The following is a 55,203-nucleotide window of genomic DNA, read 5'->3' as shown; positions in this document are numbered from 1 at the left end:
CAAATCTCTAGCGGACAAGGTTATCATCGTCACCGGCGCGGGTGGCGGGATCGGCAGGGAAAGTTGCCGGGTATTCGCAGCGGCCGGCGCCCGGCTGGTGCTTGCAGACATCGGCGAACAGGGCCTGCGCGAGACACTCGAAGCGATCAAGAACGACGGCTTCGACGCCGAAACGATCACGGTTGACGTCGGCTCGGAAGACTCCGTGCGGAACATGGTCGAGCAGACGGTCGCCCGTCATGGTCGCCTCGACGGGGCCTTCAACAATGCCGCCGTGGAACAGATCGGCAAGATCCTGACGGATATCACGCTTGCCGAATGGGAACGGACCATCAAAGTCGATCTGACCGGCGTGTTCCTGTGCCTCAAGTACCAGATCCCGGCGATGCTCAAGAACGGCGGCGGCTCCATCGTCAACACCTCCTCGGGCGTCGCCTCCGCGGCTATTCCTTACTGTGCGGAATATGTTTCGGCGAAATCGGGCGTGGTCGGTCTCACCCGAGCGGCGGCGGTCGATTACGGCAGCATGGGCATCCGCGTGAACGCCATTCTGCCGGGCATCATCCGCACGCCGATGGTTCAACGCCTGCTCGACGACCCGCAGTTCGCGGTGATGTTCGAGCGCCTGCGCGAACGCCACGTCATCGGACGCTTTGGCGAATCCAGCGAAGTGGGTGAAGCGGCCAAGTGGCTGTTGTCTGACGCCTCATCGTTCGTGCACGGCGCCTCGATCACTGTGGACGGCGGGATCGGCGCGAACGGCGCGTAACAACTCGCCGGAAGAATGCCGCTGCGCGAACCGCGCCGGGTCCGCCGGTAGCGCCCGCGCAGGAAGGCTGGAACTTCATCGGCCGGGGGACAGCTCCCGCCGATGAAGCAACTGCCAGACTCGCGCACTTCGGCACGACGTCACAACCATTTGACTCACCAGGCCATAATGGTACGAAAGTACCAAAAGAGGGGCCGCGATATTCGAGCGACGAGTTCGACCGCGGCTGCGGCCAGGCCCGAACACGGCCGGCCGAAATCGTGGGAGAGAGACATGCGAATCCATCTAGCCAGACCGGCCGGGCCTACACGGCAGACGCGAACAGCCGCATCTGCCCGGCGCGCGAAGAAGGAGCGCTGTCGTGCTGCATACCAGTTCTGACACCGCCCTGGACTCGGCAGCGCAAGGTCCCGAAACCTTGACGATCGGCCATTGGGTATTCCTGTCGCTGTGCTTCGTCATCATGATGTTCGACGGCTTCGACGTGCAGGTCATCGGACCGACCGCTCCGTTCATGGCCAAGTCGCATGGGATCGCCATCAGCACCTTCGGACTGGTGCTTGGCGCAGGTCACCTCGGCGCGATTGTCGGAGCCTTCGGCCTCGGCCTGATCGCTGACCGGACAGGCAGGAAGCGCACGCTGGTGGTGGCGACCATCGTGTTCGGCGTCGCCACGATAGCGATCGTGCTCCCGTTCATATCATCTGTCTCCGCGCTCGCGGGCGTTCGCTTCGTCAGCGGGATCGCGCTCGGCGGAATCGCTCCGATCGTGCTCGCGATGGCTGCCCAAGTCACGCCGCAGCGGATCCACGGACGCGTGCTGGCGACGCTGTGGCTTGGCCTGCCGGCGGGCGGCGTAGCCTGTGGCCTGCTTGGCGCGCTCACGCTGCCGGACTGGAAGTCGCTCTACATGATCGGTGGCCTTCCCCCAACCCTGATCGCGATCTTGCTGATCTGGCTGGTCCCGCCTTCGCAGAGTCTGGCCGCCTCCTCTGCACCCGCGCCCGCCCGAGTGCAAGCGCCGGCCCTCGCCGCGGCTGCGCCTCGTCCTCGGGTTCTGGCCCCGGGGCGCAGGGCGTCCACGCTGATCTTGTGGATCTTGTTCTTCGTAGAATTCGTCCAGATGATCTTCGTGGTATCGTGGTCTCCCACGCTATTGGATTTGGCGGGTGCCAGCCCAAGCCAGGTCGGCTCGGCATTGCTGCTGTTCAACCTCGGTAGCATGACCGGTATAACTGTGGGCGGTGTGCTTGTTGACCGGATATCCCATTATCGCGTGATGATCGGATGTTCCGTGGCGATCATGCTGTCCCTGTTCCTCCTCGGGATGTTCACCCACTACCCGTTCGCGTTCTTCGCCATCGGGCTGGTACTTTTTGGGGCAAGCAGCGGCGTCGGCAATTCCGCGGTGCTGGCCTTGGCTGCTGCGGCCTATCCACCGGATATCCGCGCCACGGCGATCGGCTGGGCCTACTGTTTTGCACGCCTCGGATCGACCGTCGCGGCATCGCTGGGGGGATATCTTTACGCCGCGGGTTGGTCGGCCGCATCGCTTTATTATCTGATCGGTTCGCTCGGTATCGCTCTGCTGCTCGGCGCCATGCTCATTGCGCGGTTCGTCCGTCCATCCGCGCAAGGCGCGGGCGAACGATTAGAGCATGGCGGTTGAAGGGCATTGGCGGTCGCCAACTGCGCGCCCGGCTGCGGGATCGGGTCCGGGCGAGTGCGCCGCAGCCATTCCCTACAGCACCGAGGAATAATGCAACAGTCCAGCGGAACGCAGGCCGGTGCCGAAACTCGGTGCGCGCAACGTCCGCGCCGGCCTTATCACCCCTAGCGAACTTGCTGGCGCGCCCGCCGATCAATCGGCCTTGCGGGACTCGTCCAGCAGTAGATCGATCATGTCGCGGGTATGACTGGGCAACACCTCAAGATTTCGCACGCAGATGATGATCTCGCGGGCGGCCGTCTTGTCGGCCAGCGGAATGATGCGCAGGTTGCGGCCGCGAACATGGTAGCGTCCGGCCCGCTCGGACAGCACGCCGATCCCCAGATTTGATTCGACCATGTGGCACAGCGTATCATAGCTTCCCGCCCGCACCCGGATGCGAAGCCTTCGATTGAGCGCACACGCGGCCTGCCGCATGAATTCCTGGATAACGGTGTGCTCGGCACATCCGACCAGTTCATATTCCAGCGCATCTGCAAAATAGACTTCGCCCCGCGCCGCCAGCGGATGGTCCGTGGGCGTAACCAGAACGAACCGATCGTCGAGATAGGGCAGAACCTGGAGATCCTCGGTTCTGATCGGCGCGCCAAGAATGCCGATCTCGGCCGTTCCGTCGCTGACCGCGCGCACGCAGTTGCTCGCGACTAGTTCGATCAGATCGACCCTGATTTCCGGGTGCCGCTCCAGATAGGTCTTCAGGATGTGCGGAAAGCGGTCCAATATCGCCGGCGGACTGGCCACCACGCGGATATGCCCTTTGATCCCTTCGGCATAGTCCCTCAGGTCCGAGCGAAGGCTCGCCATCTGCTCGATCATCAGCCGGGCATGGTGCAGAAATGCCTGGCCCGACGAGGTAAGCGTCACGCCCTGGCTGCTGCGGTCCAGCAGCTTGACGCCCATGCTTTCCTCGATGTGCTTGATCCGCACGCTGGCGGCCGGTGCGGACAGGAACGTGCGCTCGGCGCCGCCGGTCACGCTGTTGGCTTCAGAGATGTTTATGAACAGCCTGAGGTCGGTGAAATCGACTGGAAGGTTCATCGAAACTCTCGCGCGGGACCTATTCTCGTTCGCGAACGACGGTCTCCCAGACCGAGTTCTCGATCCGCCTTAACTAGAGACTAAGGTGCCATGACGCAAAAAATAATTTCGGGAGATCCGCGGTCCGCATATGACTTTCGTGACAAGTCGATGGGAGATGCGCCAGTTTTCGGCGATCCAGCCGCACAATGCGCGGAACACGTTCAGACTCGTTCACGTAACAGAACACAGTAAATTGGACGTAGCATTCATGTATGACCTATTAGCCGGTGTTCGCGTGCTAGATGTCTCGCTTCTGGCACCCGATATGCTTGCCATGAATTTGGCCGACCTTGGGGCCGACGTAATCAAGATCGAGGCCCCGCCCTACGGGGATCACGCCCGGGTTATCCCAGGCCGCATCCGCGAAGGCGCCCCCAGTTCGAACCACCTGCGGTGGAACAGAGGCAAGCGCAGCCTGCTGCTCAATCTCAAGAACGCGCAGGGCGTGCAGATATTCCTCGAGCTGGCGAAGAAGGCCGACGTCGTGGTCGAAGGGCTGCGCGCCGGCACCATGGCCCGGTTCGGCGTGGGCTACGACGTGGTGCGCCAAGTCAATCCGAAGATCGTCTTCTGCTCGATCTCCGGAACGGGGCAGACCGGGCCTTACGTGCACCTTGGCATGCACGGCGCCGGGCTGGATTCGATTGCCGGCGGGGTGTCGGTCGCTTTCCGCGAAGATGGGCGCCCGTTCGTGGGCCAGCACATTGCCTTCGGCACGCGGGTCGGCCCGCTCTACGCGGCCTTTGCCGTCGCAGCGGCGCTGGTAAAGGCGGCCCGCACCGGCGAAGGTTCTTATATCGATGTCGCCCAGACCGATGCCGCGGCGTTCGCCGAGGTCGACCGGCAGTTCCATCTGCTCAACACAGGCGTGGAACTGCCCGGAGACCTTTATCGCAATGCCGTGCGTAACCAGTGCTATCGCACGAGGGACAGCAACTACATCCTGTTTCAGGCGTTCGAGCACAAGTTCTGGGTGAACTTCTGCCTAGCCATCGAACGACCGGACCTTGTTGCGCGCGGCGGAGACCAGACCGACGTATCGGCCAATGCGCTGAACATGGCCATGGGCGACGAAGCGCTCAGGGCCGAGCTGGCCGAGATCATGGCGACCCGCACCCAGCGCGAATGGATAGATTTCTTCATCGCCCACAACATTCCCGGCGCGCCAATCAACAGCCTGACCCAGGCCATGGAGGACCCGCACTTCAAGGCCCGCGACAACATCTATGTACAGGAGCACCCCACCGCGGGGCCGATCAGGATGCTCAGCACCCCGATCAAGGTACCGGGGCAGCAGTTCGACGTACGCCCGGCGCCGGATGCCGGCGAGCACACCGACGAAGTGCTCGGTGAGCTGCTCGGGTTCGACGACGCAACCCTGACGCGGCTCAAGGCCGAGCGGGTGATCGGTTCATCGCAGCAACACGCAACGCGAGTGGAATGAATGCACAGCACCGACAACACGGCCGACAGCGCGCAAGACGTGTCCACCTCTGCAATGGGGGAGGTCCTGCTACCGGGGATCCGCGTCTTGGAGGTGGCCACCTTCGCCGCCGGTCCCACCGTGGGAGCGATCCTGTCCGACTTCGGCGCCGACGTGATCCACATCGAGGAACCGCTAAAGGGCGATCCATATCGCGGGATTCTGTCGCAGGCCTGGATCACGAGCGAGGCGGACCTGAAGTTCAACGCCTCGTGGGAGCTGGTGAACCACAACAAGCGCTCCGTGGCGATCTCGCTCAAAACCAAGGAAGGCCGCGCCGTTTTTGCCGCCCTCGTGAAGCAGGCGGATGTATTCGTCACCAATATGCTGCCCGAGCGTCGCCTGCAGCTTGAGATCACCTACGAACAGCTTTGCGCGATGAACGAGCGGCTGATCTACGTGGGAATTTCGGGCTATGGTGAGGAAGGACCGCTCAAGAACCGGCGAGGCTATGATTTCAGCGCATTTTGGGCAAGCTCCGGACTGATGGGCATGTTCGGGGAGACCATGGGCGTCCCGCCAATGTGCCGCCCCGGAATGGGCGATCGTCCGACGGGCCTGGTTGCCGCCGGTGCGGTTGGGTTAGCCCTCTATAATCGCGAACGGACCGGCAAGGGGCAGGCAATTTCGGTTTCGCTGATACACATGGGCATGTGGCAGGCCGGGATGGATATCCAGCGCACGGCCGCACTCGGCGCGCCCGGCCCCTATGAAAGCCGCGAGCAACCGTCCAATCCCTTGTGGAACCCGTACCGCTGTCGCGATGGCCGCTGGCTGCTGCTGGCTCTGTTTGCCGATTACGACTGGCCGACCATCTGCCGGGCGCTCGGACACGAAGAATTGGTGGACGACGCGCGCTTCGCGACGGCCAAGGCGCGCCATGCCAACGTGCGCGAAACCGTGGCGATGCTCGACACGGTTTTTCAGGAGCGCACCCTGGGCGAGTGGGAGCCGCGCCTCGACGCCCACAAACTGGTGTGGGCGCCGGTCCTGCTGCCCGATGAAGTGGTGGCGAGCGAACAGGTTCGGGCGAACGGATACTTCTTCGATGCCGAGCACTCCGACCCTTCCCTTGGCAAGTACCGGCTGCTGCGGTCGCCGCTCTCCTTTTCGCGCACGCCGGCCCGCTTCAGACGCCATGCACCGGCGCTGGGCGAACATACCCGCGAGGTGCTCGGCGAATTGGGTTACGACGCCCAATCCATCGATCGCATCGTCTCGCGGCGAGACGCCAGCGCGCCGCAGGGAGGCGATCGATGACCGGCGTCGGCCAGATCGATCCGGTCACCTTCGAGATAATCCGCCATCGCCTGTGGCGGATCACCGAAGAGCAGGCGAAGATCGTGGTCCGCATGTCGGGCTCTCCGATCACCTACGAAGCCAAGGATTTCTCCACCGGCATCCTCACTGCGGCCGGAGACGGACTGTTCATCAGCACCTATCAGCCGCTGATCGGCGTCACATTGTGTTCGGTGGCGCAGGCGGTGATCGATCAGTTCGGCGCCGACATCGCGCCCGGAGACATGTTCTTCTGCAATGATCCCTGGCTGGGCGGCGTGGGGCACCCGAACGATCAGGCACTGGTCGGTCCGATCCACCATGACGGCCAGATCATAGCCTGGGCCGGCGTGGCCCTCCACGATGGCGATGTCGGTGCGACCGTGCCCGGCGTGCACCCGGCCGCGCCTGACTCGCGACATGAAGGCCCGCTCATCCCGCCGGTTCGCATCATCGAGCGGGGCGTGCTGCGGCGCGACCTTGAACAATGGGCGATGCGCACCGTTCGCGACCCCGCTGCAAACAGCTTGCACCTGCGTTGCCGCATGGCTGCAATTACGAACAGCCAGAAACAGATTGGCGAAATCGTGGAGCAGCACGGCGTCGACACCTATCTCGCCTTTACCGACGCCTACGTCGCCGCCATGTCCAAAGCGCTCAGGGAACGACTGCGCGAACTTCCCGATGGCAGCTGGCAGGAAGAAATCCTCATCGATCACGACGGCGTTTCGCCCAGCGCACTGGCGCGCGTTCACTGTCGGCTCGTCAAGAATGGCGAACGCCTGACGCTCGATTTCCGCGAAACCGATCGGCCCGCCGCAGGGCCCGTCAATTGCGCACCCAAGGGGCTGCATGCATCGGTCTACGCGGCAGTGATGTCGATGCTGTGCTACGATACGGGCTGGTGCCCGGCAGCGCTGGACGAAAGCGTCGAGATCGTCACGCGACCCAACACCATCGTTACCGCCGAATATCCCACCCCTGTCGGCCTGGCCACGGTCGCCGCGATGTCCACCGCCGGCGCGATCGTACGATCGTGCGTTTCCAAGATGTTTGCTTGCTCGCCGGCGTACCGCGATCGCTCGCGCGCCTTTTCCGGGATGGCCGGCACCGGCTCGCTGATCTGGGGAATCGGTCAGGACGGCAAGCCCAAGCAGACCTTGGGATCGTTCGTGCTCAGCCGCGGCGCGGGCGCATATTGCACGATGGATGGCGAGGATGCCGGCGGTTACGCCGGTCTGCCAGCGGCCTCGATCTACAATATCGAAACGGTCGAACAGGCGAATCCAGTGCTGGTCACCCTCTACCGCAAGGAGGCCCCCGAGACGGCCGGAGCTGGCGCGTTCAGAGGCGGTGCGGGAATGGAGATCGCTTTCGCGTTGCGGCCCGGCTTCGACAGACTCCATGTCAACTGGGGGTCGATGGGCTTTCACCATCCTCACACCAAAGGCCTGTTTGGCGGGCTGCCCGGATCGGTGGCTGGCGTTCAGGTGCTGCGCAATTCCGACGTGGCGAAACGGCTGGAGTCCGGCCAGGTCCCTGCGGACCGCAGCGAAATGGGCTTCGACGCAATCGAGCAGGTCGAGGCGAAGACCGTCGACAAACAGCTTGGGTCCGCCGACGTCCTCCTGGCCTGGGTCGAAGGTGGCGGCGGTTATGGCGATCCGCTCGACCGGGATCCGGTGCGGGTGCTTTGCGACACCCGCGCCAGCCGGTGCTCGCTGGATCAGGCCAGGAGCATATATGGCGTGGTATTCGATGCCGATGGCATCGACATCGACATCCCCGCCACGAAACGATTGCGCGAAGATCTGCGCCGTGCCCGCCTGGGCGGAGCCGCCGTCGCGCAGGCTTCAGCTCCGGGCGAAAACGGCGCCGCGGTGGCCATCGGCATGGGACTGGTGATGACACGCTGCGCCGATATCCCGGTGATTGCCTGCGCGCGTTGCCGCCATGTCTATGGCCCCACCGACCGGAATCCGAAACTCGGCGCGGTAAGCAACGCGCTGCCGTTCACGGACGGCAGCAACTACAACCAATATGCGTTCGATCGGGGCGAAGTGGTGCTCAGAGAGTTTGACTGTCCCTCTTGCGGGACCCGGTCGGCCACCGAGTTGCGCAAGACCGGAGAAGGCCTGCTCCACGATTTCGAGTTGTCTGCCGAATCCTGCTCGGCGCTGCTCGAAGGTCGCGCGGCTGCCGCCTCGTAAAGCGCGCTCGACGCATACATTTCTGTTCGGAGAACACAGCATGTACCATGTCGCAGTCGATATTGGCGGAACCTTTACGGACTGCGTGGTGACCAGGGCGGGACGGATCATGGCTGCCACCAAAAGCCCATCCACTCCTGATGAGCCCTCCCAGGGCGTGATCGATGTCCTGGGCGTTGTCGCCGAGCAGCTGGGCATCGCCGTGGGCGAACTGCTGGATGAGACTGAGTTTTTCATTCACGGAAGCACCGTTGCCACCAATGCCATCCTCGAACGCAAGGGGCCGGTGACCGCGTTGCTGACCACCCGTGGGCACGAAGATACCCTCATCGTCGGCCGGGTCGCGCAGCGGGTGGCCGGATTGTCTCCCAGCGACTACATCGACGAATACCGGCTGCGCAAAGCCACGCCGATCGTGCCGCGATCCCGCATAGTCGGGATCAACGAGCGGATCGATGTCGATGGCAAGGTGTTCGCTCCTTTGGACGAGGAACAGGCCTTGGCAGAGGTCGGCAAACTGGTGGATGCCGGCGTGCAGTCGATCGCGATCTGCCTGCTCTGGGCGCCTGCGAATTCCCGCCACGAACGGCGGCTGAAAGATCTGATCGCCCAGCATTTTCCGGGCATTCCCGTCGCCATCTCAGCCGATGTCGCCCCACTGATCGGCGAATATGAACGCACGGTGACAACGGTTCTGACAGCCTTTCTCGGGCCGAAGATCGATGCCTACCTCGACCTGCTGGCAAAGCGGATTCGCGCGCTGGGGTTTCACAGGGAACTGTTGCTGGTCCAAGCGACGGGGGGATTGACGACGTCCGATGGGCTGAAGGCCAGCCCCTTGCTCTTTCTCGATTCCGGGCCGGTCGCCGGCGTATTGGGCCCAGTCGGCCCGAAGCTGTGATTTTAGCCATGTTGAAGAACGAAGATTGAACATGGCGAGCTACCAGGCTCGCTCTTGTCCTCCAATCTCGTAAACATCGGTCTCGATCGAGCACCTGTAGCTCTCTGCGATGTTGAACATCTCTGTCTGGAGAGATGTGATCTCGTCATCGAGGCTGACGCCATCGGCATCCTGATCATAGGCGACGGTCAGCGTGTAATCGCAGTTCCCGGTCTTTTGCATCTGGTAATCCCGCTCCAGCATCGCCTCAATGCGCTCGCGAGCGGGCTTTCTGCCACGACCATGCTTGTTGAAGTTCTCGATGGTCAGATGCAGGGCGATGGTGACAGAAGGCGGCTTTTCCGGCAGCCCGATCCTTGAAGGAATGACGTCAAGCGCCCGATAGACGGTCATCCTTGAGATCTTGAGGTCGCGCGCGACGCTGGCCTTGCTCGCGCCGGCGGTGATCCGGCGTCGGATTTCATCGTCATCGATGTTTTTCTTCCGGCCTTTGTAGACGCCTTCGGCGCGCGCCGCCTCGATCCCGGCGCGCTGCCGGTCCTTGATGAACGTCAGTTCCATGTCCGCGACCATGCCCAGAATGGTGATCACCATCCGCCCCATGCTTCCGGCCGTCGTCACCTCCGGCTCAAGCACCCGCAATGAGGCTCCCTTCTGGTCGAGTTCATGAACCAGATTGAGAACATCGCGTGTGGAGCGACCGAGCCGATCGAGACGCAGGACGACGAGTTCGTCATCGGCGCGCAGGAACTGCATGATCGTCTCAAGCTCCGTGCGTCCAGTGCGCGATGCGCCCGAGCCTGTTTCGGAGCGGACGATTTCACAGCCCGCTGCCTTCAACCGGGCAACCTGGATGTCGAGATCCTGGTCGATGGTGCTGACGCGGGCGTAGCCGACGCGGGTCATGGGCAAATCCGTCACATTAGGGTGGCTTTGCCCTCGTACAGTAACATTGGTGACGGAACCACCCTTTTGTGACATGTCGTATATGTCACTTCCGATCGTCACGTTCGGGTGCACCCAAATGGTGCGAGCGAAAGGCCCCGGTCAGGCAGCAAGCCGCCCAAAATCGATCCGGCTATTCAGATCGAGGTCGAAGCGGCCATAAGGATTGACGTGGCTGTAAATCAGCGGTGTGAGGCCGCGATAATCATCCGGCGTCATCCGGCCCGTCCATTTCGGTTCCACCAGCACGCTCTGAAGCATTCGGGTGTTCACATAGACAAGCGACGCTTGCAGCAAATGTAGCGCCAGGACCGAGAGCTGCTGCTCATCGATGCGGTTGGTGGCGATCTCGCCGCCCTTGCCGAAGAAAACGAACCCGTTGGCACTGTTCCAGTTTTCAACGACATTCAGGCCTTCATGAATTTCGCGGCGGAAGGACTCCTCGCGCAGATACCGGCACAGGAAGATCGTCTTGACCGCGCGGCCCAGCTCACTCAACGCCTTGTAGGTCGGGTGCATCACCTCGGAGCGGCTGAACCGGCGCAGGATCGCCTCCGGGTCGGCGGTTTTTGTCTGCATGGCGGCTGCATATTTGACCATCTCGTCATATTGCTGCTCGATCTCATCCCAGTTGATCGGACTGGAGAGGATCGGCTGCAAGTGGGGAAGCCGCGTTCGCATGCCGACATCGGGAAGAGCCAGCTTCTGGCGAGCGATCGCTTTCAGGCGGGGTGCGAGCTCAAATCCGAGAAGCCGGCAAAATGCAAAGCCAACCGCGCTTTGGCCATGACTATCAACATATTGTCGCTGGATTTCCATGTCGGTGCAATGGCGCAGCACGCCCTCGATCATGGAGGCGACCTCGGAGGAAGAGCAGCGCTTGAGCTGGGAATAGACGCACGTCGCGCGTCTTTCGACATGCCAGTAGATCATGACGCCCCGCCCACCATAACGCGCATGCCATTCCGTCATCAGGTTGCGATCCCAGGCTCCGAACTTTGTGGAATCTGACGCACAGGCCGTGCCGGCGTCTCCCCAGACTGCGGCATTGCGGATTGCCAGGGTCGCATTCGCAACCCTGGCACACGCCTCCTTGAGCGCCGCGGCATGAACGAAGCGGCGATGGACATGCAGCAGCTCTTCATAGCTGACATCGGGGGTGGCGCCGGCGATCCGCTTGAGCCCGGCATTCGTTCCCAAGCCGTAGAGGCATAGCAGGAGACGTTGATCCAGCGCGGTTTTCGGCAGTGCAACACGCGAGGCCGATGTTTCGAACGCTTCGAGAAGTCCCGTATCAAGGGCAGCCTCCTTCAGTACGTCGAGCAGCCCGGTCATCGGCCAGCGTTGGCCGATCTCGGTCTTGATCGAGGCGAGACCCCTGGGTTCGGGCAAGGGTTTGAACGGGGTGAGAGAGATACGGTTCTCGCCGCGCCACAGCAGCCGAACCTTGTCGTTCCGGGGAATATTGGCATTGAGGCGCAACAGTTCCTGAGCAAGCTCTTCCCGGATGGCGCTTGAAAATGCACGCGCATCCGCCGTCAGGTTCAATCCTGTGTAATATGCTTCTCGCCGCGCATCGAAGTCCTTGGGAAGATCGTCATCGGGATTGCGGTATCGGTCCGCCCCGGCAACCCAGATTTCCTTAGAACGGATGCGATCGCGCAGTTGCGCGAGGACACAAAGCTCATAACTGATCCGGTTTACGCGCCCCTCTTCATCAATGACGGAACTGCGCCATCTCGCCGGAATGACCTCGTCGACCGGCACTGCGTGCGGCGGCACGTAGCGGCATCCATCATCCACTTTGCTTCTGATCCAGTCCAGGGCCGCCAGCACCGGACGCCACATGGCGTTGTTCGACCGGAACTCCAGTGCCGAAAGCAGGCTTGGCAGCATACGGCGATAATGATTGGCCCATGACCCCCGCATCACCTTGTAGATCCGCCGATCCAAGGCGCCCTTTGCCTGGCTTTCCTTGATGATCGCCGCCAGCTTGTCCTTGCCGGCGATTGGGAAAATGACATCGCAGATGCGCCCGGATGGATCGTCGATCGAAGCGCTGGCAATCTCGACCAGGAGTCGCTCCTTGCCATAGACCCGCTCGATGTCTTTCGCGATATCGCCCACCACCTTGCGTTTCGAGCGCGATCCGATCTTATGGACCGTCTCGATCAGCAGGTCGACCATCGCATCCGTAAGCTGAGCTTCCCGCGCCATCAGATAAACGGCATAGAGCCCGAGCTGGCGCGCCGGTACATGCCGGCGCATCTCCGAGGCTTTCTCGCCGGCAGCCCGGCGAACGATCTGATCGACCCATGCCTTGCCCGTGACCGATAGGAAATCTCGGGGAAGAGCAAGCCGCTGGATAAAGGCGAGTTTGGCGGTCACGCCAAGAATGTTTTCGAGCGTCGCCTGACCTGCATCGCCCTTCATCGTGTTGAAGCCGGTCGGGCCATCGGGATCGGCGAGCGAGGCTTCCAGCAAGGCGACCGCATCCGGCACAAGCCGGTCGCGGACTCGGGCCAACAGGGCCTCCAGATAGAGGTGTCGTTGCGAGCGGACGAGGCGTTCCAGCTCCTTGCGCGACGGCCCATAGATACGGCGGTCGCGGCACCACAGGAAAACATGCTCGAGCATGGCATTGATCGACTGCCCGCCCGCACAAAGATCGTCGGAAATCCACCCCGACAACGCCCTGCGATCCGTCTGCGTCATACGGCGGAACCCGAGATGCCGCAAAATCTCCGCGCAATGCCGGCGGGCGGTGCGACCGGAAAAATCATAGTGGTTCACGGATTTGGCATCGAGACCAAGTTGCTCCGCCAGATACAAGACACCGTCGGAGGGTATCGACGCATGATCCGGCACAAAGAAGCCATGCGCGGCGAAAAATCTAAGCTGAACCGCCAATCCCAGTCGCGCCGTCTCCGCTTTGCCGGTCACGAACGCGATGTCCGAAAAACTCAGGCTCCAGGAGCCGATCAGATCCCCACTCGAAACGCCAAGGCTCATAACGCCACTCCCTTATCGGAGCGGAACGTCGTTCCTCGCATGGGCGACCGTCAACAACAACCAGCCCGTTCCCGACGTGTTCTCCAAGATGACCAAAATCGCAGCTTCGGGCCGACTGGGCCAAACTGCAAGACTTCGAGCGCTTCCTGACAATGGATGGCTGCTTTGCCCTGGTTGGCCTTGTCTAACAATTTGATCGCTGTCTCGATGAGAACAAGGGCTGCGGTAACTTCACCTTCTGACGGTTTCTTCGGTTTCATGGGAGTCTCCCAACATTCCGGCACTGTAGGATGTAACGCGGCATCGTAATGCAGGACGCTCTTTTGGGCGACATTTCTGCGAGCGCTTCGCAACAAGCGCCCAACTCTTACACATTTGTCGTTTTCAGGCTATATGGGTCTGGTCATGGGCCGCCACACGCCCCTTTTGGGGAAGTGCAAAAGGGCGGCCCTTCCATTTTGTTCGGTTTTCATGGCTCTGTCGCAAAGAGCTTCTCGATCTCCGCCATCGGCATGAACAGGCGGTTTGGCTGTTCGGCCAATCTCAGAAACTCGTGCCGCTCATAGAATGAGATCGCGGCATCGTCCTTGGCATCGACCACGACTGCCAAAGAGGCCGTCTCGCTGCGCAGACAGCGCCGGAGCGCGTCCAGCAAAAGTTCCGTTCCCAGCCCCCTCCCTCGCCCTTTTGTATCGACCGCGAGACGGCCGAGCAGCGTTGCCGGTAGCACTGGATAGCGCGGCAGTTTCTTGACGAACGCCGCCGGCAGCTCAGCCGCTTGGATCGACGTGTTCGACAGCGTGTAGAAGCCCAGGACACCGTGGGACGGCGGCTCTATCAGCACATAGGGCGCGGCGACGCGACGGCGCGCATCCTGGCCGGCTTGCGACTGTAGATAGCGGTCCAGCGCTTCGACGCTACAGGAGAAACCGGAACGATCGTGGCGTGCCGTGTCGAGAAGCTCGATAACGGGCCTTGCGTCAATGCTCACGCTTATTGGTCGCCGTAGCGCGCCCTATACGCCGCAACACGCTCGCGCATCTTCTTGCTCGGCTCGCGTGGGTTGAGCAGCGCATCCACAAATGCCTTGGAATCCCTGACGCTGAGCTGGATGACCTCGTGTTCAGCAATGGCGCGCTTCGCCGCGTCCTGAACGCTGGTCAGCACGAAATCGGTGATGCTGCGCCCTTCGAGCGCGGCAGCATGCTCGATCAGCGCCTTCTGTTCCGCCGTGACGCGCGCTTCCAGTCGCTCGGCACGCCGGCGAGCTGGCGCGGCGCTTTCCTGTCTTTGTGCGTGGGCCATAGCAATTCTCCGTGTCGCCAGAGATGTACGGCCAATTGCCGGAAAATTCAAGGTGCACGCTTTATCGATCGAAGCAGCAGAAGCCATGTTCCTCGATCAAGGCGATCGCTTCCTGTTCGTCGGGCCTGTCTTTTTCCAGCGCCAGCGCCCGAACCTTCGTCCACGGACCCAGCTCGTCAGGAAGGTTCGCTCCCTCCCCATCGATCGTCAGAGCGGACAGGCCATCAGCGCCAGTGAAGAGCCAGACATTCACGCCTCAACGCCCTCCCCTTCCGCGTTGATCGTATCCTGCACCGATGCTGGGAAGTGGCGGTAGAGCGTCGGCACCGAGACGCCGATCGCCGGCGCCACCTCGCGCACCGTCATGCCGGAGGCCAGGAGCTTGCGCGCCGCTTCGAGCCGCTTGGGGGTCATGACCGTTTTGCGGCCGCCTACCCTGCCCTCGCGCCGCGCCACGATCAACGCGGCCGTCGTGCGCTCGCGAATGAGATCGCGTTCCATTTCCGCCATCGCGGCGAGGATGTTAAAGATCAGCTTGCCGGCAGTGCCGGCAGTGTCGATCCCGTCCGTGAGCGAACGGAATCCGATGCCGCGTTCGGCCAGCTCGGCCGCGAGATCGACGAGCCCCTTCATCGTTCGGCCGAGGCGATCGAGCTTCCACACCACCAGCACGTCGCCGGTGCGCGCGTGCGACAAGGCGTCGGCCAGGCCGGCGCGGTTCGCCTTGGCACCGCTTGCCTTGTCGGTGAAGGTCTTCTCGCATCCAGCTTCGCGCAGCGCGTCGAGCTGGGGCGTCAGATCCTGTTCGGGCGTCGAGACCCGCGCGTAGCCGATCAGCATGAACCGTTCTCAAAACTCATCTTCTGCGCCTATCACGACAAAGCCCAATCGAGAAAGTGTTTTGATACACGCTGCGCGGCTGCTACACGTTCTCACATGGTCCCGTTTCAAAATCGATCGTTTGCGAGACACGCGCCCATGCCCGGTCGCCAAAAGCACGAACGCTTTTGCGCTGCGCCCGGAACGGTCATCGAAAGCACGAACTTTCGGCGTCGATCGGGCCTCTATGGAGGGATGCGGGGGAAGATTCGCGCGATCTTCGTGCTTTTGGCGACCGTTGAAGTGGTGGCCGGATTGGCGAGCGGATGAGCGAGGCCGTCGCGATCCAGGGCGACTTGTTCGCGCTCGACAGCCCCTTGCTGACCGAGGTTCGCGGCGAACGGTCCCTCATGGCTTTTCCCTTCTTCGCGTTGAGCAAGGGGAAATGGACCAAACCGCTCGCCTATAAGACCGACACCGTTTCGATCGAGATCGTCGCTACCGCCAAGGGCGTCGCGACGATCTACGACAAGGAAGTCCTGCTATATATAGCGAGCCTTATGGTGGCGAAGCTGGATGCCGGCGTGGGCGTCTCGCAGGACTTCTACTTTACGGCCCACGATCTTTTCCGCGTTACTGGCGTCAACGGATCGGCCCGTTCCTACGCGCGCCTGTCGGACGCGCTGGAGCGGCTGCAGGGCACCCAGATCAAGACTGACATCGAGGCCGGGGGCGAGGGTCAGGCCGGGTTTTTCTCTTGGCTTTCCGAAGCCCAGCTCCATTACACCAAGACCAAGACTGGCGATAAGCGGCTGAAAGCCGTCAAGGTTCGCCTGTGCGACTGGCTTTATCGCGCCATCCTGCGCGATCGGCGCGTGCTGGATTATGCGCCGAGCTATTTCCAGCTCGGCCCGATCGAGCGCCGGTTATATGAGGTCGCACGATCGGCGTGCGTGCATGGTGTGGTTGAAGTCGACCTTGATGAGCTGCGCTTGCAACTCGGCTACCAAAGCTCGCTCAAGCATTTTCGCTATGAGCTGAAACGTATAGTCGATGAGAATGCCATCCCCGATTTCACCTTCGACTTGATGGACGGCCCGGCGACACCGGCGCAAGGTCGCGCAAGACGGAACGCGGGCGCTGCGCGTGTCCGAATTTCTCCGCGTCCACTTCTCGCGAGCGACTGACTTCGCCCCCTATCCGCAGTTGCGAATCGAGTCGCGGCCGCTGCGCATGTAACGGTCATCGAAAGCACGAACTTCGGTCCGCGAAAGCACGAAGTCGGGTCGCCGAAAGCACGAACGCCGCGCAAAACGGTCATCGAAAGCACGAACTTTTGTTCGAGTCGGTCATCGAAAGCACGAACTTCAACTGTTTCGCCCTGCAATATGATCCGGCAAAAATAGGGTCGCGCTGATCGCATCCCGCGATCGGCCGAACGGGGACCGCTGTGACCACATAAACGAATGCCCGGCACGAGGCCGGGCACCCTGGAACGTGATGAGCGATGCTTGGCGGCATCGATCGGGACGTAGAATACCCCTCTCATACCCGTTCTCGAGCCTTGGTTCAAGGGAGCGCGCTTCGCGCCACGGATGAGTTTTGCCTGGTCCCAGCCCCGCAACGAAGGGGATGGAAGATGGAGGCTGTTTCAGTCGCCCAGGCGAGCTTCATGGCGCTCGCTCAGATTGCTCGAACAGGAAAGAAGAAGGCGCGCTCCGGCGCGCCCAATCCCACAGGCGCGAAAGTGCGCGAGCGCAGCCTGGAGGCCGGCACGTTCGAGGACGGCTTCTATTTCAGCTACGCCAAGGGCGAAACCGATCGGCTCTATAAGCGGGCCGAGGAATTGCTTGCCAACAAGAATGCAATTCGCCGGCTCGCGCGCGCCGAGGATCGCGTGCTCACCGAGGAAGAGCGGCTTGCCACGCTGATTACCAACGCTGCGTTGCGCGTCTTCAAGCAGCTCCTGCAACTCGCCCGGAAATTCGGCGGCAAGGTTTTCCCGACCTATAGCGAGCTGGAGAGATGCACCGGCCTTTGCCGCGACAGCGTGAGCCGCGCCTTGTCGATACTCGAGCGCATGGGGCTTCTCGATCGCCAGCGGCGCTGCGTCGCTGTGGAGCCGCCAGCGGATCGCCCGAAGGCGCGCTATGAGCAGACGTCGAACGTCTATCGGTTCAAGTTCCCCAACCGGCTTGTGCGTTTCCTTCCGCGCTGGCTTCGCCCCGCCCCCCTCCCCGACGATGTTGTGCAGCAGCACGCGGACCGGATCGCCGAGATCGAGGCCATGAAAGCATCCCGCACCCTGCGTCAGCAGATCACCGACGACACGCCGGATGCCGAATTGCGGCGACTTCTTCTCAGCATGGCGGCGCACTTCGAGAATGATTGCGAGTCTGATAAAACGCCTCAACCGCTACATGAGTCTTATAGTTATATGTCAAATGGAGTTGGCCTAGTCGGCCAACGCGGTAACGCCTGACGGCGACCATGCCGAACCCCCACCGCAAACCTCCATCATCAGCATATGACGCAGCGTCGGACGCACCGGCTTCGCCGGCGCGAATGCTCCCCAGTGGGAGCAAGCGGCTTGCTCAGCGCTCAAAATGCGGCCTTCGTGCCTGGCTGAAGCGTTTTTCGTTCCCGAAGGCGGCCATAGCGCCAGTTCTTCAGCGCCGGAACGCGCGATCGTCACCGTCATATTCCCCTCTCAAGGCTGCTGCTGTCCCATCCGTCCGCGGCCGGTGGGTGCGTCGATTACCCGATCACTACATGCCGCCGCGATTTTGACCCGGGCCGCCGAGATACCCCGCGTGATGTTTTCGGCCGATCCTTTCAATCGGCTATTCCTGTTTCGATGGGAAAATGGGCGCTGGCCGCCTTTTACGATCAAGAGAATAACCGGCTGCGCCTACGGTTTCCGCTTCGCGGACCCTCCGTTTTTTCTCTTGATCGCGGCGTCTGCACTCCCCGGCAATTCCCATCAGGAATGAGCCTGAGCGAGTGAAAGGACAGGACCATGCAGAATATCGCGGAATTTCGGATCATCGGCCGCATCGGCAAGATCTCCGAGCATGACAAGGTGACGAAGATCAACGTCGCCGCCAATTACAACCGCCACGAAGAAGGCGAATGGGTCACGGACACCCACTGGAACGAGGTAACGCTGTTCGGCAAGCTGATCGAGCGGGCCGCGAAGGCGCAGAAAGGCGACCTGGTGCATATCACCGGCAGGGTTCGGCAGAACTCCTACGATACGAACGAAGGCCGGCGCTACACGGTGGAGCTGATCGCCGACGGCTTCGCGGTTCTCGCCAAGGGTTCGGAGGATCGCGACTAGGCGCGGTCGGGGCCGCCTACTGGCGGCCCCTCTCGCCGGCGTAGTTCCAGCTCGACGGCTTCACGCAGAAAGTCGGCCTGCCCCTCGCCATCGCGCAGCACAGCCTTGATCCGCCCTAACGTCCCTTCCGGGAAGCGTGCCATTGTCTTTTCCGCGTTAATCCGCGGGCGACCCGCCGATCCGGATTTGCTAGTGGTCATCCCGAGTCACGCATATTGCTGATACCATCTATTGACGTGATTTCAGATACCACTTATTACAGGATGCGCCTTTCATCAAGGCAAGGGAGCAAGGTAATGGAATGGGACAATCTGCTGACGATCGGACTTTTCGTCCTGATCGCGTGGGCCGTCCTCCGGGGCGGCCGAGATCGCGGCCCCGGCATCTGGAGCGGTGACACGCCAGATGAGGAAGCGCGTCGTAATACGCGAACCGATTCCAACTATCGCGGCTATGACCATTGGAACAACCATTCTGATCGAGGCTGGTGAAGCGTGCGGACCATCGCCATCAATGTCGAAAAAGGCGGCGCCGGCAAGACGATGATCGCCTGCCATCTGGCATGGCATCTTGCCGACGCCGGCCATCGCGTTCTCTTTCTCGATCTCGATCGGCAGCGTAACGCGACCGATGCCCTGGCTGATTTCGAGAAGCTCGGCACATGCAAACCGCTGTTCGAGCCGGGATATGTGCCGCCTTCCAGCTTTCCCCAGCTCGCAATTTATTCAAACGAGATGGGCGGTGAATATGACGCCGACTATCCGCGTGCGCTGACCAATCTACGCGCGAACTTCCCGGTGCTGGATTCTCACTTCGACTATTGTGTCGTCGATACCCCGCCCTCGTGGTCGTGGATCAACTTCGCGGCGCTGCTGGTGTGCGACCACCTTATCGTTCCCGTCGAGCTGGGGCCATTCGGTCCAGCGGCGACCAAGCAGGTGTCGGACTCGATCGCGACGGTGAATACACGCCGGCAGACCCCGATCCACGTCGTTGGCCTGATCCCCAACCGGGTTCGCGCCAATGATCGCCACCAGATGGAAATGCTTGCCGCCATCAAGAGCAAGATCGGACGCAATCTGTTTGTCAGCTACCTCCCGGAGCGCGCCCATTATAGTCAGGCCATTCAGGAGCATGTGCCGGTCTGGCGGTTCGAGAAGGATGTGCGCAGTTCGCTACCCGCGATGCGCGCTTTCCTTGAGGAAGCTATGACCCGCATCGGGAGCCACGGATAATGGACTTCGATAAGTTCGACGTATTTGCCGAGAAAGCCGCGGTGTCGGACGCCGATCGCGTCCAGCTCCTCGATCCCGAGCTGCTGTATCCCGATCCTGAGAATGTGCGCGGCGAGATCGATCCCGCCAAGATCGACGAGCTGGCCGAGACGATCAAAGAGCGTGGCCAGCTCCAGCCCATCATTGTAGCGCCGAAGGATGCCGATGGGCGCTACCGGATCATGTTTGGCGAGCGGCGCTGGCGTGCCTGTCAGAAGCTCGGTGTGCAGGTCCGCGCGATCGTCAATAAGACCGACGACATTGAGCAGGTTCGGATCGACCAGTTTATCGAGAACGATCAGCGCGAGGATCTGTCGACGGCTGACATGATCCGGTTTGTTACCGGACAGGTCGCGAAGGGACGCACATTGGCCGAGCTGGCGCGGGCCACGGGACGCAATCGCACGCTGCTGACCCGTTATCAGGGCCTCTCGAAAGCGCCGGATTACGTTTCGGCTTTATTCGCTGACATATCGATGCGCAGCGCGGTCGCGCTCACCCAGGCCGCAAAAACCGACGAGAAGGCGACCCGCGCCTTCGTTACCAGCACGGCGCCGGAGGATATGACGGTGCTGGCCTGCGAGCGTTTCGCGCGCGAGATCGGGGCGAAGAAGTCCGCGCCGGGATCGACCCCAGCGCCAACGAGCGAGATCCAGCCCTCAGCGCCGGAAAGCGACGAGCCACTATCTGCGCCAGAGTCCGATCCCGATTCGACGACAGACGCTATTAGAGATCAGGAGGCGGACCGCGCTGTCGAGGAAGCGGCGGTGCAGCCAGACCCGGCGCCGGAGAAGGCCGTCACGCTTGAGAGTCCCCTCCCCCGCTCGTCTGGAAAGCAGAAGCCTGGCAAGCAGCGCGTCGAGCGGCCGACGATCGAACTTGAGGGCAAGCGTGCGATCGTTGTCGAGGCGCTGTTGCACTTCGACGGAGAAGCCGAGCCTCGTATCGTGAGCTGGCGCTGATCGCGCCATAGAGCGGAAAGCGTCGGCAGAACGCCGCGCTTGCGTTCCAGGGTCAATCCTTTCTTCCGCGAATTCTTTGCTTTCGAGACGGCTTGGGTGTGCCACGTGGCACACTTTCAAGGTGATTTTGGTGGGGGATGTTTGATGGCAGGATAGGTATTGTAGCGTTTAATGTATTACATTACCCTAGCGGGCCATGTCGACCACGCCACTTTCTGCATCCCCCACCAAGGAAACAGCGATGCTGACGGCGCGCGTCGATCGCGCGCTGCTCGCCGATTTCGACGCGCTGGCAGAGGGGAGGGGAGGGCGCAGCGCCCTGCTGCGAACCGTGCTGCAACAGGCATTGAAGCAGGTTTCGGGCACGCCCCGGATCGCCGTGCGTGCCGAGAGCGCCGGGAACCGGGTGTCGCTTCGCTTCACGGATGCCGAGATGGCGGTGCTTGATTATAGGGCGGGCGAACGCGGTATCGATCGCGCAGGATGGATTAAGGCACTCGTGCGCCGGCATATCGCGCTTAAATCCGGGGTGGACGATGGGATGCGCGATGCCGTCGCGCCGATCCGGATGCAGCTTCAGCGTATCGGCCGCAATCTCAACCAGGCCATGAAAGCGGGCAATGCGGCGATGATGGCCGACAGCGGTTTACAGATCGACCGCGAGCTTCGCCGGATCGCGGACATGCGCGATGAGATCAATGAGCAGATTGTCGCGCTGGCGGAAGTGCTGCGCGGCGAGACCGCCTTCTGGGAGGTCGCGGACTGATGCCGTTCGGGGATCGCGAGGATGAGCTGTGGGAGGCGATGAAGCCGAGCTTCAAGCCGCGCATCGTCCACGATCCCAACCTCAGATATGCGCGGCATCTGGTCAACGGCACAGGGCCGTTCGCAGCGCATTCGCCGGCGTCGGCCATGTCGCGGTTCCGATATGATGCGCGGGCAACGCTTGCGCGGATCGTCAAGCGCACGCCTGAAGTGCTGGTGAAAGTAACGGGCCGCAAAAAAGGCGCGGCGCATCTTGCCGCCCATCTCGACTATATCGGCCGACACGGCGAGATTCCGCTCGAGACCCGCGATGGCGAGCAGATCAGCACGAAGCAGGAGGCCCAGCGGATTGCCGATGAATGGTCCGACCCGCTCTACTGGCGCCAGGGCACGACTGTCTCGGCGGTCGCAATGGTGTTCTCCATGCCCGCGGGCACCGATCCGGAGACGGTGAAACAGGCGGTCCGTGAGGTGGCAGAGCGGATGATCGGCGATAATCACGATTATCTGATGGCTTTGCATACCGACACGCCGCGGCCGCATGTTCATCTTACCGTCCAGGCCGAAGGCGTGGACCGCAAGCGGTTCGATCCGAGGCGCGAGGATCTGTTTCGCTTTCGAGAGGCGTTTGCCGAGGCGTTGCGCAGCCGGGGCGTCGAGGCAGAGGCGACGCCTCGCTATACGCGCGGCCAGGGCAGAGCGGGGACAAGCATGGCCCTCACGCAGTTGCGTGCGCGGATACGCAGCGGCGTGTCGCGCCAGCCCACCGAAGCGGATCTCCGGCAGGCGCGCGAAGCGATGCAGATCGCGCTTGGGAAGGCCCAGCAGCCCGCCTTCGTCTCGAGAACACGCGAACGGTGGCAAGACACCAAGCGCCGCTATGAGGCGGCGGCCGAGCAGCTCAGTCGCAGCAGCAACCAAGACGATCGCAGACTGGCGCGTGACGTGCGCCAGTTTATTCAAGAGCGCGCCAACATCGACACGATTCCTGATCGTATGTTGCGCGAAGCCCAGATGCGCGTGCGAGAGGCGCGTGACAGGGGCGTTCAGCCGCCCGAGCAGGGTGTGCCACGTGGCACACCCCCGCCGCCGACCAGACGGCGCTGAGCGAAGGCTTGTCCGCGCGTCAGGCCGAATCTTGCCAAGGCGCTCATCAGATGGGAAATTATGCCCATGAGCGAGCCAGGCATCGTCGTTTTCGCAGCGAACTGTTCGATGAACGCGGCGGCATTGCCGCCATATTCGGTTTACAGCATCGGTCTAAGTCACGAGGCAAACGGAGACAGACTTGATCGTCATTGATGACCTGATGGCAAGCCTTGCCGTGCGGAGGCCAGTGTTCTGCTCCGAAGCCGATTTTCAGCACGAACTTGCCTATGAAATTCGTAAGAACGACCCGAACCTAAATGTGAGGCTGGAATGGCCTCTGACCGCGCCTGCACGGGGCGCGATCGACGTTATCGTGATTGGCGAGACACGGTTCGCATTGGAACTGAAGTATCTCAGCAAAGGCTTTTCTACGACGCTCGACGGCGAGCCGGTCACGCTGAAGCAGCACGGGGCGCATGACCAGCGCCGCTACGACGTGTGTAAGGATGTGGCGCGCATGGAAGCCTATGCGGATGCAACCGGCTGCGGCGCCGGCGTCTTGGTCCTCACGAACGATCCGAGCTATTGGCAACCGCGCGCCCGCGCCGACACTGTAGATGCAGCCTTCAACCTATGTGACCTGCGCGAGCTGACCGGCTCGCTGGCTTGGCATGAATTGGCGAAGCCAGGGACTACGAAAAACCGCGAAGCCGCCTTGGAAATTAGGGGTCGGTATGCCCTCGCTTGGCAGGATTACAATCGGATCGACGGTAAAGCTGGGCTGTTCCGCTACCTATGGATTCCGGTTGCTCTGCCGGCTCGGGTTTAGAACCGGGTGAACGCACGGGTGCGCTCGATGGGCGTTGAAGGGGGAGGTAAATTCATGGCGAGCATCGACATGCACTCGCATCATTCGACGTTGCGCGAGCGCATCGTTGAGCATGTCTTCGTGGGTGAAGCTCTCCGGACGCTGTGGCGGCGTGGGATCACCGACGTGGAAGTCCTGCGATCCGAATTTGACGCGCACGGCTACGACCTGGTCATGGGGCGAGGATCTGTCGTTCGCCATATCCAGTTCAAGACGGGCATTCGCAGCAAGCCCGCGCCCGTCTCGGTCGGGCGAGCCCTCGCAGACAAACCCAGCGGCTGCGTGATCTGGATTTGCGTAACGCTCGATCTCGATCTTGGCCCGTTCTGGTGGTTCGGCGGGGCACCCGGCGAAGCGCTTCCGGACCTGTCGGGCTTTACCAGTCCGAAGCGTATCGGCCGCCGTGAAGGCGGCGATCGGCCGCTTCGGGTCAACCATAGCAAGGTGCCGGCGAAGCACTTTCGGCGGATCGACACGATGGACGCAATGCTGGAAACGCTGTTTGGCCCGTTGCCACATGACACGGCGCCCATCATCGCGGACGAGACGGGAGCCGAGGTCTGATGCTGACATTTGGCAACCTCTTGGAGCTGGCAGGTATTAGCCAAAGCTCGGTTCGGCTGCTGCGGCACCAAGATAACAGGCATCCCGGCTTCCCAACGCCATATGTCCTCTGGCGCGACCATCGAAGCCGCTTTGAGGCGTATCAGGAAACCCAAGGGATTGGTGATGCTCCGGACCTACGCGCGCCCTATTGGGCCTCGTTCGTCGGCGTTCCCGGCAAGGAGACCCTTTTCGTCGGCCTGTACTCGGCCGTGCTGATCGGGCCGCTAGCGGAAGACCGGCCGCACCCCGTGACCGGGGGCGTAGAAGCGGCGGGAAGCTGCAACCAATACCGGCTAGCGTTGCTGCCCGAGCTTGCCGAATATGCGGGCCGCCTCTGGATTGATTAGGGCAAGGGCTATCGCGCGTGGATTCAGCGTGGGGATCGCGTGCCAAAGCCGGTTGTCGAGCTTCGCCGGACCTTTCGCGAAGACCCGTTCCCCGGCTTCGCGGCGCTCATCCTGAACCTATCCGATATTGAGACGATGCCGGCCCATTGGGCGGAAGCTTTGCGCGCGACGCGCGGCATTTACCTGCTGACGTGCCCGCGAACGAGAGAGCAGTATGTCGGCATGGCATCCAGCGGAGAGGGCTTTCTTGGCCGCTGGCGGGAATATTTCACGTCGGGACATGGGGGAAATGTCGCCCTTAAAAGCCGCGATCCTAGTGATTATCAGGTGTCAATTTTAGAGACGGTCGGCACGGGCGCCACCATGACCGATTTGATCGAACTGGAATGCCGCTGGAAGGACAAGCTGCAAAGTCGGCAAATGGGCCTTAATCGGAATTGAGTCCATGATCGACGCGGGCGGAAGTAAACTCAACCGCGGCGCTCAGCGAACCGCTTCCAGATTGCTCCCTGGCGGAAAACCCTTTCCGTCAGGTTGTCGCGCACTTTTGCAATCCGACAGTGGTTTTCGGGCATTGTAAGGGATCGGGAGGCCGCGCAACGCCTCGAGCGGTGGGGGCACCGTGGAACTGCACCGCGCCCCTGACGGAATCATGTGATTTTCGGATTAGCGGGCTCGCAGATAATCACGGGCGGCATAGATCGCAGCAGCGTGTCCGCTCTCCATCAATGTGCGTCCGGACCTGATGTCCTCTACAAGCTGGTCCAGCCCGACAAATGCGAGCGCGATTTCATCGCCACTCTCGTCATCTGCATCAGGGGATTGCCGAAGGGTCGCATCAACCGCGAGGAAGGAGCTGAGCCTATTCGTGTGAGTTGCGGCGTTGGGCAGAAAGGTGCCAATCGGCATGAGGCGCTCGCTAGCAAACCCGGTTTCTTCGAGCAGCTCGCGTGCTGCCGCCTTTTCAAGCCCGACAGCGCCGTCCTTCATTTCGTCCTGCTCTACCGTGCCTCCCGGTAAGCCGAGCACCGTCCGCCCAATGCCGTGCCGATATTCGCGGGTGAGGATAACTCTTCCATCGTCCCGGCGGAGGGCCACAATATTGATCCAGTCCGGATACTCCAGCACTGGGTAGTTCTCAATGATGGCTTGGCTCGACGTTTCACATCGATCAAGGCGAAGTCGCCACCATCCACCTTCATATCCGACCCTCGTCGTAAGGAGGCGCCAGGATCGAGGTTCCGCCATCACTCATTCCTCATTATGGTCAAGCAGCACCCTACTGCTCCCAGAGGGATTAACATCCGGGCGGCCAGCCTACCAATGAGCAACCAGAATAGGTTGCCCGCATCGTTTCTATAGGACAAAGTCGCGCGCTGGCAGGCCTTTTGGCCGATGCTAACGATCATCGATTGGCAGAAGACCTAGCTCGGCCGAACGAGCTTGCACGACAATCAGGTGAAATCGGCCAGCTTGTCGTTCCGGCATGATGGTCCGCGCACCGATGGGGAAGGTGTGCCACGTGGCACACCTTGCGATCTCAGCGCCCGCCGATCGTGCGCGATTTCTGCAAAATCTGGGTTTGCTCGATCTCGCGGACGCGCTGATCCTGTTTGGCCCGGATCTCGATTCCGGCAATTTGCTCACCGCGGCCGATCCGGGCCGCAACGTCCTCCTTGCGCTCAGCAACGAATTCACGCTGCTTTGCGGGATCACCGGGGAAGCGGCCCTCCGCAACTGACATGGCGAATGCCACCTGGCTTTGCGCTTTGCGCAGTTCGGGGTCTTTCGCATTCTGAACGTCGGACTGGCGGCGAAACCGCTCCGCCAGATCGGTGCGAGGCTCGGCCCCTTCCTTTGTGTCGCGAGCCTGGTTGGCCGTCCGCGTGGTCGGTTGCTTCTTGCTGACGCTGCCAGCCTGTCGAGCTTGGTCGCGTTCCGCGGCGGCCTTGGTCTTTTCATCGGGTCGATAGCCATCCACCGCGATCCCCTGCGCTGAAGCGGCAAGGAAGGCGGCACGCTTGAACTCTTCATCGCCGCTGATCTTGATCGACGTCCAGCCATTCTCCTTGGCGAGCCGTATCAGATCGGGCAGCGATTCCCGGTCCTTTGCCTTGATGCGGTCAGGGGTAATGGTCGCGACCGGCACTTTGTCGTGGGCGGTGCGATAGAGCTTGTCGCCGACCCGGAGAAACCGGGAGTCCAGCTCAGGCGGCATCTCGATCGGGCGTCTGCGACGACTTTCGTTTTCGTTGCCAGCTTCAGCATTTTGGGGCTTATCAGCCATGTTATCGCTCCTGTTCGATTACACCTACAACCTCGTTTCCCCGATGCTCGGCCGCGACATCGATGAGCATGTCGGGATGATCCTGCGTGACGATGCAATCCATCGCGAACGAGAACGGATCGGGGTCCGTGAGCTGGTCGAACGTCGGCATCACACAGTCGGGCAAGTCCTCGTCGTCGCGCAGCAGGCGGACGATCGGCGGCACTTCCGGCGCTTGCAGCACACGGGCGCGAAAAAGCCGATCGCCATAGTAGCGGATCTTGTCGCCGTGGATCGGCGGAATGCCGCCGCGCAGCAGCAGCAATTCATCATCCGGGAATTGCATCAGTTCCTGGGGCAGTAGGAGCGCGCGGCGATGATCCGACATGGATTTCGAGCGGTTTGCGAGGATGCCGTGGATCGTGAGCGACTTGGTGACGGATTCCTGGCCGACATAGCCGATCCTCTCCGACAGCTCGTTGGCGACGCGCAGTTCCTTGGGCGTGAAAGCGACCTCGACGCCGCAGTTGGCGACAATCTCATTGGCCACATGCTCGCCATAGACGGCGCGGAGCTGCGATCGGGACTGGATGACGGGCAAGAGCCGGATGCCGTAGCCAGCAACGTAGGAAAAGGCGCTGGCGATGACCTGCGCGCGTCCGATCCGGGCAAATTCGTCGAGGATGACAAGCACCTGAAGGGGTGTGGTCGCGTCAGGCAGCGCGCGGACATTCAGATCCACGAGCTGCTGGAATAGGAGGTTGTAGAGCGGTGCGATCCGGTCCAGCTCGTCGGGCGAGACGCCGAGATAAATGGACATGGGCCTGGTGCGCAGTTCGCGCAGATCGAAGTCGCATTCCTCCGTCGCCGCATCGACACGCGGATTGAGCCACAGGCTCAGCTTCGAGGTGATCGTGGAGAGAAGCCCGGCGAAGGTATTTTCGGCATTGTTGCCGAAGTCGGCGAGCGCGTTGCGGCAGGCGATCGAAAGCGTAAGCGTCGGATCGTCGAGGATCTGCTGAATGAACCCCTTCACATTGCCGCGTGTCAGGAGGCGGTAGATGCCGCCGATCGAGAACGGCTCTTCGGATTGCGCCAGATAGGCGCCGATGCCGACGAAGCCGGTGCGGGCACCTTCCGTCCAGAAGGGTTCGCCCCGTTCGGGCGGGACGAACAGCATGGTCGCGATCTTCTGAAGCTCGATCACCACCTGGTCCGGATCGGCGCGGTCGATATAGCCGAGCGGATTGTAGCGTGCGGTCCGGCCTTCAGGATCGGTCGGATTGAACAGATAGACCGCCTGACCGTGCTTTTGCCGGAAGCCGGCGGTCGCGTCCCAATTCTCGCGCTTCACATCGAGGACGACGACCGATTCCTGCCACGACAGAAGATTCGGGATGACAATGCCGACGCCCTTGCCCGAGCGGGTAGGGGCCTCGACGATGCAATGTTCACTTCCCCCGAAAGTCAGGAATTTCCCGCCCTTCTTGCCCAGCACGATACCGCGATCGGCGCGGAAGCCGGCGCGGCGGATCTCGCGCTCCTTCGCAAAGCGCGCAGCGCCATGCAGCGGGGGCTTCCGCTTGGCGAGCCACCAGACCATGAGGCCCGAGATGAGCAGGCCGACGACCATGCCCGCGGCCAAGGCTTTCATCACCAGCGGATCGCGGCGGTAATACCAGAAGAACTCCGGCATCTTGAGCGCATCGAATTTCGCGCTTGGGAGGCCGAGATAGACCCAGGCCACCACGCTCGCGATAACGAAGGCGAAGGCCAGGCCGAGCGGGATGCCGATCGCGAGCAGGGTGCCCCTGTTAGGCGGCATGACGCCCTGCCGGGTCGTAATAGATCTCGGTCGCCCGAAACTCGCCCTCGACCTTCTTCATCTGCACCACGACGTCGACGAGGATCTTGAGCAGCGAGCGGATATCATCCCGCGCCAGGTCCGCGCCGCCTTCGCTCTCCTTCACGAGCAGCGTCAATTGCTCAAACGCCAGCTCGGCCGAGTCCGCGTGAATCGTCGTGATCGAACCGGGGTGGCCGCTATTGACGTTGCGCAGGTAGAAGAACGCCGTCCCGTCGCGCAGCTCTTGGAGCAGGATGCGGTCGGGCCGCATCCGCAGCGCGCTTTCCAGCAGCTCCTTGGCCGTCACCTTGGCGGTGCCGGCGCCGTCCTTGCTGTAGATCATGTGGACGACATTCTTGTGCGGCACCACCAACTCGCGCGTGTCCTCGATCGTCAGCAGGCGCTCGGTTTCGGGGATGAGCTGGATGAGGCCCTTGGAGAATGTCGTCTTGCCCGAGCCGGTGGCGCCGGAGATGAGGATGTTCAGGCGGCTGCGCACCGCCAGCTCGAAAAACTCCACATGCCGCTCGGCATGAAGCAGGCCGAGAAGCCTTTCCTCGACGTTGCTGACCCGCTTGCTCGCGACCTTCGTTTGCGCGAACAGCCCGTTCGCCTCGAAATCCGCCATCGTCAGCGTCTTGGTCGATGGCTTGCGGACCGTGATCGATACCGTGCCATCGGGCACGACAGGAGGAAGGACGAGCTGGACGCGCTCGCCGGTCGGGAACACCGTCGAGCAGATCGGAGATTCGCGCGTCACGTCCTGCGAGGTGAAGGCGGCGGCGGCCCGGGCCAGCTCGTTGAGGGCATCGAGCGTCAGATCGTCTTCGCGCTCCCAGGTCCAACCGCCGCGCCGCTCCACGCCGACGATCGCCGGTTCGTTGATGACGACTTCGGTTACGTCGTCTTCATCGAGATAGCGGCGCAGCGGCCGCACCGCATGATCGAGGACGGCGGTGTTGCGAAATGGCGCGTTCATCGCAGGCCCAGCCCATAGACTTGCGCGAAGTCGAAATCCTTGGCGACCGTGATCGCCAGCTCGGTCCCCTGATTGACGCGCACGATCGGGCGTATTTGCTGGGTATCCTGAAGCACCTGCGATGTCGTGTCGCCGGGGGTGCGGAACACCGTGGACCCTTCGGGACTGACGGCCTGGCCTGCGATTTGCCCGCCAGCGTCGAGGACGCTGAACAGCATCGCGGCACCGAAGCGCTGCCAGAAGAAGCGGTCGATCTTGCCGGTGATACCGCCGCGGCCGAGCGGGTCAGAGGCCGGCGAGGCGATGTCGATCGCCACGCCGCGCGGCGTGACGGCGCGGGTCCACATGGCGAACAGCCGGTTTTGCCCACGCTGCAATCCGCCCTGATATTCGCCGAAGACGCGCGTGCCCTTCTCGAGCAGCACCACGCGGCCGTTGTCGGAATAGACGTCACGCGGAATGATGCAGGTCGTGTAGCCCGGCACGCTGCTGTCCATCGCGGTCTGGAGCGTGCAGGGAATGATCGCGCCGGCGGTGACGAGATAGTTGCGGTCGCCGATCATGCGGGCCGAGGCGGTGCCGATCGCCGAGGTTTGCTTGAGGGTGTCAAGATTCGTTGGCCTGGGAGGCGCGCTGTCGCCGCCGTTCTGCGCAGGGCCGGCGATATCGCCCAGCGCCCGCGCCGCGCTCTGATTGCCATTATAGGCGATCAGCGTCGATCGGCGGGCATTGTCGCGCAGCGCGCGCGCCTCGTTGGCGCGGCGCTCGGCTTCGCTCTGGCCGCCTTGCGCCCCGCTGGACCCGTAGGGTGTGATCGGCTGACCATCGGGACCGATCGCGGGCACCTGTTCGCCGGCGAGCTGGATCGGCGCGTTCGGATCGCGCGGCGCTGTGGCGAGTGTCGGCGCTATGACCGAATTGGGGTCATAGGGCGCCTCTGCTGCCGGCGGTGGGGCCTTCCTCGCCTCCAGCGCCTTATTGTCGCTCCCAAGGCCCGTGACGAGCGATAGGAGGCCGAATACGACCGCACCGGCGAGGCCCGCACCCACGATCATCTTCTTGTTGTCCCATTTGATCTCGTTGAGAGCGGGAATCTTGCTCGGGCGGTCGGCTGCAGGGGCGCGATCGATTTCGTTCACATCGGGCGTGGCATCGACGTCGAATCTCTTATCGGACACGTCAGTTCTCCGTCGTGCGCTCGACCGCTTCCGAGGCCGTGTCCGTCTTGGGATCGCGGCCGTAGAAGCTCGGGCTTTCGTTGTAGATGCACAGCACCACCTTTCCTCGGCGCAGGCGCATTTCCCTGTAAACGCCGTGGATGACGACAAATTCGTCGCGCACGTCGAACGGAGCGGTTGCTTCGCTCCCGTCCGGATTGACGGTGAAGATCGCCGGGATCTCGCGCTGATTGGGGAAGCGCAGGACGGTGAATTGGCCGTTGTCGCTGACTTCGGACGGTTGCAGCGCCGAGGAGCCCTGCACCCGGTAGGCGAGGTTTCGCGTCCCTTCGAGAACGCCCATGTCGAGAGAAATCGTAACGGCGCGATTTTGCGCGGCCAGCGCTGCCGTGAGCTGCGCACGCTGCGCCGCCAAGCGGGCTTGCTGCGCCTCATATTCGGGATAGCGCAGCCGGACCTTGAAGAAGGTGCCCGGCGTGCGGGCGCTCGCGACGGCCGACAGCTCGAACGTGTAATTGCGCTTGGTGCCCTGGAAATCCGTCACCACGATCAGGTTGGTCGCGCCGGCGCGCTCACGCGGCTTCACGAACAGCGAATTTTCCGCCGGGGCGACCTCCCACGACACGGTGTCGCCCATCGCCACGAACTTGATGACCTCGCCGGGGGCGAACTCGATCTGCGTCGCCGTGCGGAACGCGCTCCGGATCTGGATCACATTGCCGTCGGTATAGGCGACCTCGCGAATGCGGGCGTCAGGCCCGCGCTGCGTCGGGGTCTGCGCCAGCGCCGGCGCTGCCGACACGGCGCCGATCGCGGCGGCCAGGAGCAGGATGCTTTTCATCGTGGCGAAATCTCCGCATCGGCTCGGTAGGACTTCACCTGAAAACCGAGCGGGTTGGCGTATCGACCGGATTCCGTCTCCGGCTTCGACAGCACATCGAAGGTGATGGTGGCGATGGCGGGGGTCTCGATCACTTGCTGATCGCGCTGGAGGCGCTTGACGAAGCGGACCTGCGCGACGTTGGGCGAGATGAACGCCACCGAGCGGATCGCCACGAACACCGCGTCATTGGCGGTGAATTGGTTTTGCGGGGAGTCCGGATTGTCCTTCTTGTAGAAGGCGGTCCAGCGGTTCTGTTCTTCCCGGGCCGACAGCGCCAGCACCTTGCGGTAGAACTCTTCCCGCGCTTGCGGAATCCAGCCCTCGCGCGTGCGCACATAGTCGGCGAGGAAATACTTACGGATCGCCTCGTCATAGGTGATGGTCTTGTCGCCGCGCAGCCCTTGGGTGACTTCGGTGGCGCCCGTCGATCGATCGACCGTGACGACATAGGGCACGACCGTCTTGAGAGGGGAGAGGATCAACACCGCCGCCGCACAGATCGCCGCGAAGGCTATCGCGATGCCGGCAACGAGCCACGCCACGCGGCGCGAGCGGACCGCCGCCACGAACCGATCGCGATCCCAGCTTTCCGCTTCCGCGAAATACGCTTTCAGATCCTCTTCGGTGTCCTTCACGCCGATGGCCATGTCAGCAGCTCGCATATGAGGTTGGAAGCGCGGCTGTAGGGCCGCCATTGGGGCCAAGCGCGCCGATCGGCGGCACTCTGTCCCCCTGCGACGTGTCCGGCCCCTGAGAAGGCGTCGTGACGCTATCAGAGGGGAAAAGGTTGGTGGTCGGAGGCGGCGCACCTCCGGGGGCGGGTGTGCCACGTGGCACACCCTGAACAGGCGGCGTTCCGGCGGCCGCTTGCGCGTCGCGCGGCGGCATCGTCGGAAGAACCGTGCCGTAGGGGTTCGCGGGCCGCTTCTGGCGGCCGTTGCAGCGCGGCAGCTTCTCGTCCTTCGCGGCAAGGGCCGGCACCGAAGAATTTAGAGCCGTGAGGGCGAGAAAGGACAGGACTGCGCCGAGCTTCATGCCGGGTCTCCGATTAGCTGTTGTTGTAGAGGGTGCCGCCACCACCGCCCTGTGCGGCGCGTGCTCTGCGAAGTCGGTAGGGCAAGCTGGCGATCCTCCCCGGAGCGGAGGACAAGGCGCGGCCAGCGGCGGGGACTATGTTGCCGGTCGAAGCGTTCGCGAACTGCGTCGCCAGCGAGGCACCACCGCCGCCAAGGCCAGCAGCGAGGCCCGGGATCTGAAGGAAGAAAAAGAAACCGAGAATGTAGAACGCGATGGCGCGGATCGCGATCACAGGGATGTTCGTGTCCCCCGCGAAGGCTTGGCCCATGAAGTCTTCGCCGGTGTTGCGGATGAAGATCGTCAGCAGCAGCGCGAAGGCGACGAGCATGAGATAGCTGATCGCCGATCCTAGCCATGCGAAGAAGAACGCCCGCGTGGAATCGAACAGGAGAGCCGCAACAAAAATAGGCCCTACCGCCGCAAGCAGCGCCAGCGCGAAGAGCGCGAAGGCGCAGATGGTGAAGCCCAGCGCGGCCGACAGGATGGCCATGACCATCAGGACCAGGCAGTAAATTCCGGTGAAGAAGATCTCGACGATGTTGTTGGGCAGACCGACGAGATTTTTGCCAGCGGCCGCCGTTCTCGCATCCTGTATCTCGGTTATTTTGACGACGGTGGCTGACGCCCCCCGCACGATCTGATCGAAGAAATCACCGAGGCCATTGACGTCAGAGCCACCCACGGCTTGCGCGATGTCTCGGGGGAGACCGTCCATCGCAAAGAGGCCGGCAGAGGCGCCATAGAGTGTCGTTACCGCGAAAACGAGCGCCGCAAGCTTCATTCCCCGATAGACGAACTCGCGAAAGGGATATTCGACCGCGCCGCGCAGGATCGCGAAGCCGAGAAGGATGATGTAAATCGTGACGCCGACACGCAGCGGCCCCGAGACCCAGCCCACAACGCCTGCATAGATCGCGATGATCGCGGCCAAGGCGTCGTTGAGGTAGGTGAACATCGATTGGAATAGATTGCCCATTCTACCTACCTTCGACTCCGGCGAAAATCACAACATTGAGATGTTAGAGGCCCATGCCCTTCTTGAACTCGGCGCGGTCCTTCTTGGACTGTAGGAGCTGGTTTGCCGTTTCCACGTTGTTGCAGTTGTTCACGACAACAGACGGCCAGCTTGCCGGAGGGCGTTGCGATGCCTTCCATTTCTCGCAAACACCGGACATTTCCACGCGCGGTTGTTCATGCTGCACGTAATAGGTCGCATCGCGGAGCGGCATGTCAGACCGGAGATCATCGCCCGTCTGTTGCCGCTCCGAAGGCGAGCAACCGGAAGCGAGCGCAACGATCGTCCCAATGACGATTATGGCTCGCGCTTTNGGAAACATCAGTCGAGCCCCATTCCAGCCTTGAAGCTNGCGCGGTCCGCCTGCTGCATCGCGACATATCCCTGATAATCGGCTTCCGCTTTGGCGCGGCGCTGAATCTCGATCGCCTGCAGGCCCATCTGATCGTTCAATATCTGCGCCTGTTCGAGCTGGAGCCGTGCCGACATATCGGCGCGCTCAGCGGCCGAAGTCGAGCCGTTCAGGCGCGTGCGCAGCTCTTCCAGCCCCTCGCGCCGGCTCGTCACGGCATCGCCGACATTGCCGGCGAGCCCGGCTGTCACGGCCGCCTCGCGCGCGCCCAGCTCATAAGCGGCGCGTTCGTCGGCGNNCATCGTCTGTGGACCACGCCCGATGAGATCCTGATAGACATCGTTCGCCCGCCCGCGCAGGCCGCCAACGACATTGAAATCGCCGCTGGTATAGCCGTCGAGGCTCCCCGACGACAGGTCGCTGGTGCGCAGCACATCGTTCTTGAGCTGGTTGGCGACGTTGCCGATATCGGTCGCCTTGTTGAGATCGCGATACAGCGTCTTGGCCTCGTTGAGCTGCTCGGTGCCTTGCGCGAAGATCCGCCGCGCCTCGTTCAATTCCTCAAGCTGGCGCTTGAAGGCGGAAGGGTCGAACACGATCCCGCCGCCGAGCTGCGCGTGCGCGGCGCTGGCGACCAAGAGCCCCGAGCCCGCCAGGGCGAGGGCAACAACCTTCAAACTACGCATATCCCTTCTCCTTCAGCTTGGACGACGACGTTGGTGAAAGACCGGGAGCCATGCGGCGGGGTCCGGCCCGAACTCGGCCGCGGCCTGGACCGCGATCGGCGTGGTCTCTGCGCGGCCCGACAGCACCGCCAGCTCGTCATCGAGGCCGGTAAGGTCCAGCTCGACGACCACGCTGTCATGGTCCTGCTTCACGAGAAATTTGTGCGATTCCGGCGACAGCTCTTCGCGGATGAGCTGATATTCCGCTTCGGTGAGGGACAGGCCCTCCACATAGTCGCGGTGCGCGCCCTTGGGATTGGGCAGCATCACCTGGGTCGCGACCTGTTCGAGGATCGCGCTCGATATGTCGCTCTTGAGCGCATCCGCCGGCGACTGAGTGGCGAACACCATCATGGCGTTGCGCTTGCGGTAGGTTTTCAGGCCATCCTTCGCAAAGGCCCGGAACGCCTCGTCGCCGAGCGCCTTCCAGAATTCGTCGACGGCGATGATCGTGCGCTCGCCGGTCAACAGCTTGTCGATGCGGTGGAACAGGTAGAACATCAACGGCGCGCGGATCGCGGCATTGTCGAGGAATTCCGTCATGTCGAAGCCCATGAACCGGGCATCGAGCGTCATTTCATCGTCGGGATTGTCGAACACCCAGCCCATCGCCCCGCGCGAGGTCCATTTTTCGAGGCGCGCGCCAACGCCGCCTGAATCAGCCATCCCGAGCATGGTGCGCAGCGCATCGAGCGAGCGTTGCTCGCGCGGGAGCCGCATCACCGCCGCGATNCCCTCATCGATCATGCGCTCTTCCTGCACCGTGATCGGGCGGTTCTCGGCATGGACGAGCTGGCGCACCCACAGCGACAGCCAGGCGCGATCCTCCGGCGTGTTCGCGAGCGCCTTCAGGGGCGCGAAGCCGGTCGGCTTGCCGTTCTCGAGTGTCAGATAGGTGCCGCCCGAGGCCAGCACGAAAATCTGCGCCCCGCGATCCTTGTCGATGAAGATCTGGCGCGCGCCGGTCTTCTCGGCCTGCGCCATCAGGAAATTGACGATGACCGTCTTGCCGCCGCCCGAAGGCCCAAGGACGAGCGTGTGGCCGAGATCGGCCTTGTGGAAGCTGAAGAAATANGGGCTGCGCGCGCTGGTCTTCATCAGCGCGATCGCATCGCCCCAATGGTTGCCGGTGGGCAGGCCCGCCGGATAGGTGTGGAAGGGCGAGAAGGCCGCGAAGTTGAGCGACGTGATCGGCGCCGGCCTCGCCCGCCACGAGAAATTGCCGACGAGCTGGCTCCAATAGGCCGCCTCCAGCGCCGCGCCCTCGCGTGCCGCGACCATGCCTGTATCGGCCAGCGCAGCACGCGCGATCGACATATTGTCGCGCAGGCCCTTCAAGCTGTCGGAATAGACCGCGAGCGTGAAATGATGATCGCCCAGCACGAAGTCGTTCGACATGAGCTTGTCGGCGGCATGGGAGAGATCGAGCATCTGGCTGACCGCCCGATCCTCCGCGTTCTCCATTTGTTTCTGACGCAGGCNGAACCGTTCGGAGGCGGCGGCGCGCCCGAGGAAGGTAAAGGATTGCGTCAGCACGAAGCCGAAATCGACCGCCAGGAGCGACTGGAACTGGCGCGGCGTCGTGTAGGCTGGATATTCGCGGATACCGAAGATGCCGCCAAAGGCGCTGCGATCGGCGTCGCGCACTTCGACGGTCTCGCCGCCGAAGACGACGCGCTGGCGGTAGAGGGCGCTGCCGAGATGACCGCGAATGACGGGGACGCGGCGGTGCCGGCCCGTCATCACCATTTCGGCGACTTCCATCGTCTCGGAAAATTTGATGCCGTTATGGCCGTAGATCGACAGCCGGCGCGGCGCGCAGCGCGCCATCAGCTTCGCGAAATCGCGCGCCTTGTCCTCCAGCGCCTCCAGAAGATCGGCATCGACCGCATCNGCCTCCGCGNCCGCCCTGGCCNTGTTCTTGAAGAGCTGGACCAGCATGTCCGCGCCGTGGACCGAAGGGCGCAGCACCAACGTCACGAAGAAGCGGTTGATGAACATCCGCTCCTTGTTCATCCGCGCAAAATAGGCGGCGTCGAGATCGCGCGCGAAGCGCGAGCGGAAATTGCCGCCNGGATATTGNTCGANCCGCGCGCGCACCAGATGCGTCCAGANCGACAGGCGATCGTCGTGCAGGTTGCGCAGCGTGCCGTTCAATTTGGCGTGCCAGTCGTTGAGATCNCGCACGTCGGCNGTCTCGAACGCGAGGCCCTGCAGCTCGAACGCGACCATGATCGSSCSGGAATCGAGCATCACCATGTCGTCGGTGACATGCCGCGCATAAGGCAGGAAGCGCGTCGGCATCACTTCCTTGAGCGCGACCTTGAGCGGCACCTGATCGGCGAGCTGACTGGATCTAGCCATTGCGCCCGAACCCCCGGCGCTTGATGCCCTTCAGCGGGAGCGGCGTGTAGCTGGACCCGNCCCAGAAGGCCCGATTGGGATTGGCTTGTTTGGTGCGGCCCCACAGGAACAGGAGCCGGAAAGCGTTGACGTCATGGCGCACGACGAGGCGCGAGATGNCGAACATCACCGCGCCCAGCACTGCGCCGTAGAGCGGATTGGCGGTGNCGATCAGGGTGATGACCGAGGCGAGCAGAACAACCACGGCCGCCTCGATCGGGATGCCGGCGAACAGCGCAGGCCGCGTCACCGCCAGAAACAGCGGATTGCGCACCATGACTTCATGCTCTTCCTCCACGCCACGCACTNCCAAAACAGGTGAGGACGGGGCGCTGTTCGCGCTCCGNCCCCATAACGATCAGCCCTGGAGCTGGTCCACGATCCACGGCGCCGAGAAGATGAGCGCGATGCCGATGATGACGGTGACGAGCGCACCGGTGTTGACCCGGCCCGTCAACCACCCGAACCCCGCCGCGATGATCGCGAGAATGGCGACGATGCGCAGCAGGCCGTTGCTGAGCAGATCCAGCACCGACTGGCCGAAGCTCTCCAGATTGGTCTGCGCGAACGCCGGCTCGGCCGACAGCAAGGATGTCAGCGCCACCAGGCCGAACATCGCGGCGAGGTCGGCCGCCTTGCGCCGGCGCGGCGTCAGCGCGCCCAGGCGGGCCATGATTTTCGATCGGAGGGCGAGCGCCGGCCCACCGAGCATGACGAGGTTCATCGCTGTTCTCCTTCTGCGAGCCGCACGCGCTCGTATTGCGCCCGCGCGAACACGTNCCACGCGGGCGGCGGTGGTGAAGGCGCGGGCTGCGCGTTCGCGGACGTGTTTTCCTCGACGAGCGCGGCGAGCTGCGCGGACGCGCTCGAACCTTCNGTCTGCATTTGGGCTGATTATGGGGCTGGCGCTGGCTTGCGCGGAGATCGGGGCCAGCGGCATCGCGGCGCGGATCGCGACGGGGCGGATGCCGTTGGCGACGCCGGCATTGCCCACGACCTTGCCGACATAGCCATTGGCAAAGCCGCGCGAGCGCGAGCCGGTGTTATACATGGAGAGCGCGATGCGCAGCGCGCGCTGGGGATGCAGNCCCGCGCGCACGCTATGATAGTTGNCCGACAGCACCCCGCCGGCAGCCGCGATGTTCGTGCATGGGTCGNACACAGTTTCCCAAGAGAGGCCGAGTCGCTTCATGTTGCGCGAATTGATCTGGCCGAGGCCCAGATCGACCGAATAGCCCTGGCCCACATAATGGCGCGCGGTCTCGATCGCGTTTTCAAGGCTCGTCGGCACGATCTTGCGGCCGAGGCCGTTGACGTTGATAGCCCATTCGAAGCCCTGGCTTTCGGTCTGGACGATCGCCGCGATCGTGGCGGGCGCGACATCCGGCGCGCATTGCGCCGCGAGCCCCATGATGACCGCGGCGGGGAGTGTCATTGCGCTTCCAGTGCCCGTGCAGCGCCGCGCCGGCCCGGCTGTGCCGGGGCGCTCGCGCGTGCAAAGGAAACGGTTGCCGCGCGGGATGCAAACAAGCGATTTGCCATGTTTTCACTCCACTNGGTGAAATCAGGCTAAATTGCTCCAGGTTGTTTGCCTACCCAGAATCCGACAAAGGTTCATATTGGAGGTTTCGTCCTGCCCCACTAAAATGCCGCTTCGTCCCTCGAACCGGGATAAGGGTGGACATGGATCACGCCGTCATAGCCATATCCCAATATGATATGGCGGATCGCGGAAGCTGCCTTTTTATACAATCGGATACGCTTTTTGTCGTAGAGGCCGACATGATACATCGACGTGCCACGCCAGCTCACGCGAACATTGATGAGCCACTTGCCCGTATCATGCTGGTGAACATGGACGTCGGTAATCGTGCCCCCCAGGGGCCGCATCGAGGTCAGTTCGCGTTCCAAGATAAGCTCTAATTCCATGCCGNCCCTGCATAAGTGATTTCATAGCTTTTCGCTGGTGCTCTTTCTTGCCGCGCACTAGCCTATGCGTCCTTCAAAGGAGGTATCCAGATATGGCGCGACAAGAAAGGGCGTCGATCGAGGCGGACGCGGACCGCGTGGTCCGTCAGCTCGGCGGCAAATGGACCGGCGACTTCGCGATGTGCCGCTGTNCCGCGCATGCCGACGGCAAGGCCAGCCTGTCGATCCGCGTCGGCGAGCGCGCGGTCCTCTTCCATTGCTTCGCGGGCTGCACCGCCGATGCGATCATGGCGGCGCTGCGCTCGGGCAAGATCCTCGCAAGCCCCGATCACGATCCCGGCCAGCGCCAGGAGGGGAAGGGGGACTTGAACAAGCTCGCCCTCGCCGTGTGGCGGCACGCCGAACCCTTCACCGGCACGCTCGCCGACCGCTATCTGCGCGAGACGCGGCTCATCATCCCCGATGGCATCAACGCGCGGTTCGATCCGCGCTGCCAGCTCGGCGCCGGCGCCGCCAAGGCGTTCGCCCCGGCGCTGATCGTGCCGATCGAGGAAGACGCCGGCGTCGTCGCCATCCACCGCACCTTCCTCACCCCCGATGGCCGCGACAAGGCGGCGGTCGAGGAGCCCAAGCGGATGCTCGGCAATCCCGGCGCGGGCGCGGTGCGCTGGGGCGGCATCCCGCTCGACGGCATCCTGCGCCTCGCCGAAGGCGTCGAGGACGCCGCCAGCGTCATGAACATGCTCGGCCCGGGCCGCTTCGTCTGGCCGGTGCTGGGGATCGAGCGCTATCAGGCGATCACGATCCCCGAGAGCGTCCATACCGTCGTTATCTACAGCCAGCATGGGCGCGAGGCGGCGCGCGCGATCGCGCGCGCTACCCCGCACCTGACGGCCAATGGCCGCCAGCTCGCGGTCAAGCCGCCGCCCCATGCCGGCGACTGGAACGACCTGTTGCGCGAGATCCGGTCGCTATGAAGCTGTTTCCCGGCGCGACGGCGTTCCAGCGGTGGACGATGGGGATCAGCTTCGTCGTCGTCGCGCTCTATGCGATTTCGCAAAATAGGGAATCGCTGGTCGAAGCCTCGCGGACCCGGCTGGCATCATCGTCTCCGGCGATCATTGACGGCGATACGATCGATTTTCCCACAGCAAGGGTGCGGATTATCGGGATCGATGCGCCCGATGACGATGTGCCGCAGCTCAAGGCGATGGCGAGCCAGGCCTTGCGCGATCTGACGAACCGCGATGGCGGGTTGGACTGTTCGGTGTCGATGTTCGACTATGCGCTGCGCCGGGAGAACCAGTGCCGCACCGATGCGAAAAGTTCGGGCCGTCTCAATCTGGCGTGCCGCTTTCCCGCGAACCGGGCCAGTGTCGGGGCAACGCTGGTGGCTCAGGGCTATGCCGTCGATTACCGGGTGTTCTCAGGGGGAGCCTATGTCGCGCTGATGCAGCAGGCAGCGGCGAAGCGGGCGGGACTATGGGGCGTCGACTATGAAGCGATGCGCCAGTTGGCGGTGCGCAGGGCACAGGTGCCCAAGGGATGCAGCACAGGCACCATCGCGCGATGATCGGGCAAGGTGTAACCGGGATAGCCAAGATAGGGCCGGAAACGGCGTCAGAAGCGCCAGGAAGGCACCCAGAAAGGCCACAAGGGGTCCGGGCCTGCCTTCGGCCCGCGCTCTACGGCGCGCCGCTCTGGCGGCGCTCCACGGAACCCCGCGCACGGGTTTCCGCCCATCCGGGTGACGATCAGGCTAGGCCACAGATGACCGCCCGTGCGGGCGGGCGCGGCGTGCCGGGTCCGGCACGCATATGATCGAGCGCGGCTCTNCCCAAGCGATCCGCGTCGGCCGCTGGGGCATGGCGCTCGCGCTCGTGATCGGCGCGGTGCCGATCGGCCGCCTCATCCGCAATTTTCCCTATCTGCTGCCCAATCGGCTTCCCGGCCTCATCCTCTACGAGCTGGGGCCGGGGCTGATCCTCGCCGCCGCGATCGGCACCGCCATCGCCGTCACCCGCGACAGCGGGCCGCGCTACGGCATCGCCGCACGGCTCGCGCTGTTCCTCATCGCCGCGCTGGTCGCCGGCGCCGTCACGCTAGGAATCGAGTTCGCCGGCGTCCTGCAGGGCCAATGGCTGTGAGCGGTCCGAAACCCGTTGCACCCCGCGAGCCGCGCGCCCCATCATCCTTTCCGCGTCCTTTCCGTCCTTCAGGCGAGCCCGTCCCATGACTTTCGACCCATCCATGATCCACAATCTCGCCGCGGAAATGTTCTGGCGCACGGCCGAGACAATCGGCGTGCCGGAAGCCAACCGGCTCGTGCTGGAGAGCGAGGGCGCGATCCTGCTGGAGCAGGACTATGCCGAGGATCTGTGGCAGGCGTTCCCGGTCCCCTCGCTCACCGAGGCCGAGGCGCGCGCGGTGCTGAACGCGGTCGCCGCCGAAGCCCATGCCTATGCGCGCGACGAGGAAAACATCCAGGGCAGCATCTATCTGGAGGACCGCGACACGGGCCGCTCGCCCAGCGCCGCCGCCATCGACTGCGCGCCCCTCGCGATCGTGCCGACATGCGCCTACAAGAGCCCCGTGGAGCGTCTTGGCCGGCTTTGCCTGCGTCACCCCCTCCCGGCGGTCGTCTTCGCGCCACGCATGCCCCAAGGCACGCTGATCGAGGTCGCCGACACTGAAACGGCGCTCGGCTTCGCGATGCCGATGTTTCTCATCGTCACCGGCACCCAGCAGATCGATGCCGCGTCGGTCGTGCTGATGGGCTATTTCATGATCCCGACGCCCAGCCTCCAGCACGGCGCGCTCTGGGATCGTGTCATCCAGAATTCGCAGCGCGTGACGGAGGCGATACACTTCGGCCGCGATCTGGAAGTCACTTTCACCTGGCCGGATGAGGTCGGCGAGGCATAGCGTGCGGCGCCTGCCTTGAAACCGATGGCAGTTTTTGCCATTATATTTGGCGAGGTGATTTTATGGCGTCGATGAATGTCTCTCTTCCCGATCCCATGCGCGACTATGTGCAGTCGCGCATCGACAGCGGCCACTATGCCAGCGTCAGCGACTATGTGCGCGACCTGATCCGGCGCGATCAAAGCGAAGTCGTCGACGAGGAACGCTGGCTGAAGGAGCTTGATGCCTCGATCGAAGAGGGCCTGAAGGAGATGGAGGCCGGTGGCGGGCACGATCTCGATGAAGCCTGCGATGCGATCATTGCCAACCTCCGCGATACCGCCGATCGCAAGCAGCACTGATGCTGGTGCGGCTGTCGTCGCGAGCCGTTCGCGACCTGGAGGGGATCAGGACGCGGATCGCCGAGGATAATCCCGCGCGATCCGTGACCTTCATCGCGGAGGTGCGCGAAGCGGCCGCCCGTATCGGCGGGATGCCACGGGCCTTCCCGCTGGTGCCGCGTTACGAGCATCACGGCATCCGCCGCCGGTCCTATAAAGGCTATGGCATCCTCTATTCGGTGCAGCCCGATCGGATCTTCGTCCATCGCATCATCGGTCCCGGCCAGGATTATGATCGCGCGCTAGGGCTGGCCTGACCCGGCCATATGTGAGGGAGCGCGCCGGTGACAATCGATATCGATGACATGGCGGTTGAAGGCATCATCAGCGCATGCGGCGATCAGGGCGGCGCGATCCTGTTTATCCGCCCCGTCACATCCGCGAGCTAATGACTTCCCGAGACGTTCGCGGGCGGCAGAACCCGCGCGAGATAGTCCCCGATCCGGTCGGGGCAAGCGACATCGAAGGTCGCGCCGACATAGCCGTCAGGCCGCACGAGGACCGCGCCGCCGCTGGCCAGACCGAGCTGGTCCGATGGATCGCGCAATTCCGCGCCGTCGCCAATCGTCACCACGCGCACGCCTTCGCGCGGCGGCGCGGCGGGGCTATAGCCGGGTTCGGAAACGAGCAGCGTCCAGTGCGGCCCGGTCAGCACGTCGAACAGGCGGCGCGGCTGTCCCGCCGCCCCGATCAACGCCGCGTCGGGCATCCGGTCGCCCGCCAGCGGCCCTGTCGTTCGGGCACCGGCATCGTGCGACAGCGCCGATCCCGCATAGCCGATATCGAGCTGGTGCGTGTCGCGTCCGCGTAGGCCGCCGCCCTGCTGGTGGTGCCCTTCGAGTAGGCGGGTCGACAGGCCCAGCACGTCGGCCGCGACCGCACGCCGTTCCTCTTCATAGGTATCGAGCAGCGCGTCAGGCGCGCCGGCGAGGACCGCGGCGAGCTTCCAGCCCAGATTATAGGCGTCCTGAATGCTGGTGTTGAGCCCTTGTNCCCCGGTCGGCGGATGGATATGCGCGGCGTCGCCGACGAGGAAGATCCGGCCCGCGCGGTAGCGATCGGCGAGACGCGCGTTCATCGCACAGGCCGATGCCCAGGATACCGAGCGCAGCTCGATATCGCGCCGCCCCGTCCGCTCGGCGATCATCTGTTCTAGCCCTTCGGCCGAGAGATCCGGTTCGCCTTCCAACGGGATCGGCGCTTGCACCTGAAACAGATCGGTGCCGGCAAGCGGGCAGATCGCCACGAGCCGTTCCATGTCGCCGTCGTTGAACTGGTGCCAGGCATCGCGTGTCAGACCGCTCAAGCGCACGTCGGCGACGACCGCGCGCACCCCCAGTGTCTTGCCGGGAAAGCCGATGCCGATCGCACCGCGCACGAAGCTGCGCCCGCCATCGGCGCCGATCAGGTAGCGCGCGTGGATCAGCTCTTCGTCATCGCCGCGCTTGAGGCGCGCGATGACGCTGGCGTCGTCCTGCTCGAAACCCGCAAGCGCGGTGCCGAACGTCACTTCATGGCCCAGCTCGGCAAGCCGCTCGCGCATCACCCCTTCGGTCAGGAATTGCGGGATCATCAGCGCCAGCAGATAGGGCGTGTCGGCCGATGCAGGCCGCGCCTCGAACACCGTCGTTTCCGCGTAGCTGCCATCGGCGCGGTAGTTGCGCATCGGAGGATAGAGTCCGCCCGCCGCCACGATCCGGTCGATGATGCCGAGATCCTCGAACACTTCCTGCGTGCGCGGCTGAATGCCTTTGCCGCGCGAGCCGCCGAACGGACAATCCAACTGGTCGATGATGCGGAACGACAGCCCGCGCCGCGCTAGATCGATCGCCAGCGTCAATCCGGCGGCGTGGGCTCCACAAATCAGGACGTCGATTTCAGCTCGCTCTTCCACGTCTAACTCCTGTGGGCGGACGATTGCGCGCGCTGCCTACCGCGTAGGGTGTGCCATGTGGCACACCTGTCGGCGATCTTTCGCGCCGGTGAGCGTTGCCAAAGCGCTCACCGCTTAGAATTTGACGGGGATCGTCAGTTACACTTCGGCAGCCATGTCCGCGGGGACATTGACAGTGCTGGTCAGCGTCTTGAGGCGCTGTCGTGCTAGCTGCATTGGCAAAGGCATTGCCGTTTATCAGTGGAAACGGTCGAAGGTCGTCGACGATGTTCCCCGAGCGGAGGGACGCGATCCGCATTAGGTAGATCATGTACGCCACGGCAGAAGATCACAGCGCTGATTGCGCCCGCTATTCGCACTCATTTGTTCAGGGGATTGCGTGCGAGCACCCACGCTGCCCATAGCCACCCTATGATCAGCACCGTGCCTCCAACCGGCGTCACCGCGCCGAGCCAGCGGGGTCCGCCGATGGCCATGAGATAGAGGGAGGCTGCAAACAGGCACCCGCCTCCGAGCAGGGTCGCGGCGGCACGCGGGGCTCGTCCCATGATTGCCAGAGCGGCAACTGCGTGGATCAACTGATAGATTCCACCTGTTCGCAGCCATTCGGCCTCCTGCGGACCGGATGCACCGTGAGCGCCAAATGCGCCCGCCGCTACCGCAAGGGTCGCCGACAGGGCGGCAATTAGTCCGATCATTGCGCACATCCTTCCACGCTTTCTCCGCGTTTCCGCACGCTGAATCGGCAGCGAGCGGCCAGCGTCACGGCGCGCATTTCCGCTGCGACACCTTGTCCGTCGTTGAACAACCAAGGCTGGCCAACAATGCGACCAACCGCCTGCAGGCAGGATCTCCTCACAGCGGGCTCCGCCCGGCATCCTCTTGCCGTCGAAGCGCCTCTCTTCCCTTGAGGATTCGTCGCACCTCGGCTTCGTACTCGACCGCAAGGAAGCGATGGCGCGAGGCGATCTCGGGCGTCGCCGCGGTCTCGGCTGCTGCGCGCTCCTGATGCGCCCGCGTTTCATAGTAGCTCAGATGGTCGGCATGAGGATCGGTCATAGAGTCTCCGCAGCAAGTGGGGACCGGATCGGAATGCCCGTCGAGCGGCAAAGGGGGCCTGTCTGCCGGCCGCGGCCAAGCTGGGGCATGCGAGGCCGCATCGGGGGCGGGGATGATGGCCGGCAGACAGGCGGCAGGATCATGGGCAGTCCTCTCCTTTCGCTCATGATCCCACCAAGGCATTCTGGTCGTCGCGTGGTGAAGACGCGGATTTCGCGCATCAATGCCCCCCGCTCATGTCGATTGGTCCCTTGGGTTTGGGAGCAAACCAGATCAGGACAGCGCCCAATGCGAAGCACATGGCAATCGCCGCGAACATGTTGAGCGTCGCCAGCATCACACTCTGGCCCTCGACCATTCCGGACAGCATGGCGGTCGCCCTTTCGTGCGACATGCCATCCGCCATCATCCCATCGATCGTGGCCTGGCCCTGCGTCATGGCGCCGACCAGCTCGGTCTGGTTCTGCCGCGCCGCGCTTGTCCATCCTGTCTGGACAAGCGATGCGGCGAACGCGCCTCCGAGAGTCCGCATGAAATTGGAGATGCCGGCCGCGTCCGCCTGCTCCTCCCGGTCCACGCTGGCCATGCAAATCCCCGTCATGGGAATGAAGAACATCATCAGGAAGGGCCCGGTCATGAGCATCGGCCATGCCATCTGGAGAAAGGTCATGTCGGGCGTGAAGCCCATGCGGTAGACGGAGATGAGACCCAGCCCCATGAGGCCGATGGAAACGATCAGGCGGGGGTCGATCTTTTCGGCCGCCTTGCCGATGATGGGCGATGTCAGGACGGCGAAGATGCCAATGAACGCAATCGCATAACCCGCCCATGTGGCGGTGTAGCCCATATTCTGCTGGAGCCAGAGGGGTATGAGCACGACCGTGGCGAAGAAGGCGCCGAATGCGACCGGATAGGTCATGGCGCTTGCGACAAAACCGCGATGCCTGAATATGCGCAGGTTGATGATCGGGTGCTTCTCGGTGAGTTCCCATATCAGGAAGGCGGCGAAGCCGATCGCAGCGATGACGGCTAGGATCTGAATCTCCGTTGCCGCGAACCAGTCGTGATTGCGCCCCTCATCGAGCATGATCTGCAGTGCGCCGACCCAGATGACCAGCAAGGCGAGGCCGACCATATCGATGTGGCCCTTGATGACTGTCTCGATCTGCCCGCGAAACAGGTACAGCAAACCCAAGCCCCCGGCGGCCGCGATCGGCACGTTGATGAAGAAGATCCACTCCCAGCCAACATTGTCGGACAAAGTGCCGCCGAGGATAGGCCCGGCAATCGGGGCGACGGTGGTCGTCATCGCCCAGATGATCGTGGCCACGGCGGCTTTCTCGGGCGGAAAAATGCGCAGCAGCAGCGTCTGCGACAGGGGAATGATCATGCCGCCGGCGAGCCCGAGCAGCACGCGCCCCGCGATCAACATTCCGAGCGTGCCCGACAGGCCGCAAAGGAGCGACAGCACCGCGAAGGCCAAATAGGCGCTGATGAAGACGCGCTGCCCACCGAAGCGACGCGCGAGCCAACCGCTGAGCGGCACGGTGATCGCCTCGGCCACCGCATAGGATGTGATCACCCAGGTCGCCTGCGTCACCGACACGCCGAGCGAACCGGCGATGTGGGGGATCGAGACATTGGCGATGGTCGTATCGAGCACGACCAGGAAATTGCCCATACCGATCAGGATCGCGGCGAGGATCAGTTTCGTCCCGGTCAATGGCCCGGCGACAGAGCTTTTATTGCGGGTCACGGCGTCGGCCATGGCAGGAAACTCCGCCCGATCAGTTGGAAACGTCGATGTCGGCCGTCATCGACAGGCCCACCCGCAGCGGATGCGTCTGCAACTGCTTGGGATCGAGCCTGATTCGCACGGGCAGGCGCTGGACAACCTTGATCCAGTTTCCCGTCGCGTTCTGCGCAGGCACCACCGCGAACGCCGAGCCCGTGCCGCCCGAGAAGCCGACGACCGTGCCGTCATATTGGACGCTGCCGCCGTAAAGATCGGAGGTCAGTTTGACCCGCTGGCCGGGCTTGACCTTCCGGAGCTGCCCTTCCTTGAAATTGGCGTCCACATAGGTCGCGTGGATCGGCACCACGATCATCAACATGGCGCCGGGCTGCACCCGCTGGCCGACCTGTACCTGGCGGCGCGAGATGATCCCATCGACCGGCGCACGCAGGACGGTGCGATCCAGATCGACACGCGCCTGATCGCGGGCGGCGCGGGCGGCCAGCACCTCGGGATTGGTGGCGTTGGTGGTGTTCTCGATCAGCGCCCGGTTCGCATCGCGGCTGCCGATTGCGGAGGTGCGATTTGCGGTTGCCGAGGCGCGGGCCGCCTCGGCGACCTTGAGATTGGCGAGCGCGGTGCTGTGGGCGTTGCGCGCGATAGTGAGTTCCTCGCCCGAGACCGAGCCGGAGGCAGCTAGCGCCTCGCGCCGCCTCAGGTCGATCCGCGCTCGGTCGAGATCCGCCCTCGCGGCCGCAAGCTGTGCTTCAGCGCGCGTTTCGTCAGCGGCGCGCGCCGCGATCTGCGCGCCGAGGCCGGTGTCGTTGGCGGCAAGGCCGCGCACACGCCGTTCGGTCAGCGCCAGTTCGGCCTCCGCCCGCGCCAGGGAAAGCTTCGCATCGGTATCGTCGAGCCTGACCAGTATGTCCCCGCGCTTCACGGGCAAGGCATCGTCCACCAGCACGTCGCGCACCGGCCCGCCGATCAGCGGCGTCACCTGTGCGACATTCGCCCCGACATAGGCGTTGTCGGTTTCGACGTGGCGCGACGCGATCAGCGCATCATAGGCATAATATCCGCCTCCCAGAACGGCGACGGTGGCGGCAAGGCCGATGAACAACCGCTTGCGCTTGCCCTTGCGTGCCGCGTCATCCGCGGCACTGTCCGGTCCGGCGGCGAGGGCGTTATGGTCGATGGTGAGGGTCGGCTCGGACATGGCTCGGATTTCCTTCAAGAACGGTAGCCGCCGCCGAGCGCGCGGATGAGGGCGACATCGAGGACGAAAGCACGGGTTTTCAGGGAGGCGAGCGTGCGCCGGCTCGTGATGAGCGCGTCTTCGGCGACCAGCACGTCCAGGAAGGTGGCAAGGCCGCCGCGATAGCGATTGTTGGCCACCGTCCACGCCGCCGCTGCCGCACGTTCGGCTTGGGCCGCCCGGTCGAGCCGCTCGCCGAGCGCACGCTGGCTGGCCGCGGCGTCGGCCACTTCGCGCAGCGCCTGGACAAGCGCGCCGTCATATTGGGCGACGGCGGCCTGATAATCGGTTTCTGCCGCACGATGCCGGCTGCGCAAACGCCCGCCATCGAAGATCGGCAAGCTGAGCGCCGGGCCGGCGGTCCCGAACTCGGACCCCGATTTGAACACGTTGTCGATGCCGAGGGCTTGCAGGCCGATCAGGCCGGCCAGATTGACGTTGGGATAGAAGGCCGCGCGTGCTTCCTTGATACGGCTCGCGGCGGCTTCGCTCCGCAGCCGCGCCGCGATGATGTCGGGACGCCGTCCGATCAGTTCGGCAGGCAAGCTGACCGGCAGGCCGAAGCTACCGGAAACCATTGCGGCCGGGCGCGCGATAACCAGCCCCCGGTCGGGACCGGCCCCGATCAGCACCGCGATCCGGTTCCGGTTGAGCGTGAGCGCTTCGTCCAGCGCGGCCAGATCGCCCTGGGCGGCCGCCAGCGCGGATCGGGCGCGCTCCACCGCGCCATCATGTTCCAGCCCCTCGACCTTTCGACCCTGCATCAGGTCCAATGTGCGGCGGCGCACTTCGAGCGCGTGTTCGGCAGCATCGTGCTCGGCATAGAGCGCGGCAAGATCGGCATAGGCGCTGGCGACCCCGGCCGACACCGCGAGCCGGGTAGCCGCAGCCTCCGCGCCGGCAGCCCTGGCGTCGGATCGCGCCGCTGCAAGCGCCGCCCGATTCCGTNCCCAGAAGTCCAGCTCCCAATCGAGGCGGAGCGTAGCCTGCCCGTAGTCGGGCCAACCTTTGGGCGAAAACGCTTCCGGTATCAGATAATTGTAGCTCTGCTTGGTGGCGCCGGCTTCTGCATTCGCGCCTAGCGACGGCAGCAAGCGGCTGCGCGTCTCGCTAACCAGCGCCTCGGCGCGAGCGAACCGGGCTTCGGCGACGCGCAGGTCGGTCGCACCCACCAGACCCTCGGCAATCAGCGTGTTCAGTTGGGGATCGCCGAAGCCCTCCCACCAGCGGTCCGAAGGCCAGGAGACTTCAGGCGCTGAAAAGCTGGCGGAACTGGCGAGGTTTTCCACCGACGCGATCGGTGGCAAGTCGCGCGGCTGCGGCAGGGTGGCGCAACCGCTCAGCGCAAGAACCGTCGCAAGGGCGACCATCCCCGCGGTCATCCCGTGCCGTGCACCGATATGCGATGGAACCATGTTTCGCCCCTAAACCATACAGGACGGTCATTTATGTGCACCCTCTTGCACGTGTCAATCCNAAACCGTACAAGTCTGTACGAGAAAGAGAGGGCAGATGAGAGTAAGGACGGACGCGCGTCGCAACGCGATCCTGGATGTCGCGACCGAAGTCTTTCGCGAAACCGGCTATGCCAATGCGAGCATGGCGATGATTTCCGCGCGGATCGGTGGATCGAAGGGCACGCTCTACGGCTATTTCAAATCGAAGGAGGAGCTGTTCGCCACCGTCATGATGGCGACCATGGAAGAGCAGGCGGAGAAAACCATCGCATTGCTCGATGTCTCCGAGCCCGATGTCGGACTGGCGCTGCGCACTTTCGGCAACGCCCTTCTGGCGATGCTCACAGCGCCCGACACGATCTCGATGTTGCGCGCGGCCATTGCCGAAGGGGGAAACTCCAGGCTGGGCGCCATCCTCTACCAACTGGGCGCCGAGGGCGGATGGGACGCCATGAGCCAGTATATCGCACGCCTACAGGAAACGGGCGTGCTGCGCCCGGCGGACCCGCGCGTCGCGGCGGCGCACCTCAAAGGCCTGCTCGAGACCGGGTTCATAGAACCGCTCTTATATGGAGCTCAGCCCTGGTTCGTGGCCGAAGAGGCGGTGGCCGCTGCCGTGGAAGCCTTCCTGCGGGCCTATCGATGCGCGGGAGGCGAGCAGTAGCGCGATGTCCTTGGCTACCTTTTCACTTTCCGGCGTCGATTGCCGCGTGCCGCTCAAAATCGGCGCGTGCGCCTAGGTCATGCCGAAACTCGACGACTACGTTCTGTTCGCCCATGTCGTCCGCCATGGCGGGTTTGCTCCGGCCGAACGCGCAACCGGGATCGCGAAGACCAGGCTGAGCAAGCGGGTCGCAGCACTGGAACGCGCCTTGGCATGCAGGCTGCTTGAGCGGTCCACGAGGAGTTTTCGGGTCACCGACATCGGCCTGGAAGTTTATCACCGCAGCGNAAGCGATCCTCGCCAATGCCGACCAAGCCTACACGGCCGCCGCCCATTCGCTGGGCAAGGTGACGGGTGGCATTCGCGTCGCATGGCCTCTGGGCCTCGCCAAATCCTTTGCGTCGCAGGCTCTGGTCCGTTTCATGGAGACCTATCCCGATGTCCGGGTCGACCTGCAGATCGCTGACGGNCCCCTGAACCTGATCGATGACGGAATCGATCTTGCGCTGCGTATCGGGTCCGGGGCGCGAACGGAGGAGTCCCTGGTTGTTCGGACGCTCGGCACGACGCCGACGCGCCTCGTGGGTGCGCCGGCGCTGATTGCTCGTGATGCGCCATCTATAGTGGCGCATCTTGGCCGGTTTGCGACCCTTGCGGGCATTGGACCAGACCATAGGCGCTGGACTCTGGTTGGGCCGGACGGGAAACGGGAATCCTTTGACCACACACCGAAACTTGTCTGCGCCGACGCGGAAACTGTGCGGGACGCCGCGATCGCAGGACTGGGCATCGCGCTTCTGCCCGAGCCGTTGTGCGTGGCCGAACTCAGGCGTGGCACGCTGGTTCAGATGCTTCCCGNCTGGCAAGGTGTTGAGCAAAAGATCGAACTGCTTTTCACGACCCGCCGCGGCATGCTTCCCTCGGTTCGCGCGCTGATCGATCACCTTGCCGGCTCGTTCGCATGCTCGGGATTTCGCCACCGGGCGCTCCCGCAAAACACCAGCATCACCCATATCGTCGGATTTTGACGGAGGCGACAGCGTCGCTCCTGCGGCAACGCTGTGTCGATCAGGCGCGCACTACTGGCACGAAGATGCGGGCAATAGAACACATCGAAGCCGCAATAAGGGAATTATCAATGCGCCTCCTGCACGTCGATTCGAGCATTACTTCGGGAAACTCCGTCAGCCGACAGCTCACCGCTCGGCTGACCCGGCGCTACGCGACCGAAGCGTTCGACGTCTCGGTCGTATATCGCGACCTGGCACGCAGTCCGCTGCACCATCTTTCTCCCGCCTATCTCCAGGCGCAGTTTGCCGAACCGGGACAGCACAGCGCGCCGTTGGAGGAAGACCTTTCGGTTAGCTCCGAGGTGCTCGAGGAGTTCCTGGCCGCAGACACCGTCGTCGTGGGCGCTCCGATGTACAATTTTACGATNCCCAGCCAGTTGAAGGCCTGGATCGATCGCCTTGCGGTGGCGGGCAAGACCTTCCGTTATACCGAGACCGGGTCGGTTGGGCTCGTGGAGGGCAAGAAGCTGTTCATCGTCTCCACGCGCGGCGGCTTCTATGGCCCGGAAACCGCTCTAGCGTCCATCGATNACCAGGAGCCCTATCTCCGCGCGGTCTTCGGCNTTTTCGGCGTCACCGATCTCACCTTCATCAGGGNCGAAGGCACAGTCATCAGCGACGACTTCCGCGAGAAGGCCATCGGATNCGCTGAAGAANTGATCGACACGCTGCCGCTCGGCTGAGCGGCGCTGNCATGGGATGATGGACATGATCCTTGACGAACTTCTGAAATCGAAAAGCGATGTTCTTTTCTCCGTGACCCCTGAGACGTCCGTCGATCAGGTCGTGGAGCTTATGTNCAGGGAAAATATCGGCGCGGTCGTTGTCCTGGACGGGGGAAAGCTTGCCGGTATCCTGTCCGAGCGCGAGATCGTCCACGNCCNTCGCAAGCATGGCCCTNGGCTCGCCATGTTCGAGGNCCAGCATATCATGGTCCGCAATCCGCCGTCGGCATCTGTCGATGACCGGATCGACCATNTGATGACGATCATGACGCGCCAGAAGATGCGTCACGTGCCGATCGTCCGCGATGTCAGCATCATCGGCCTTCTGAGCATCGGCGACATCGTTGCATCCCGNCTTCAGGAAATGGCGGACGAAAACGCTGTGCTTCACGATATTGCCCGAGCCNAGCTCGCATCCTCGTGATTTGCCGTGTCTCTGCGAGAAACCATATGCGCAGCGGATGTCGGGGAAGGGTCCCTCGCCGAACATCCGATCGAATTGAANGGGCCGATCGGCCCCGACCTCCGTCGGCCACGAAGCGCTGTCAAAGGGGGTGTTGCTTCCGGGGAGCAACACGCTCACCAGGATCGAACTGGCNGTCATAGCCCTGTCCCGTCATGATCCTTTGCCACAAGCGAAAGAANAGGGNCGCTTTTCCGCCCTGGTTTTTGGGCGTCGNCCCCAGCTCGCTTTGGCGNACCCCCNGTTGGAAGCCCNTCGGCGCTATGCGANTGTGGTTNGCTTAACTCNGGGCGTACCGCAAGAGGCCGAGCGCGCGNGNGTGTTGAACGCGGGCTTTGACCCCACGCAGATCGCAGAAATCGATCGTCTCTTACNGTAAGCATACGCAATTGCACCGGGCGGGATGAAGGACATGCGNCCCGTCTCGTNCCATCGATCATCATCCGGTGAGGCTGGCGTCAAACGCCGACGTTACGGCTCGACGATCGAGGCCGTTGAATATGGCGAGATCGTCTCCCATCCCAGCGTCGAATAGAGGGCTTGCCCGTCTTGCGTGGCGACGAGAAGTTCCATGCCGCCGACGTGCCGCCGAGCGTCGTGCAGTGCCCGCATGAGTGCGTGTCCCAGGCCCTTCCGGCGATGGTCAGGCTCGGTGACGATCCGATCGTAGATACAGATGTCCCCGGTTTCTACCGCGTAACCGCTTGCCGCGAGCGCGCCTGTCTCAAAGAAGATGCGTGCCTCCAACACCATGTCGACCCGGCTGATCTTGATCGTATACCCGCAAGGGAGATGCCTGAAGGGAGGCTTGCCGGCGCCCTGCATGAAGTACCGCGGGGCGTGNATCGTCCACCCAATCGGAAGCCATGCTCGCAGTTCGTCGCAAGTGCCGCAGAGCTTCAGGACGTGACGAGGCTTGCTAATCGAACGGGCAAGGTCTCCAAGACCNGCCACCACAGCGGGAAACACCCAACGCGCGACTTCGGCGTCCGAATTGGTATCGACACGGAAGCCGNCATGTTCGGGGACCGGCNAAGGCAGCCCGCGCGCGACCGACCGGGCTGACAGCCATGCATATAAGGTCTGCGGATCGATACCGTGAATGTTCGCCATTTCACGCGCTCACTATGCCACTGCCTCCTGGCAGAGGGCGTACCCCTGTCAGCTACCCGTATCGCCTCCAGACTCCAATCTGACGACGATCTTCTCCAAAATGTCGCGCAAGGCGCCCTTTTCCTGCTGCGAAAGGCCTTTGAAAGTGTCCGCGACCAGATCGCGGCGCTGGTGCTCCGCGATGGCCCAGATGCGCCCGCCTTCTTCGGTAAGGAACAGGCCATAGGCCCTCCAGTCGGATTCATGCGCCGCCTTGCTCACGAAACCACGGCGTTCCAGTTCCGCGATCGCACGTGCCACCTGCGCCTTGTCGCGTGCCGTGCCCTTGGCGAGAGCCTGCTGCGTCACTCCCGGATTTCGGCCGATCGCACCGAACAGCCGCGCCTGGAATAGCGGAAGCTGAAGCAGTTCGTGCGCCGGCAGTTGTTCGAGCCGGCTGTGAAATCCCGTCGTTATGGCCCGGAAAAGCCGGGTCAGCTCATCATCCATCGAAAAATCTCTTCAGCAAAGGGTTGACAAAAGTCAACTGATTAACCCATCAAAACGCTGATGATAATGCCTCGCAATAGTGGAATGAGGCATGATCTGCTCCAAACTGGGTGAACGGGGGTTACAGGTGAAATTTCAGGCATGCTCGATAATCGCGTTGGCGTCGATGGCGGCTCCGGCCATTGGCCAGGATCATCCCGGCGCTGAGNCTCGTTCCCAGACCCGCACCTCGNANAGCGAAGCGAGCGAGATCGTGGTAACCGCCGCCGGCTTTGAACAGCATATCCTGCGCGCGCCCGCCTCGATTTCCGTCGTGCCGCGCGAGGAACTGGAAATTGCGCCGTTTCGTGACCTCACGGATGCATTGCGCAACATCGAGGGCGTGTCCGTCACGGGCACCGCCAACGAGCAGGACATTTTCATCCGCGGCCTGCCGGGCGCCTATACGTTGATCCTGGTCGACGGTCGACGGCAAAGCTCGCGCGATAGCCGCACCAACGGCAATAGCGGCTTCGAGCAAAGCTTCATGCCGCCTGTCG

The 55,203-nt window shown here is 63.1% G+C and carries 57 protein-coding genes and 17 pseudogenes (1 of these 74 only partly in view); 28 read left to right on the top strand and 46 right to left on the bottom strand.

Translation table 11 applies throughout. The annotated features are described in order from the left end of the window. Positions 1 to 769 carry the 3' portion of an SDR family oxidoreductase gene (locus CAF53_RS25960; protein WP_100240073.1) on the top strand. It extends 5 nt beyond the left edge of the window, so only the last 769 of its 774 coding nucleotides appear in the window; its start codon lies off the left edge, out of view; its stop codon occupies positions 767 to 769. A 361-nt stretch (positions 770 to 1,130) separates the two neighbouring features. After that, positions 1,131 to 2,438, top strand: a complete 1,308-nt coding sequence (locus tag CAF53_RS25955) for an MFS transporter (RefSeq protein ID WP_100240072.1) — start codon at positions 1,131 to 1,133, stop codon at positions 2,436 to 2,438. A gap of 192 nt (positions 2,439 to 2,630) precedes the next feature. On the opposite strand, the gene CAF53_RS25950 is transcribed toward CAF53_RS25955, so the two are convergent. After that, a complete protein-coding gene (locus tag CAF53_RS25950; protein ID WP_100240071.1) occupies positions 2,631 to 3,536 on the bottom strand; it encodes a LysR substrate-binding domain-containing protein in 906 nt (301 codons plus the stop codon). A gap of 250 nt (positions 3,537 to 3,786) precedes the next feature. Between CAF53_RS25950 and CAF53_RS25945 the strand changes: the two genes are divergently transcribed. From CAF53_RS25945 to CAF53_RS25930, 4 genes are read left to right on the top strand one after another with little or no spacing between them, the layout of a single operon-like run. Then, the gene (locus CAF53_RS25945) at positions 3,787 to 5,022 is read left to right on the top strand and encodes a CaiB/BaiF CoA-transferase family protein (RefSeq protein WP_157801393.1); all 1,236 of its coding nucleotides are present in this window, start codon (positions 3,787 to 3,789) and stop codon (positions 5,020 to 5,022) included. After that, positions 5,023 to 6,321 (top strand): CoA transferase, encoded by a 1,299-nt coding sequence (locus CAF53_RS25940; protein ID WP_100240069.1) that lies wholly within the window; start codon positions 5,023 to 5,025, stop codon positions 6,319 to 6,321. After that, entirely contained in the window at positions 6,318 to 8,549 is a 2,232-nt protein-coding gene (locus CAF53_RS25935) for a hydantoinase B/oxoprolinase family protein (protein WP_100240068.1), read from the top strand. Before CAF53_RS25940 ends, CAF53_RS25935 begins: the two co-directional genes overlap by 4 nt. Before the next feature lie 40 nt (positions 8,550 to 8,589). Continuing rightward, positions 8,590 to 9,450 carry a hydantoinase/oxoprolinase N-terminal domain-containing protein gene (locus CAF53_RS25930; RefSeq protein WP_197707584.1) on the top strand — a complete coding sequence of 287 codons (861 nt, stop codon included), beginning with the start codon at positions 8,590 to 8,592 and terminating at the stop codon, positions 9,448 to 9,450. Between the two features lie 39 nt (positions 9,451 to 9,489). On the opposite strand, the gene CAF53_RS25925 is transcribed toward CAF53_RS25930, so the two are convergent. From CAF53_RS25925 to CAF53_RS25900, 7 genes are all read right to left on the bottom strand, one after another. Beyond that, positions 9,490 to 10,356, bottom strand: coding sequence for a recombinase family protein (locus CAF53_RS25925; protein WP_100240066.1), 867 nt, complete (start codon positions 10,354 to 10,356; stop codon positions 9,490 to 9,492). A gap of 141 nt (positions 10,357 to 10,497) precedes the next feature. Then, positions 10,498 to 13,407: a Tn3 family transposase gene (locus CAF53_RS25920; RefSeq protein WP_100240065.1), complete on the bottom strand. Its 2,910-nt coding sequence runs from the start codon at positions 13,405 to 13,407 to the stop codon at positions 10,498 to 10,500. Positions 13,408 to 13,457: 50 nt separating this feature from the next. Then, the gene (locus tag CAF53_RS27365) at positions 13,458 to 13,667 is read right to left on the bottom strand and encodes a hypothetical protein (RefSeq protein WP_157801392.1); all 210 of its coding nucleotides are present in this window, start codon (positions 13,665 to 13,667) and stop codon (positions 13,458 to 13,460) included. 209 nt (positions 13,668 to 13,876) lie between these two features. Further along, positions 13,877 to 14,398 carry a GNAT family N-acetyltransferase gene (locus tag CAF53_RS25915; protein ID WP_044663227.1) on the bottom strand — a complete coding sequence of 174 codons (522 nt, stop codon included), beginning with the start codon at positions 14,396 to 14,398 and terminating at the stop codon, positions 13,877 to 13,879. 2 nt (positions 14,399 to 14,400) lie between these two features. Beyond that, positions 14,401 to 14,712 carry a DUF1778 domain-containing protein gene (locus CAF53_RS25910; protein ID WP_044663226.1) on the bottom strand — a complete coding sequence of 104 codons (312 nt, stop codon included), beginning with the start codon at positions 14,710 to 14,712 and terminating at the stop codon, positions 14,401 to 14,403. Positions 14,713 to 14,773: 61 nt separating this feature from the next. Beyond that, positions 14,774 to 14,965, bottom strand: a complete 192-nt coding sequence (locus CAF53_RS25905) for a hypothetical protein (RefSeq protein WP_030093312.1) — start codon at positions 14,963 to 14,965, stop codon at positions 14,774 to 14,776. Then, positions 14,962 to 15,552 carry a recombinase family protein gene (locus CAF53_RS25900; protein WP_100240064.1) on the bottom strand — a complete coding sequence of 197 codons (591 nt, stop codon included), beginning with the start codon at positions 15,550 to 15,552 and terminating at the stop codon, positions 14,962 to 14,964. The genes CAF53_RS25905 and CAF53_RS25900 overlap by 4 nt, the downstream gene beginning before the upstream one ends. Before the next feature lie 305 nt (positions 15,553 to 15,857). On the opposite strand from CAF53_RS25900, the gene CAF53_RS25895 reads away from it, so the two are divergent. From CAF53_RS25895 to CAF53_RS25885, 3 genes are all read left to right on the top strand, one after another. Beyond that, entirely contained in the window at positions 15,858 to 16,718 is an 861-nt protein-coding gene (locus CAF53_RS25895; protein WP_100240063.1) for a replication initiator protein A, read from the top strand. Positions 16,719 to 17,203: 485 nt separating this feature from the next. Next, a complete protein-coding gene (locus CAF53_RS25890; protein WP_242443670.1) occupies positions 17,204 to 18,013 on the top strand; it encodes a helix-turn-helix domain-containing protein in 810 nt (269 codons plus the stop codon). Positions 18,014 to 18,550: 537 nt separating this feature from the next. Further along, a complete protein-coding gene (locus CAF53_RS25885) occupies positions 18,551 to 18,871 on the top strand; it encodes a single-stranded DNA-binding protein (protein WP_100240061.1) in 321 nt (106 codons plus the stop codon). Here CAF53_RS25885 and CAF53_RS27360 read toward each other — a convergent pair. Next, on the bottom strand, positions 18,868 to 19,014 hold the full coding sequence (locus CAF53_RS27360) for a hypothetical protein (protein WP_157801391.1): 147 nt from the start codon (positions 19,012 to 19,014) through the stop codon (positions 18,868 to 18,870). The two genes, CAF53_RS25885 and CAF53_RS27360, sit on opposite strands and share 4 nt — an antisense overlap. Before the next feature lie 153 nt (positions 19,015 to 19,167). On the opposite strand from CAF53_RS27360, the gene CAF53_RS25880 reads away from it, so the two are divergent. The 9 genes from CAF53_RS25880 (at position 19,168) to CAF53_RS29285 (ending at position 25,223) form a co-directional block, all read left to right on the top strand. Further along, positions 19,168 to 19,362 carry a hypothetical protein gene (locus CAF53_RS25880; RefSeq protein ID WP_100240060.1) on the top strand — a complete coding sequence of 65 codons (195 nt, stop codon included), beginning with the start codon at positions 19,168 to 19,170 and terminating at the stop codon, positions 19,360 to 19,362. Between the two features lie 3 nt (positions 19,363 to 19,365). Then, positions 19,366 to 20,106: a ParA family protein gene (locus CAF53_RS25875; protein WP_100240059.1), complete on the top strand. Its 741-nt coding sequence runs from the start codon at positions 19,366 to 19,368 to the stop codon at positions 20,104 to 20,106. Then, entirely contained in the window at positions 20,106 to 21,107 is a 1,002-nt protein-coding gene (locus CAF53_RS25870; RefSeq protein ID WP_100240058.1) for a ParB/RepB/Spo0J family partition protein, read from the top strand. The genes CAF53_RS25875 and CAF53_RS25870 overlap by 1 nt, the downstream gene beginning before the upstream one ends. A 241-nt stretch (positions 21,108 to 21,348) precedes the next feature. Then, positions 21,349 to 21,873, top strand: a complete 525-nt coding sequence (locus tag CAF53_RS25865) for a hypothetical protein (protein ID WP_100240057.1) — start codon at positions 21,349 to 21,351, stop codon at positions 21,871 to 21,873. Then, positions 21,873 to 22,979: a relaxase/mobilization nuclease domain-containing protein gene (locus CAF53_RS25860; RefSeq protein WP_100240056.1), complete on the top strand. Its 1,107-nt coding sequence runs from the start codon at positions 21,873 to 21,875 to the stop codon at positions 22,977 to 22,979. The genes CAF53_RS25865 and CAF53_RS25860 overlap by 1 nt, the downstream gene beginning before the upstream one ends. 181 nt (positions 22,980 to 23,160) lie before the next feature. Continuing rightward, positions 23,161 to 23,790: a hypothetical protein gene (locus tag CAF53_RS25855; RefSeq protein ID WP_100240055.1), complete on the top strand. Its 630-nt coding sequence runs from the start codon at positions 23,161 to 23,163 to the stop codon at positions 23,788 to 23,790. A gap of 54 nt (positions 23,791 to 23,844) precedes the next feature. Beyond that, positions 23,845 to 24,393, top strand: coding sequence for a hypothetical protein (locus CAF53_RS25850; RefSeq protein ID WP_100240054.1), 549 nt, complete (start codon positions 23,845 to 23,847; stop codon positions 24,391 to 24,393). After that, the gene (locus CAF53_RS29290; RefSeq protein ID WP_347337876.1) at positions 24,393 to 24,782 is read left to right on the top strand and encodes a hypothetical protein; all 390 of its coding nucleotides are present in this window, start codon (positions 24,393 to 24,395) and stop codon (positions 24,780 to 24,782) included. Before CAF53_RS25850 ends, CAF53_RS29290 begins: the two co-directional genes overlap by 1 nt. A 39-nt stretch (positions 24,783 to 24,821) precedes the next feature. Then, positions 24,822 to 25,223, top strand: a complete 402-nt coding sequence (locus tag CAF53_RS29285) for a GIY-YIG nuclease family protein (RefSeq protein WP_347337875.1) — start codon at positions 24,822 to 24,824, stop codon at positions 25,221 to 25,223. Between the two features lie 225 nt (positions 25,224 to 25,448). On the opposite strand, the gene CAF53_RS25840 is transcribed toward CAF53_RS29285, so the two are convergent. The 26 genes and pseudogenes from CAF53_RS25840 to CAF53_RS28735 form a co-directional block, all read right to left on the bottom strand. After that, positions 25,449 to 25,910, bottom strand: coding sequence for an NUDIX hydrolase (locus CAF53_RS25840; RefSeq protein WP_157801390.1), 462 nt, complete (start codon positions 25,908 to 25,910; stop codon positions 25,449 to 25,451). 412 nt (positions 25,911 to 26,322) lie between these two features. Next, positions 26,323 to 27,069 carry an LPD7 domain-containing protein gene (locus CAF53_RS25835; protein ID WP_100240052.1) on the bottom strand — a complete coding sequence of 249 codons (747 nt, stop codon included), beginning with the start codon at positions 27,067 to 27,069 and terminating at the stop codon, positions 26,323 to 26,325. A gap of 1 nt (position 27,070) precedes the next feature. Then, positions 27,071 to 28,873 (bottom strand): type IV secretory system conjugative DNA transfer family protein, encoded by a 1,803-nt coding sequence (locus CAF53_RS25830; RefSeq protein ID WP_100240051.1) that lies wholly within the window; start codon positions 28,871 to 28,873, stop codon positions 27,071 to 27,073. Continuing rightward, complete coding sequence (gene virB11, locus CAF53_RS25825) at positions 28,863 to 29,873, bottom strand: P-type DNA transfer ATPase VirB11 (protein WP_100240050.1); 1,011 nt, start codon at positions 29,871 to 29,873, stop codon at positions 28,863 to 28,865. The genes CAF53_RS25830 and virB11 overlap by 11 nt, the downstream gene beginning before the upstream one ends. Further along, positions 29,870 to 31,051 carry a type IV secretion system protein VirB10 gene (gene virB10 / locus CAF53_RS25820; RefSeq protein ID WP_242443669.1) on the bottom strand — a complete coding sequence of 394 codons (1,182 nt, stop codon included), beginning with the start codon at positions 31,049 to 31,051 and terminating at the stop codon, positions 29,870 to 29,872. The genes virB11 and virB10 overlap by 4 nt, the downstream gene beginning before the upstream one ends. 1 nt (position 31,052) lies before the next feature. Then, on the bottom strand, positions 31,053 to 31,892 hold the full coding sequence (locus CAF53_RS25815; protein ID WP_100240049.1) for a TrbG/VirB9 family P-type conjugative transfer protein: 840 nt from the start codon (positions 31,890 to 31,892) through the stop codon (positions 31,053 to 31,055). Then, positions 31,889 to 32,581: a type IV secretion system protein gene (locus tag CAF53_RS25810; protein ID WP_100240048.1), complete on the bottom strand. Its 693-nt coding sequence runs from the start codon at positions 32,579 to 32,581 to the stop codon at positions 31,889 to 31,891. Before CAF53_RS25810 ends, CAF53_RS25815 begins: the two co-directional genes overlap by 4 nt. Before the next feature lies 1 nt (position 32,582). Beyond that, the gene (locus tag CAF53_RS27355) at positions 32,583 to 32,969 is read right to left on the bottom strand and encodes a hypothetical protein (RefSeq protein WP_157801389.1); all 387 of its coding nucleotides are present in this window, start codon (positions 32,967 to 32,969) and stop codon (positions 32,583 to 32,585) included. Positions 32,970 to 32,982: 13 nt separating this feature from the next. Next, on the bottom strand, positions 32,983 to 33,987 hold the full coding sequence (locus tag CAF53_RS25805; RefSeq protein ID WP_100240047.1) for a type IV secretion system protein: 1,005 nt from the start codon (positions 33,985 to 33,987) through the stop codon (positions 32,983 to 32,985). A gap of 391 nt (positions 33,988 to 34,378) precedes the next feature. Further along, a pseudogene (locus tag CAF53_RS28820) lies at positions 34,379 to 34,675 on the bottom strand (type IV secretion system protein); the annotation flags it as partial. Positions 34,676 to 34,677: 2 nt separating this feature from the next. Beyond that, a partial coding sequence (locus tag CAF53_RS28815) for a type IV secretion system protein (RefSeq protein WP_242443668.1) occupies positions 34,678 to 35,064 on the bottom strand: 387 nt, incomplete at its 3' end. A 12-nt stretch (positions 35,065 to 35,076) separates the two neighbouring features. Then, a pseudogene (locus tag CAF53_RS28810) lies at positions 35,077 to 35,835 on the bottom strand (transporter); the annotation flags it as partial. Position 35,836: 1 nt separating this feature from the next. Continuing rightward, positions 35,837 to 36,177 (bottom strand): annotated as a pseudogene (locus CAF53_RS28805) (transporter); the annotation flags it as partial. Position 36,178: 1 nt separating this feature from the next. Then, positions 36,179 to 36,584, bottom strand: a pseudogene (locus CAF53_RS28800) (transporter); the annotation flags it as partial. Position 36,585: 1 nt separating this feature from the next. Next, positions 36,586 to 36,996: pseudogene (locus tag CAF53_RS28795) on the bottom strand (transporter); the annotation flags it as partial. Positions 36,997 to 37,019: 23 nt separating this feature from the next. Then, a partial coding sequence (locus CAF53_RS28785) for a hypothetical protein (RefSeq protein WP_242443679.1) occupies positions 37,020 to 37,176 on the bottom strand: 157 nt, incomplete at both ends. A 42-nt stretch (positions 37,177 to 37,218) separates the two neighbouring features. Further along, positions 37,219 to 37,284: pseudogene (locus CAF53_RS28775) on the bottom strand (hypothetical protein); the annotation flags it as partial. 13 nt (positions 37,285 to 37,297) lie between these two features. Next, on the bottom strand, positions 37,298 to 37,407 hold a 110-nt coding region (locus CAF53_RS29280; RefSeq protein ID WP_347337877.1), incomplete at its 3' end, for a hypothetical protein. 52 nt (positions 37,408 to 37,459) lie between these two features. After that, positions 37,460 to 37,526: pseudogene (locus tag CAF53_RS29275) on the bottom strand (type VI secretion protein); the annotation flags it as partial. A 1-nt stretch (position 37,527) separates the two neighbouring features. After that, positions 37,528 to 37,625: pseudogene (locus tag CAF53_RS28765) on the bottom strand (VirB3 family type IV secretion system protein); the annotation flags it as partial. A gap of 1 nt (position 37,626) precedes the next feature. After that, positions 37,627 to 37,673 (bottom strand): annotated as a pseudogene (locus CAF53_RS28760) (hypothetical protein); the annotation flags it as partial. Between the two features lies 1 nt (position 37,674). After that, positions 37,675 to 37,783 (bottom strand): VirB3 family type IV secretion system protein (locus CAF53_RS28755; RefSeq protein WP_242443677.1); only part of this gene is annotated, 109 nt, incomplete at its 3' end. Between the two features lie 81 nt (positions 37,784 to 37,864). After that, positions 37,865 to 38,230, bottom strand: a complete 366-nt coding sequence (locus CAF53_RS25780) for a TrbC/VirB2 family protein (RefSeq protein ID WP_231746344.1) — start codon at positions 38,228 to 38,230, stop codon at positions 37,865 to 37,867. Between the two features lie 153 nt (positions 38,231 to 38,383). Next, positions 38,384 to 38,593 (bottom strand): annotated as a pseudogene (locus CAF53_RS28750) (hypothetical protein); the annotation flags it as partial. A gap of 26 nt (positions 38,594 to 38,619) precedes the next feature. After that, positions 38,620 to 38,663: pseudogene (locus CAF53_RS28740) on the bottom strand (hypothetical protein); the annotation flags it as partial. A gap of 1 nt (position 38,664) precedes the next feature. Next, a partial coding sequence (locus tag CAF53_RS28735) for a transglycosylase SLT domain-containing protein (protein ID WP_242443676.1) occupies positions 38,665 to 38,917 on the bottom strand: 253 nt, incomplete at its 3' end. Between the two features lie 805 nt (positions 38,918 to 39,722). On the opposite strand from CAF53_RS28735, the gene CAF53_RS29270 reads away from it, so the two are divergent. From CAF53_RS29270 to CAF53_RS25740, 5 genes are all read left to right on the top strand, one after another. Continuing rightward, entirely contained in the window at positions 39,723 to 40,412 is a 690-nt protein-coding gene (locus CAF53_RS29270; RefSeq protein WP_062068238.1) for a toprim domain-containing protein, read from the top strand. Next, positions 40,409 to 41,008, top strand: coding sequence for a thermonuclease family protein (locus tag CAF53_RS25760; RefSeq protein WP_231746346.1), 600 nt, complete (start codon positions 40,409 to 40,411; stop codon positions 41,006 to 41,008). The genes CAF53_RS29270 and CAF53_RS25760 overlap by 4 nt, the downstream gene beginning before the upstream one ends. A 659-nt stretch (positions 41,009 to 41,667) precedes the next feature. Beyond that, positions 41,668 to 42,360 carry a hypothetical protein gene (locus CAF53_RS25750; protein ID WP_062060970.1) on the top strand — a complete coding sequence of 231 codons (693 nt, stop codon included), beginning with the start codon at positions 41,668 to 41,670 and terminating at the stop codon, positions 42,358 to 42,360. Positions 42,361 to 42,422: 62 nt separating this feature from the next. Further along, a complete protein-coding gene (locus CAF53_RS25745; protein WP_082635046.1) occupies positions 42,423 to 42,701 on the top strand; it encodes a type II toxin-antitoxin system ParD family antitoxin in 279 nt (92 codons plus the stop codon). Then, positions 42,701 to 42,997, top strand: a complete 297-nt coding sequence (locus tag CAF53_RS25740; RefSeq protein WP_062060973.1) for a type II toxin-antitoxin system RelE/ParE family toxin — start codon at positions 42,701 to 42,703, stop codon at positions 42,995 to 42,997. Before CAF53_RS25745 ends, CAF53_RS25740 begins: the two co-directional genes overlap by 1 nt. A gap of 128 nt (positions 42,998 to 43,125) precedes the next feature. On the opposite strand, the pseudogene CAF53_RS28725 reads toward CAF53_RS25740, so the two are convergent. The 8 genes and pseudogenes from CAF53_RS28725 to CAF53_RS28715 form a co-directional block, all read right to left on the bottom strand. Beyond that, positions 43,126 to 43,732 (bottom strand): annotated as a pseudogene (locus tag CAF53_RS28725) (FAD-dependent monooxygenase); the annotation flags it as partial. A gap of 1 nt (position 43,733) precedes the next feature. Next, positions 43,734 to 44,634, bottom strand: a 901-nt coding sequence (locus CAF53_RS28720) for an FAD-dependent monooxygenase (protein ID WP_242443667.1), incomplete at its 3' end; no start/stop codon positions are given. A gap of 359 nt (positions 44,635 to 44,993) precedes the next feature. After that, positions 44,994 to 45,332: a DUF423 domain-containing protein gene (locus CAF53_RS25730; protein ID WP_062060979.1), complete on the bottom strand. Its 339-nt coding sequence runs from the start codon at positions 45,330 to 45,332 to the stop codon at positions 44,994 to 44,996. A 157-nt stretch (positions 45,333 to 45,489) separates the two neighbouring features. Beyond that, a complete protein-coding gene (locus tag CAF53_RS25725; RefSeq protein ID WP_062060982.1) occupies positions 45,490 to 45,693 on the bottom strand; it encodes a hypothetical protein in 204 nt (67 codons plus the stop codon). Between the two features lie 220 nt (positions 45,694 to 45,913). Then, a complete protein-coding gene (locus CAF53_RS25720; RefSeq protein WP_100240041.1) occupies positions 45,914 to 47,461 on the bottom strand; it encodes a DHA2 family efflux MFS transporter permease subunit in 1,548 nt (515 codons plus the stop codon). Positions 47,462 to 47,480: 19 nt separating this feature from the next. Further along, positions 47,481 to 48,644 carry an HlyD family efflux transporter periplasmic adaptor subunit gene (locus CAF53_RS25715; protein WP_100240040.1) on the bottom strand — a complete coding sequence of 388 codons (1,164 nt, stop codon included), beginning with the start codon at positions 48,642 to 48,644 and terminating at the stop codon, positions 47,481 to 47,483. Positions 48,645 to 48,658: 14 nt separating this feature from the next. Continuing rightward, a pseudogene (locus CAF53_RS25710) lies at positions 48,659 to 49,631 on the bottom strand (efflux transporter outer membrane subunit); the annotation flags it as partial. A gap of 1 nt (position 49,632) precedes the next feature. Further along, positions 49,633 to 50,053 (bottom strand): annotated as a pseudogene (locus CAF53_RS28715) (multidrug transporter); the annotation flags it as partial. Positions 50,054 to 50,195: 142 nt separating this feature from the next. On the opposite strand from CAF53_RS28715, the gene CAF53_RS25705 reads away from it, so the two are divergent. Further along, the gene (locus CAF53_RS25705; protein WP_100240038.1) at positions 50,196 to 50,804 is read left to right on the top strand and encodes a TetR/AcrR family transcriptional regulator; all 609 of its coding nucleotides are present in this window, start codon (positions 50,196 to 50,198) and stop codon (positions 50,802 to 50,804) included. Between the two features lie 470 nt (positions 50,805 to 51,274). Here the strand turns inward: CAF53_RS25705 and CAF53_RS28710 are convergent. Then, positions 51,275 to 51,478: hypothetical protein (locus tag CAF53_RS28710; protein WP_242443666.1), on the bottom strand; the 204-nt coding region annotated here is incomplete at its 3' end. A 287-nt stretch (positions 51,479 to 51,765) separates the two neighbouring features. On the opposite strand from CAF53_RS28710, the pseudogene CAF53_RS29265 reads away from it, so the two are divergent. The 3 pseudogenes from CAF53_RS29265 to CAF53_RS29170 form a co-directional block, all read left to right on the top strand. Next, positions 51,766 to 52,241, top strand: a pseudogene (locus CAF53_RS29265) (NAD(P)H-dependent oxidoreductase); the annotation flags it as partial. A 1-nt stretch (position 52,242) separates the two neighbouring features. After that, positions 52,243 to 52,404, top strand: a pseudogene (locus CAF53_RS28700) (NAD(P)H-dependent oxidoreductase); the annotation flags it as partial. 68 nt (positions 52,405 to 52,472) lie between these two features. After that, positions 52,473 to 52,519, top strand: a pseudogene (locus CAF53_RS29170) (hypothetical protein); the annotation flags it as partial. A gap of 1,014 nt (positions 52,520 to 53,533) precedes the next feature. Here CAF53_RS29170 and CAF53_RS27795 read toward each other — a convergent pair. After that, positions 53,534 to 53,815, bottom strand: coding sequence for a GNAT family N-acetyltransferase (locus tag CAF53_RS27795; RefSeq protein ID WP_242443674.1), 282 nt, complete (start codon positions 53,813 to 53,815; stop codon positions 53,534 to 53,536). 408 nt (positions 53,816 to 54,223) lie between these two features. After that, positions 54,224 to 54,664, bottom strand: a complete 441-nt coding sequence (locus CAF53_RS25675) for a MarR family winged helix-turn-helix transcriptional regulator (RefSeq protein ID WP_100240033.1) — start codon at positions 54,662 to 54,664, stop codon at positions 54,224 to 54,226. Between the two features lie 235 nt (positions 54,665 to 54,899). Here CAF53_RS25675 and CAF53_RS25670 point away from each other — a divergent pair. Beyond that, on the top strand, positions 54,900 to 55,203 hold a 304-nt coding region (locus CAF53_RS25670; RefSeq protein WP_157801398.1), incomplete at both ends, for a TonB-dependent receptor plug domain-containing protein.

The sequence above is a fragment of the Sphingobium sp. LB126 genome (assembly GCF_002795205.1).
Classification (GTDB): Bacteria; Pseudomonadota; Alphaproteobacteria; order Sphingomonadales; family Sphingomonadaceae; genus Sphingobium; species Sphingobium chungbukense.
The sequence above is the reverse complement of the archived record's forward strand: the minus strand, read 5'-3'. Positions and strand labels throughout refer to the sequence as shown.

Excerpts from the sequence above, each read along its gene's own strand:
- CAF53_RS25715 (WP_100240040.1), bottom strand. The coding sequence starts at position 48,644 with ATGTCCGAGCCGACCCTCACCATCGACCATAACGCCCTCGCCGCCGGA.
- CAF53_RS25910 (WP_044663226.1), bottom strand. The coding sequence starts at position 14,712 with ATGGCCCACGCACAAAGACAGGAAAGCGCCGCGCCAGCTCGCCGGCGT.
- CAF53_RS25835 (WP_100240052.1), bottom strand. The coding sequence starts at position 27,069 with ATGGCTGATAAGCCCCAAAATGCTGAAGCTGGCAACGAAAACGAAAGT.
- CAF53_RS25860 (WP_100240056.1), top strand. The coding sequence starts at position 21,873 with ATGCCGTTCGGGGATCGCGAGGATGAGCTGTGGGAGGCGATGAAGCCG.
- CAF53_RS25725 (WP_062060982.1), bottom strand. The coding sequence starts at position 45,693 with ATGACCGATCCTCATGCCGACCATCTGAGCTACTATGAAACGCGGGCG.
- CAF53_RS25850 (WP_100240054.1), top strand. The coding sequence starts at position 23,845 with ATGGCGAGCATCGACATGCACTCGCATCATTCGACGTTGCGCGAGCGC.
- CAF53_RS25730 (WP_062060979.1), bottom strand. The coding sequence starts at position 45,332 with ATGATCGGACTAATTGCCGCCCTGTCGGCGACCCTTGCGGTAGCGGCG.
- CAF53_RS27365 (WP_157801392.1), bottom strand. The coding sequence starts at position 13,667 with ATGAAACCGAAGAAACCGTCAGAAGGTGAAGTTACCGCAGCCCTTGTT.
- CAF53_RS25930 (WP_197707584.1), top strand. The coding sequence starts at position 8,590 with ATGTACCATGTCGCAGTCGATATTGGCGGAACCTTTACGGACTGCGTG.
- CAF53_RS25890 (WP_242443670.1), top strand. The coding sequence starts at position 17,204 with ATGGCGCTCGCTCAGATTGCTCGAACAGGAAAGAAGAAGGCGCGCTCC.
- CAF53_RS29290 (WP_347337876.1), top strand. The coding sequence starts at position 24,393 with ATGCTGACATTTGGCAACCTCTTGGAGCTGGCAGGTATTAGCCAAAGC.
- CAF53_RS25945 (WP_157801393.1), top strand. The coding sequence starts at position 3,787 with ATGTATGACCTATTAGCCGGTGTTCGCGTGCTAGATGTCTCGCTTCTG.
- CAF53_RS27795 (WP_242443674.1), bottom strand. The coding sequence starts at position 53,815 with ATGGTGTTGGAGGCACGCATCTTCTTTGAGACAGGCGCGCTCGCGGCA.
- CAF53_RS25830 (WP_100240051.1), bottom strand. The coding sequence starts at position 28,873 with ATGCCGCCTAACAGGGGCACCCTGCTCGCGATCGGCATCCCGCTCGGC.
- CAF53_RS25865 (WP_100240057.1), top strand. The coding sequence starts at position 21,349 with ATGCTGACGGCGCGCGTCGATCGCGCGCTGCTCGCCGATTTCGACGCG.
- CAF53_RS25885 (WP_100240061.1), top strand. The coding sequence starts at position 18,551 with ATGCAGAATATCGCGGAATTTCGGATCATCGGCCGCATCGGCAAGATC.
- CAF53_RS25920 (WP_100240065.1), bottom strand. The coding sequence starts at position 13,407 with ATGAGCCTTGGCGTTTCGAGTGGGGATCTGATCGGCTCCTGGAGCCTG.
- CAF53_RS25900 (WP_100240064.1), bottom strand. The coding sequence starts at position 15,552 with ATGCTGATCGGCTACGCGCGGGTCTCGACGCCCGAACAGGATCTGACG.
- virB11 (WP_100240050.1), bottom strand. The coding sequence starts at position 29,873 with ATGAACGCGCCATTTCGCAACACCGCCGTCCTCGATCATGCGGTGCGG.
- CAF53_RS25675 (WP_100240033.1), bottom strand. The coding sequence starts at position 54,664 with ATGGATGATGAGCTGACCCGGCTTTTCCGGGCCATAACGACGGGATTT.
- CAF53_RS25880 (WP_100240060.1), top strand. The coding sequence starts at position 19,168 with ATGGAATGGGACAATCTGCTGACGATCGGACTTTTCGTCCTGATCGCG.
- CAF53_RS25705 (WP_100240038.1), top strand. The coding sequence starts at position 50,196 with ATGAGAGTAAGGACGGACGCGCGTCGCAACGCGATCCTGGATGTCGCG.
- CAF53_RS25740 (WP_062060973.1), top strand. The coding sequence starts at position 42,701 with ATGCTGGTGCGGCTGTCGTCGCGAGCCGTTCGCGACCTGGAGGGGATC.
- CAF53_RS25750 (WP_062060970.1), top strand. The coding sequence starts at position 41,668 with ATGACTTTCGACCCATCCATGATCCACAATCTCGCCGCGGAAATGTTC.
- CAF53_RS25925 (WP_100240066.1), bottom strand. The coding sequence starts at position 10,356 with ATGACCCGCGTCGGCTACGCCCGCGTCAGCACCATCGACCAGGATCTC.
- CAF53_RS25950 (WP_100240071.1), bottom strand. The coding sequence starts at position 3,536 with ATGAACCTTCCAGTCGATTTCACCGACCTCAGGCTGTTCATAAACATC.
- CAF53_RS25760 (WP_231746346.1), top strand. The coding sequence starts at position 40,409 with ATGAAGCTGTTTCCCGGCGCGACGGCGTTCCAGCGGTGGACGATGGGG.
- CAF53_RS25810 (WP_100240048.1), bottom strand. The coding sequence starts at position 32,581 with ATGGCCATCGGCGTGAAGGACACCGAAGAGGATCTGAAAGCGTATTTC.
- CAF53_RS25720 (WP_100240041.1), bottom strand. The coding sequence starts at position 47,461 with ATGGCCGACGCCGTGACCCGCAATAAAAGCTCTGTCGCCGGGCCATTG.
- CAF53_RS25745 (WP_082635046.1), top strand. The coding sequence starts at position 42,423 with ATGGCGTCGATGAATGTCTCTCTTCCCGATCCCATGCGCGACTATGTG.
- CAF53_RS27360 (WP_157801391.1), bottom strand. The coding sequence starts at position 19,014 with ATGGCACGCTTCCCGGAAGGGACGTTAGGGCGGATCAAGGCTGTGCTG.
- CAF53_RS27355 (WP_157801389.1), bottom strand. The coding sequence starts at position 32,969 with ATGAAGCTCGGCGCAGTCCTGTCCTTTCTCGCCCTCACGGCTCTAAAT.
- CAF53_RS25815 (WP_100240049.1), bottom strand. The coding sequence starts at position 31,892 with ATGAAAAGCATCCTGCTCCTGGCCGCCGCGATCGGCGCCGTGTCGGCA.
- CAF53_RS25940 (WP_100240069.1), top strand. The coding sequence starts at position 5,023 with ATGCACAGCACCGACAACACGGCCGACAGCGCGCAAGACGTGTCCACC.
- CAF53_RS25780 (WP_231746344.1), bottom strand. The coding sequence starts at position 38,230 with ATGAACCTCGTCATGCTCGGTGGGCCGGCGCTCGCCCTCCGATCGAAA.
- CAF53_RS25935 (WP_100240068.1), top strand. The coding sequence starts at position 6,318 with ATGACCGGCGTCGGCCAGATCGATCCGGTCACCTTCGAGATAATCCGC.
- CAF53_RS29270 (WP_062068238.1), top strand. The coding sequence starts at position 39,723 with ATGGCGGCGCTGCGCTCGGGCAAGATCCTCGCAAGCCCCGATCACGAT.
- CAF53_RS25870 (WP_100240058.1), top strand. The coding sequence starts at position 20,106 with ATGGACTTCGATAAGTTCGACGTATTTGCCGAGAAAGCCGCGGTGTCG.
- CAF53_RS25895 (WP_100240063.1), top strand. The coding sequence starts at position 15,858 with ATGAGCGAGGCCGTCGCGATCCAGGGCGACTTGTTCGCGCTCGACAGC.
- CAF53_RS25805 (WP_100240047.1), bottom strand. The coding sequence starts at position 33,987 with ATGGGCAATCTATTCCAATCGATGTTCACCTACCTCAACGACGCCTTG.